Source organism: Westiellopsis prolifica IICB1 (genome assembly GCF_004323185.1).
Classification (GTDB): Bacteria; Cyanobacteriota; Cyanobacteriia; order Cyanobacteriales; family Nostocaceae; genus Pelatocladus; species Pelatocladus prolificus_A.
In genome coordinates, this window is the sequence record NZ_NAPS01000003.1 from 1 (window position 1) to 52,746 (window position 52,746).

Consider the following 52,746-nt stretch of genomic DNA (forward strand, 5'->3'; position numbering starts at 1 on the left):
CTAATACTGCATAAAATAGCCAAGTAGCCCACACCTGTAATTTGATACCATTAATAGAGCCAGTCCACAAATAAGACAGCCCCAATAAACGTTTAGGGACTTCCAAGGAATAAAATCACCAAATACAATAATGATAATCATTCTGAGGGGGTGGAAGGAGAAGCAGCCGTAGGCTGCTTCTCCTTCCACCCCTATTCGTAGTAAATTCAATTTGGATGGAAATTTTTGTGTGGAGAGGAGTGTTGCTCGAATTAACTGATTCAGTCAAAAAAGTATTCAAGCAAACAGCTAGCCAACTCAAAGGAGCAGCACGACGGCGGTTTCAAGCACAAGTTGTGTTGGAGTTCGGTTATGGAGGACAATTACTGGCTCAAAAAGAATTGGGGTGGGATAGAAATACTATTCGTAAAGGAATTAAAGAATTAACTAACAGGATTACTTGTGTAGATAATTATTCGGCAAGAGGACGTTGGAAGGCAGAAGAACATTTACCAAATCTTTTAGAAGATATCAAAAAATTAGTCGATTCTCAAAGTCAAACTGACCCAAGTTTTAAAAGTCAAAGGCTGTATACACGCCTGACTGCAAGTCAAGTAAGAAAGCTATTAATTGAAAAGTTAGGTTACAGTAATGAACAGTTACCGACAGAAGAAACAATTCGCGTCAAATTGAATTATTTAGGTTATCGCCTCAAACGAGTGGCAAAAGTTCTTCCCCAAAAAAAATTCCAGAAACAGATGCAATCTTTGAGCAATTAGCAATAGTTAATCAATCGGCTTTAGATGATAAGAGCGTTTTACGTCTAAGCCTTGATGCAAAAACTCGTGTAAATATAGGCTCATTTGACCGAGGAGGTAAAAACAGAGTTTCAACTGAAACTGAAGACCATGATTATCATCCAAAAACAACCGTAACTCCTTACGGTATATTTCTTCCAGAGTTAGATGAACTATTTTTATACTTTACAGAATCCAAGGTGACGAGTGATTTTATTGTTGATACTTTAGCAGATTTTTGGAAATCAGAAAGCTGGCGATTCCCAGAAATAAAAACTTTGGTTATTAATCAAGATAATGGAGGAGAAAATAATTCTCGGCGAACTCAGTTTCTGAAACGTATAGTTGAGTTTTCTCAGTCATATAAACTAAATATACGTTTAGCTTATTATCCTCCATATCATAGTAAATACAATCCAATTGAACGAACCTGGGCAGTTTTGGAAAACTACTGGAATGGCAGCATTTTAGATGAGATAGAGACAGCTTTAAACTTTGCTCAAAATATGAAGTGGAAAGGTAAACATCCAATTGTGAAGTTGGTAACTCAAACTTATGAAAATGGAATTAAGCTGACTAAAAAAGCTATGTCCAAAATCGAAAAACAAATTAAACGTCTGACCAATTCTACAAATGAAGATTTCCCAAATTTAGGTAAATGGTTTATTGATATCTATTGTGAAGCAACATAGTCTTTAATTTTTTTAACAGCTTTTATAAAGCTATAAATTAAATAAACTCGCAACTACCCCAAGGACAAACGAAAGAGAAAGGGGTGTAAATCCTTCACGAATATTTGAGGGGGAGAAAGTGCTTGCCGTCGGCAAGCACTTTCTCCCCCTCCTAATGATTATCATTATTGATTAAGAACTGTCTCTTGAATTTTTTTGATTAATTTATTATTTGGAAGTCCCTTAACTGAATAAAAAGCTTCTTCGATGAGCCAGCCACAATGCCACTATAAATGTCTGAATTGTAATTTTGACGTGGCATAAGTTGTAGTCCTGGAGATTTACTGTATTTATAAAGTTGTGGCTGAATTGAGGTAGGTAGACATAGCGAGCATCTAATCAAGCCATTTTTGGCGGGTAGCATAGCCAAGGGGTAGCAAACGACGTTGGCGTAGACGCTCCACTTCTGCGGCATCAGCCCAAATAATCCAGTGTCGGGGTGGTTGTTCTTGCTGTCTTGCTTTCACCCAACCACGTTTTACCCAATTGTAAAGCGTAATATTAGGCATCCCAATTGTGCGAGCCAAATCTGGTAGCCACCACTCTGCTTCCTTAAGAACATCTGGGTTGTCAGAACAAGAACGCTTTAGGCACAAGCCCAAGTGTCGTTTTAGCTCCAAGACACCCTGACGATTAAAGGTGTCACGGCATTTTGCTGGATGATAGCCTTCTGAATTAAGACGTTGAGCGATTTCTTCAGAGGTTAATCCTTCAGTTATTAAACTCTTCAGACGTTCGCAAAGCTTGTCATATTGTGACAGTTGAGTAAGCTTGGCAACAGGACGAACGATACTATGTTCTGTGCAAGTACCTCCTACCCATTCGATAATAATTTGAACTTGCTCGCTATCACCAATAACCTCAACAATTACTTTTGCAATCACCTGTCGGATAATTTCTTTGCGTTGAGAATTTGTTGTAGTTGCTGCAACCCATAAAGCCGGAATGTCTTGGGCTAATTGGCAAATCGCTTCACGTTCAGTATTCGAGAGCAAGTGAGGCTGTTGATGGCAGAATCGTTGGTAATCTTCTCGTAATGACTGTTGTACAGCCAATTTTTCTTCCCATTCGGTGGCGAGTTGACGTGCTACAAGTCGGTTTTCAGGTTCAACCAATCGATAGTGCCGTCCAGCTCGCTCGGCTTCAAAAGTGGCTCTTTCCAATCGCTGTTGCCACAGTTGGTCAAGCTCAAGGCGCTCTTGTTCGATATATGTTGCTGCCTCCAAAGATAATTCTAAAGCCGCAGGTGTAAGCGCTAGTAAAACCTGTTGGCTAACAAATTTATCGAGTGCAGCTCCCGCAAGTTGCTGACACCTCTTTTCTCCATAATCCACAGCCTGTTGGCAACATACATAGCGATGATGATGCGCCTGACTGTACTGAACAGCCATGCGACAACCACACCTACCACAAACCAACAAGCCCGACAATATTGAAGGCCCGTGGCGTACTGCACCTAATTCCTCAGCTCTTGCCTGGTTAGACTTCAATCGTGCCAAATTCCACTGATATTGCTCCCAGGAAATATAAGCAGGATAACAATCTGGTAACAACACATGCCAATTATCTGGGGCAATCACAACTCTTCCAGTACTTGGTTGTCCCGCTTGTTGCTTGCGGGGATCTATTTGACGACGACCATATGCATAAGCACCTGCATACAACGGATTTTTGAGTAAGTTTTGCAAAGTCATACGATGAGGACGATGCCATTCCAAATCTCCTTTATTTAGTCCCGTTGGGACTCGAATCCCAATTTTGATATCATTTTTAACTAAGTATCGCAGCACGGCATTTAGAGTACCCAGTTCCTCAAACTTCCGAAATATTAGCCGAATTACCTGCTGAACTTGTTCATCTGGGTCAAATGCGACTTCTCCAGAAGGACGACGGACATAACCAGTAGGTAGTAAAAAATTTAGTTCTCCCCGTTGTGCTTTATTGAGCTTGCCCTGCACCATTCTTTGCTTAATAATGTGCAGTTCTGCTTCACTCATTGTTCCCTTTAAACCAAGAAGTAAGCGGTCATTATAATTGCTAGGGTCGTAGACTCCATCCAAATCCGCAATTAGTGTTCTAAACAAAGCACAGATTTCCAACAGTTGATGCCAATCTTTGGACGAACGTGCTAGTCTTGACATCTCTATACCTAGAATCAGCCCCACATGATTCATTCCTACTTCTGCTACTAATCGTTGGAATCCTTCTCTACCTTGTGCGCTAATTCCAGATTTTCCTAGATCATCATCAATTACTAGCACTCGTTCTTGGCTCCACCCCAAAGCGATTGCGCGATTAACCAAGCCATACTGAAGTTTTGTTGACTCTTGATGATCTAGTACTTGTTGCAATGTTGACTGCCGAACGTAAACTACTGCCAATTTTTCTTGGTGACAGGGAAGAATTTTTTCCGATCGCAATGAGTGTAATTCAAAATTCTGGCTCATTGCTACTCTCCTTTGCTTGAATTGCTATCTTCATCTGCTTTTCCAGCATCCCAGACAGCAGACATAGCAACCGCTTGCGGTTGCGTAGTGGGAGCTTTATCCACACTGAGGATAGTTTCTCGCTTATGGGTGGGGGGGGATAAGTTGGTCTGGCATACAACACCTTGTGAATTTGTTGATACCTGGGATGCTTTCAGTTTTCTGGCTACTTCTACCAGTTTGAGCAACCCTTCAATTCCAATGATAGGATAGCTGGAGTCGTTTGTCTTTATAGATGTATTGTGGCTGGTTAATCTCAATTCTCCATCTTCTTCGGTATAAATCTGCCACGACATAAGGAGGTAATATAGCAGGATCGAGAACAGAAGTAATGTAAGAATAACTAGTTCTACCAACCTTTATTTCAATTAAACGTAAAGTTAAAATTGGTGCGCCACGGCGAACAGTCCCAAGTTGAATCAATCGGTCTTTAACCGAATGGTCATAGCTGAAAATCTTTAAGCATTTAATAGAAGCTTTAGCTTTTAAACGGGTAATAAAATGAACTTCTTGGTTAATAAGTTGTTGTAAAAATTGGAAATGATAAAAACCTCTATCAAGTAAAATCAGAGTTTTAGCTCTTAGTAAATTCAGTAATGACGCTTCAAAGTTCGTCTCCGATGCTGCGGGATTAGTATGAAACCAAACTTCAACGGGTAAACGAGTCACCAAATCAATAACTGTACAAATTTTTCCGGCTAATTGTCCTGTTTTTAAGTCTTCCAGGCTTTTTAACTTCCGAAATAAAGCTTCTAATGTTGACCCATCAGCTATCAAAATTCGGTGAAAATTATGCAATGCAAACTTAACACTATCTGGTAGTGGTCGCCTCAGTCGTTGCTGCCAATTGAGTTGTAACTGAGGTAGTAAATCTTTAAATACACGCTCAAATAACTCAGCAGGGAAAACTAAAAATCTTTCTGATAATGATTGTTGAGCAACTTTTGTGGGATGACACCATAATAAACCTTCTCTTGCTAGCAGGCGATTTAACTCTTGAACGCCAGGAACTTGCCGCCATAATAGTGTTAAAACTGCTGCCACCATTAACGATAAATTCAGAATCCTATCTCGTAATCCTAACTGCTTATAATATTTTTGTTGGTTAATAAAGCTTCTAAATGCGACGCGATCGCTTCATTATCTATCGTGGGAGTATTATGCCGTTGTGCGTGATCAGAATTTTGTTTTGGTCGCTTGGGCATAGTGATAAACCAAACTTTTCATTACCTCGTTTGATAATTGAATTTACCTAACAATGCTGCTCACTTTTTACGTCGTTACAATACTTTTTCATCTTCTATTTCAGCTGTTAAAGACTTAAAGATAATGATAATCAAAAATAGGGGGATGAGGCGAGCATCGCTCGCCTCATCCCCCTTTGCTCCACACGATTATCATTCTTATTAAGAATATTTTGAGTATTTTAACTGATTGACAAAAGGCGCTTTATCCTAACCTATCACCGATGGACCGAATCAGCCGTTCCACCGCTTCGGGTATTGGTGGTTCTAACTTTAACTCCCGTAAACGTTGATACACTGCTGCTTCTAATGAGGAGGCTTGACGGTCGTATGCCAAAACAGACTCGCATAAGTCCTGTAAGCGACAAGAACGGGACTTACTAGAGTATGCAGCCCTGGTTGGCTATCAAGTGATTGGTGTTTGGAAGGAAACAATTTCTGGGACTAAAAATAGCCGTACCGAGCGGTCTGTTGTGATGGCGTTAGCTCAAAGTCATAAAATTGATGATGCTAGTAACCACCTTTGTACTTGAACAATCGCTATATTAAAAATTGAGCTTAAATCCTTTATATACTCCATTTTTAAATATGAGTTTACATAATTGGAGACGCAAGCGTGGTGTTGTACTTAGCCCTAAGGGGTTGGATAGACTTCAAGAGGCAAAGCGTAAGTCGGAAGCAGAGGAAAATTTTGGAAAAAGGTACACCCTCGAAGAAATCAGTGTACGCTCTGGGTTATATACTGGTACAATCTCCAAGGTGCTAAATTGTGAAGGAGGGGTTGACAAAAGAACAATTGAGGAGCTATTCAAAGCTTTTCATTTAAAACTAGGAAAAAGTGACTATTTAAGCTCTAATACGCGTATAGATTTTGGGGAAGCTATCTCTGCTCCGGTTTTTTATGGGCGCACAGAAGAACTTGCTACGTTAGAGCAATGGATTGTTGATGAGCGCTGCCAATTGGTGGCACTGTTGGGAATGGGAGGCATTGGTAAAACATCTTTGTCTGTAAAGCTTGCTCAACAGATTCAGGAGAACTTTGAGTACGTTATCTGGCGATCGCTACGAGAAGCTCCATCACCTCAAATTATCCTGGCTAATCTACTCCAATTTCTGTCCGACGAGCAGATTTCAGAAGCTGACTTACCAAAGACAGTAGGCGAAAGAGTATTGGAACTGATTGACTATTTGCGCTCATCACGCTGTCTTGTGATACTCGATAATGTGGAATCGATTCTACGCAATAGTAGTAGCTCTGGACAATATCGAGAGGGATATGAGGGGTATGGTGAGTTCCTCAAACGAGTGGGAGAGGCAAATCACATTAGCTGTTTAGTGTTCACTAGCCGGGAAAAACTTAAAGAAGTAGCCTTATTAGAAGGCGAAGCACTACCCGTACGCTCACTACGACTGGGTGGTCTTAAAGCGGTACACGGGCAAGAAATCTTTAAGCTCAAGGACATATCTGGAACAGAGGACGAATGGACAGCAATAACTAAGCGTTATGGAGGCAATCCATTAGCCTTAAGGATAGTTGCTACAACCATTCAAGACGTGTTTGATAATAAAGTATCTGAGTTTTTGAAACAAGATAAGGTTGTTTTAGGCGATATTAGGGATATTCTAGCTCAGCAGTTTGAGCGCTTGTCAGATTTAGAAAAGAGCATAATGTACTGGTTGGTGATTAATCGTGAGCCGATTGGAATCGCAGAATTGTTTGAAGATTTTGTCCCGCCAATACTACAAGCAAAATTAGTGGAGGCTGTGGAATCTCTGTTGCGGCGATCGCTGATTGAAAAAACTGTATCACTGTTCACACTACAACCTGTATTAATGGAGTATGTGACTGAGCAACTAGTGGCTCAGGTTTGTTCAGAGATTGTTCTAAAGAAAATTGTACTTCTCCGGTGCCATGCTCTAATGAAGGCGACTGCTCCCGACTACATCATCGACGCTCAAGTTCGCCTGCTCCTCCAGCCAGTTATAGATGGGTTGCTTAATCACTTTGGGAATACTAAAGGCATTGAAAATCAACTTACTCAAATTTTAGTTACACTACGAGAAACATCGCCCTTAGAACCCAGTTATACGGCTGGAAATATTTTTAATCTGCTTTGTCATCTGAGAACCGATCTAAGTGGCTATGATTTTTCTGATCTAACTGTTTGGCAAGCAGACCTAAAGAAGGTGAATTTGCACAATGCGAATTTCCAAAATGCTAATCTAGCTAAATCTGTTTTTGCTGAAACTCTCAGTTGCTGTTTTTCAGTAGCCTTTAGTCTCAATGGAAAAGTTTTCGCTACAGGTGGTAACTACGGTGAGATTCATTTGTACCAAGTTATAAATGGGAGGCAAATTCTCACTTTGAAGGGTCACACTGCTTGGATCTGGTCAATCACCTTCAGTCCTGATGGTAATGTTGTTGCTAGTGGTAGTGATGACCAAACAGTAAAGCTATGGAATACTAGCACTGGTGAATGCCTCAAAACGTTGCAGGGTCATAGTAGCACGATCCGATCAGTTGCCTTCAGTTTTGATGGTAAGATGCTGGCAAGTGGCAGTGAGGATCAAACGGTGAAGTTATGGGATGTGGACACAGGTCACTGCCTCAACACTCTAAAGGAAAATGGTAGCAGGATATTTTCAGTTGCCTTTAGCCCAAATAGCGACACACTGGCTAGTGGCAGTGACGACCAAATGGTAAGATTATGGGATATCAGCACTGGTCAATGCATTAAAATCTTGCAGGGGTACACAGGTTGGGTGTGGTCGGTTATCTTCAGCCCGGACGGTCAGATGTTAGCGAGCGGTTCTCATGACAAAACGGTGAGGCTGTGGGATGTCAGCACAGGTCAATGCATTAAAATCTTGCAGGGTCATACTAACTGGGTAAACTCAGTCAGCTTCAGTCCTGATGGTAAAATGCTGGCGAGTGGCAGTGAAGACCAAACGGTGAAACTGTGGGATGTCAGCACAGGTCAATGTCTCAAAACTTTAAAGGGAGATTGGAATAGGGTGTGGTCAGTCGCCTTTAGTCCTCAAGGTAATATGCTTGCTAGTGTAAATGATAACCAGACGCTATATCTCTGGAATACCAGTAATGGTCTTTGCTTCAAGACTTTGCAGGGTTATAGCAATAGGGTGTGGTCAGTTGCCTTTATTCCTCAAGGTACCATACTTGCTAGTGGCAGTGAAGACCAAATGGTGAAACTGTGGGATGTCAGCACAGGTCAATGTCTCAAAATTTTGCAGGGGCATGGTAATCGGGTTACATCAGTCACCTTCAGCCCAGATGGTCAAATGCTTGCTAGTGGTAGTGAGGATCATACAATAAGACTGTGGGATATTACTACTGGTAGATGTCTCAAAACTTTGCAGGAGCATGGTAATAGGGTCTCATCAGTTACCTTCAGCCCAGATGGTCAGATAGTTGCTAGTAGCAGTGAGGACCAAACGATCAAGTTGTGGGATGTCAGTACTGGTCGTTGCCTTCAGACTTTGCAGGGGCATACGGGTCGGGTATGGTCAGTCGCCTTCAGTCCGAACGGTCGTACACTGGCTAGTGGTTGTCATGACCAAACAGTGAAACTCTGGGATATCAGCACAGGTCAATGCCTTCAGACCATGCACGGTCATACTGGTTGGGTATGGTCTTTATGTTTCAGTATGGATGGTCGCACCCTTGCTAGTGGCAGTAGTGACCAAACGATCAAGTTGTGGGATGTTAACACAGGTGAGCATCTTGGAACTTTACAGGGTCATACCAATTCTGTACACTCAACCGCCTTCAGTATAGATGGTCGCACCCTTGCTAGTGGCAGCAGTGACCAAACAATCAAGTTGTGGGATGTTAACACAAGCAGCAGCGTAAGAACCTTGTCAGGACATTCCAAGCTCATCTGGTCGGTAGCCTTTAGTCCCAACGGTCAAACCCTGGCCAGTTGCAGTGAAGATGAAACGATTAAGCTTTGGGATGTTTCAATCGGTGAGTGCCTGAAAACTTTGAGAAACTCTAAACCTTACGAGGGTATGAATATTACTGGGGTGACTGGTTTAACTGAGACTCAAAAAATTACTCTGAAAGATTTAGGGGCAGTTGAGTATGGGAGCATGGGGAAGATATAGCGGTGCGATGTAGAAGTTGAGTGTCAGAGGACTAAATAAATCCTCATAAAGTGAGTGGGGAGACGACTCTCCCGGTGAAGTCTGTCTCACCGTCCCCACGTAAAAGAGTCTCAGACTCCGGTCACGTTGGCAGTAAGTAATGAACCCACATTCCGCACTTCAGAATGTAATATATAATGCTTCAACAAATCTTACAAAAAACCGTTAATGGTATTAAGTATTAACACTGCTATTTTTTAGGCTTTTGGCGATCGCTATTTAACTACCATTAGCCCAAACTTCATAAGACAAGCATATTACAAAATGAAGTGCGGAATGTGGGTTACAGACATGCAGAAACCTGAATTTTTTGGCTATCGGCAAGCTCGAAGGCAGCGTGAATGGCTTGCAAAGCAGTAATACCCTGTTCTCTAGCCACTACACAGCTGATTTTGATTTCTGATGTGGCGATCAAAAGAATGTTGATTTGGTGCTGAGCTAGCGCTTCAAACATTCGTGCCGCAACACTTGGTTGTTTAATCATGCCTGTACCGACAATACTGATTTTGGCGATCGCATTGTCAAGGACGGCTTCACTCCAACCGAATTCTGCCGCTGCTTCTTGCAAGATTTTCTGGGCAATTTCCGCATCGATTTGCGCTACGGTGAACGTAATATCTCGTTTGGGAATGTTATCAATCCAGTGGTAACGCTGAGACTGAATGATCGTGTCAACACTGATACTGCGTTGCGCCAATAGTTCAAACAGCTTAGCTGCTATTCCTAGACGATCTGGTACTTGGCGAATGATGAGACGTGCTTGGTTCATATCCAAAGCAACACCCCGAACAGGGAGACTAAAGGAAGCTGAGGAAGTTCCTGAAGCGAAGGTGTACTTATATGTGTGTTTAGAAGCTGGGAAATTGTTTACTTCAAAGGCTTTACAGAGAGCTGCAACCGCACGCTCGCAATCTGCTGCATCAATCACGCAACTAATTTTCACTTCACTGGTGGAAATCATCTGAATATCAATGCCAATCTCTGCCAGTGTGGCGAACATCTTGGCAGCGATACCAGGACGCCCAATCATTCCCGCACCAACGATGCTGACTTTAGCAATATCTTGCTCTACCACGACCTCAGCTTCTGTTGGTTTGGAGTTAGATTTGCGGCGGAATGCAGTGGCAATCCCCTCTGCCTCTGTTTCTACCCGTTCTAAAAACGGTGTTTTCACAGTAAAAGCAATATCGCTTGTATTTCCTTCTAAAAGCGACTGGGTAATCAAATCAACATCTACATTTCTGTAAGCAATTTTACTAAACAGTTGTGCAACTATACCTGGTTTATCAGGTATATATCGCAACATCATTTTAACGAAATTGGTATCGTATTCTACACAATCTACCGTTCGAGAAATCTCCAAATTATTGAGTGGTCGTGGTTCTGGCTTTGGTGAAATTATCCAAGTACCTGGTTCATCTGTCATACTTGATCGTACAACCAAAGGCACTCCATAGTTACGAGCAATTTCCACTGCGCGGGGATGCATTACTTTTGCCCCCAAGCTGGCAAATTCCAACATTTCATCGCAGGTAATTTGATCCATTAACTGGGCTTCTGGTATCAAACGAGGATCTGTAGTTAAAATTCCTGGTACATCAGTATAAATTTCACAAAAACTTGCTTTTAATGCTGCTGCCAAAGCAACTGCTGAAGTGTCGGAACCACCACGTCCTAGTGTAGTGATTTCCAATTCATTTATACTGGTAATTCCTTGAAAGCCTGCCACTACAACTACTTTACCTTCCTTGAGATGCCGTTCAATGCACTCTGTTTGGATATGCAGAATCCGAGCACGGGTGTGTTTTGGTTCTGTAATAATTCTTGCTTGCGCCCCCGTCAAAGAAATTGCTGGCTGTCCCAATTCCTGCAATGCCATTGAGAGTAGTGCAATGGAGACTTGTTCCCCCATAGAGAGAAGCATATCCCATTCCCGGCGGCTAGGATTTTTGGAAATTTTGTTGGCTAATTCGGCTAGTTGATCAGTGGTTTTACCCATCGCGGAAACTACCACTACTAGGGAGTGACCCGCTTTAACAGTTTTGCAGACTCTAGCTGCAACGGAGAGGATGCGTTCAACTGAACCAACAGAAGTACCACCGTATTTCTGAACTATTAGGGCCATAACTGGTGTTTAGACTAAATAGACAAAGAAAAGGTATTTGTAAGTCACACAAATCACTTGACAATAGAAGAGGGAGTGGGCTCTGTTTTTCTTCCACATCCCCTTTTTGCCTCTACATTTCCTTGACAGATATCTCCAATGGGAAGAAGCTTAATCAAAAGATTGTGCGGTATCAAGCAACAGCCTCGTGAGATACTTCGTAAGCAGTTGATTGCTTGAAGTTTGTTCTTATTGTCCTATTTGCTTCTGTAGTGACTTGAAGCAGTAACTCCTGTGCCAAAGCTATTGCCTGTTGTCGAATTTCAGGCACAGCCGTTATTTCCCAAAGCTCGCCTTTACGTGTTGAACCTAATGTATATAAGAGTTCTGAGGGCATACCAGTCGCGTCCAATAGCGCACCATTAGGGGCACACGCTAAACCTATTTGCAAGGGGTCAGAGCAAATAAGACCCTGAGAAAACAGGTTGTTTATCAAGGGATGTTTCAACTTCTCATAATTGGATGCTGGACCAGTACAGTTCACAACACGGCTTGCCCGCAAAACGATATCTTCTGTTGTATGCCGCTTGCGAATAGTTACATCAACTCCACAACTATCCTCGCGGTAGCCTAGAATGTGACCGGCATATACGACTAGTTGACCTGAAGAAAGTAGCTTGTTAACTATCTGTGCAATCTCCGGCGCAATTCGATGACGGTGGATATCCCAGTAGGGACGAACGTGACGTAAAAACCGCTGCTGTTCTTTTACAGAAAGAGTCTGCCAGAGGTTCTGAGTTATCGGACGTAGCGAGTTAATGACAGTCCGCCAGTCTTGACCAGAAGCGGTAGCAAACTGCACCTGTTGACGGACAAGGTGGATCAACGCTCGAATTGTTTTGGGAGCTGCTTCAACGGAAATAAAGGGAGGAATAGGAGGAGTTATTTTGTGGGGAAGAGGCAATAACCCATGTCGCGATACTGCATAAATCTTGCCTCTATGACCTTGCACAAATAAAGTGAGAATCAAATCTACCATAGTTAACCCTGTTCCAATTAACAAAACTGGGTCATCAGGGTCAAGACCTGTCAAAGCTTCAGCAGAATAGGCATTGCCTTTGTAGCGGCTGCTTTTGTAGAAAGAGCGTTCTTGTACCCACGGGTCGGCTGGAGGAAAATTGCCCACAGCCAAAACTATTCTGTCTGCTCGTATAACCCGACCGCTACTTAGGTACACAGTTGCATCGCGATCCCTCGGCTTAATGTCAAGTGCTTCGTCAGTTATCCGTTCTAGATACACGTAGTTGGAGGCATTGATTTCTGATTCATCCAAGATAGCCTGAATGTAATCACCGTAAATCTTGCGTGGAACAAAAGTGTTTACCGTCACAACAGAGGCTACAAAATTGTCAATCGTGTAGTTTTGTTTTTGAATCCAATGTAGGAAGTGATTGGGGTGATCGGGAAAAGCGCTGATTTGACCGGCAAGAGCATTTAGTAGATGATAGGGAGAATAGGTATCGTAAGCGACTCCTCGTCCTAACAGTGAATTGCGTTCAATCAATTTGATATTAAGAGGATAAGTTGCTGTCTGTAGTAGATGAGTGGCAACCATAGAACCACTGAAGCCACCACCGATAATAGCGATGGTAGTAGAAGAATTGTCTTTATGCATAAAACCCTACTTTATTTCATGTTATGGTTGAACAAAGTACAAAACTGAAAGTTATTTGAACTAAGTTACTTGATGGTGAAACGAATAAGAATAGATAAAACTCGTTTTATCTGAGGTTTTGATCATTTACACAAATTAGTTTACAAACTCCATAACTTGTCTTAATGGCTAAATCCCAAACTAATTTTGCCTGTGAAAACTCGCGTGGCTTGTCCTGTCATGTAAACACGTTGATCTGTGGCTGACCACTCAACTTGCAAACAGCCACCAAGAAGTTCTACAGTTGCAGTGTAATTGCACCTTCCTGTCAACACACCAGCCACTAATGACGCACAAGCACCAGTACCACAGGCTAAGGTGTTACCTGCACCCCTTTCCCACACCCGCATCTTAACGTAGTCAGGACGCACCACCTGGATAAATTCGGTATTTGTCCGTTGTGGGAAAGCTGGATGATATTCAAAGTGTGGACCTATTGTTTCTAGAGGAATTGTTGCTACATCTTCTACAAAAGTAATACAGTGGGGATTACCCATGCTCACACAGGTGACATTCCAGGTTTTCCCTGCAACTTCTAGCGGCTGATTAATGACTTTTTCCTCATCTGGGCAAAGCGTTGTGGAAATTTCGCTAGCCAGTAACCTAGGTACACCCATATCCACTTTGACTTGATCATTTGGCATAAGTTGGGGTGTAATGATACCAGCCAGGGTTTGAATGTGATATTGAACGCTTTTTCTGGAATTACCCTCTAAGTCAGCCAAAAAAGCGGCTAAACAGCGTATACCATTGCCACACATTTCCGGTTCTGAACCATCAGAGTTGAAAATCCGCATGGTGTAGTCAGTACCGTTTTCTCCAGGTAAGGCAAAAATAACACCATCTGCACCGACACCAAAGTGGCGCTCGCACAAATATACCACTTGTTCTGAAGTCAGTACGGGTTGTGATGAGGAGCGATTGTCAATCAAGAGGAAGTCATTACCTAAACCATGATACTTAGTAAATTCGATTTCCATTTCCCAAATTCATGAAGTTTACTTGTGTTTTCTCTTAATGTGATATCTTGATAGGAAAAGTGATCTGGCAAAATTTACAATATCTGTGTCTTGTCTGTGAAACAACAGCAGACTATGGAAATATGCAAATATCTGTAGGAAAACCTGAACACTGAAGGTGATCATCCTACACTTTAAACTTCTCGATAATTCGCTGCATTGCCTCTTCCACATTCTCTCGGCTATTAAATGCTGAAATGCGGAAGTAGCCCTCCCCTGCTGCACCGAAGCCAGAACCAGGTGTACCTACTATATTGCAGATATGCAGCAAATAATTGAAGAAATCCCAACTTGACAAACCATTAGGTGTTTTTACCCAGATGTAAGGCGCATTCACACCACCATAAACCAATAACCCGGCGGCTGTCAGCTTCTCACGAATAATCTTAGCGTTTTCCAGATAAAAACTAATGAGTGCTTTGATTTGTGCCTGTCCTTCCTCAGAGTAGACTGCTTCGGCTCCGTGTTGTATAATGTAGGACACACCATTAAACTTGGTGGATTGGCGACGACTCCATAGCTTCCACAGTTCGACATCAGAACTATCTGCGGCTTTTGCCTTGAGTGTTTTCGGCACAACTGTGAATGCACAGCGGGTACCAATAAAGCCTGCATTTTTGGAAAAGGAGCGGAATTCGATCGCACACTCTCTTGCTCCTTCTATCTCATAAATGGAGTGGGGAATTGACGGATCGGTGATAAAGGCTTCATAAGCTGCATCGAAAAAAATAATGGAGCCATTTGCAAGAGCGTAGTTCACCCATGCTTTCAGGTGATCTTTGGTGGCGACAGCGCCAGTGGGGTTATTGGGAAAGCAGAGGTAAATTAAATCAACCTTCCGAGAGGGAATCGTTGCGGTAAAATTGTTTTGCGCTGTAATCGGTAGATATACTAAACCCTCATATTCACCTTTATCCTTGACAGATCCGGTATGTCCTGACATGACGTTGGTATCCACATAGACAGGATAGACAGGGTCTGTGACAGCAATAATGTTGTCATTGCCAAAAATATCAAGGATATTACCTGTGTCACACTTTGAGCCGTCGGAAATGAAGATTTCGGATGCATCAACTTCGCATCCCCGTGCCTGGAAATCGTGAACTGCAATTTTCTCCCTCAACCAGGCGTAGCCCTGCTCTGGTCCGTAGCCTTTGAAGGTGGCGTAATCACCCATGTCTTCCACTGCTTTAATCATCGCCGTGCGGCAAGCTTCTGGTAGTGGCTCTGTAACATCGCCAATCCCCAGCCGGATAATCTTAGCATTAGAATTAGCTTCCATAAAAGCACTGACCCGCCGCGCAATTTCAGGAAACAGGTAACCTGCTTTCAGCTTAAGGTAGTTATCATTAACAGTTGCCATAATAGATTGTTACAAGCGTTATAAATGAACAGCTTACTGCTGATTCATAGGTGCGATATATTCGTTGCTCTCACCGATGCTACCCAACTCCAAAAATCTAAAATCTCAAATGGGTATTTGCTGAGTTTCTTAGAGTATTTTTTCTAATCCATATACCAATGACTTTAGCTGTAACACTTTGCGAATTGCCAGTAACACTCCAGGCATATAGCAAGAGCGATCACTTGTGTCGTAACGAAGGGTATAGATTTGACCGGGCGCGCCAAAAATTACTTTCTGATGGGCAATCAGCCCTGGTAATCGGACGCTATGAATACGAATGCCTTTGTCTAGTAAACTACCCCTGGCTCCCAGTAACTTCTCCGTCTCCTCAACAGGTTGTTTATTAAACTCTTTACAGATTGTTGCCAGCATCTGAGCAGTGTGAATTGCCGTGCCACTAGGAGCATCTGCTTTTTGGTTGTGATGCAGTTCAATGATTTCAACGTGGTCAAAATAGTGAGATGCTGCCATTGTAGCTTGTTGCAGCAGAACTATACCAATCGAGAAGTTAGGGATAATCAGACACCCTACACTAGCTTTATCGGCAAAATCTGCCAAATCTTGAATTTGTTCTGGACTTAACCCTGTGGTGCCAACAACAGGATGGATACCGTATGCGATCGCGCTGCGAATACTATCATATGCTGAACTGGGATGGGTAAAATCTACCATTACCCCTGGCTGTATTTTCTGAGTTATAAAGGTTAGCGTCGGTTCCAATTGATTAGTAATTGGAATTCCTAGGGGCTTACCCAAACCCGCTAGCTCCCCAGCATCTTTACCTTGATATTCTAGACTCGTGTCAATTGCACCCATTAAAGTCATATCCGGCGCTTGTGCTACAGCCTTCACGATCTCACGACCCATTTTGCCAGCAGCACCATTGATAATAACTGGAATCTTGAATTGATCAATCATTTTTATCACTAAAAGTTTGTGAACTTTATCACCTAGTTAAAGTACAAGGGATTTTGAGGTGAACGTTGACTATTGATATTTGACCGATGCTCTGGAATGTATTTTCAAACTCTCAAATGTCATTCTGAGGTAAAGAAGTGGAGCGAAGAATCTTGGTTTCTTGGCATAATTGGGAGATACTTCGCTTCACTTCGCTTTGCTCCGTTCAGCATGGCACTTTTTATACTTTTTAAAACTTATCCTTCATTATTTACTTCGTGTTATTAGCCAACTTTTTAGACTGAATCTAAACGTAGTTATATCGTGTTTACAGGGTGACAATTTAGTGCAAAGTTTACTTTTGTTACTCTCATATTTCCTCCATTTACAAACGGATTACAGTTTATGAATCTTTCTATCAGTTAGGGAAGTTGTAAATTTGTCAAAATCTGAATCAAATAATGTTTTCAGGTATTTTGTTTTTCCAGTCTGATAGAAGAGGGTGAAACCAAGTTCCTTCAGAATCGCCTCTAACTTTTGACTCACTTCTACGGAGTCTTCGTCATGTAGCGGTAGACGAGTTAAATCAACCTTCCAATTTAGAAGTTTGAGTGCTATCTTGACTGGGATAGGATTTGTAGTTGCAAACAACGCTTTAAACAACGGAAAGAGTTGTAGATGAATATCGCTTGCCACTTGAATTTGACCTGCACTAAAGGCTTGGATCATCTGCTGTAGTTGGTTTCCTACCAGATGAGAAGCCACACTCACCACACCCTTTGCCCCAATTGCTAATAAGGGTAAGGTTAAAGAATCATCACCAGAGTATATGTGGAATTCTTTTGGCGTTAGGCAGCGAGTTTGGCTTGCCTGATCTAAATTTCCACTAGCTTCTTTTATCCCGATAATGTTGCTAATCTCAGCTAAGCGGGCAACTGTTTCTGGTTGAAGATTTTGACCAGTACGACCGGGAACATTGTATAGTAATAACGGTAAATCGAGACAGGCTTGCGCTATTACCTGAAAGTGTTTGTAAAGCCCTGCTTGCGGCGGTTTATTGTAATAGGGAACAACTTGTAAAGAACCGTGAACTCCTATTTGAAAGGCTTTCTGAGTCATAGAGATTGCTTCCTTAGTAGAATTGGAACCACATCCTGCTATGACTTTGGCTTTACCTGCCACTGCCTGTAACACTACAGCAAGCAACTGGTATTTCTCCTCCCAAGTCAGAGTAGGCGATTCTCCTGTTGTGCCACAAACCACCAATGTATCTGTACCGTTGTTAACTAGATGTGCTGCCAATTCTGCTGCTACATCATAGTTGATACTGCCGTCTTCTTTAAACGGCGTAATCATAGCGGTTAGAACTCTTCCAAAATCTACCATTTTCTCCACCCCTAATTATTCTGGTTTTTGTGTTTTGCTATTTTTTACTGCAATAGCCTACCTACAAAAGCTGTTTAGGGGTGTTAACGCTAAAAGTTGCTGGTTGGGAGAAACATTTGCGTTTCTGTTGACTGTTTGAGGTAAATACTGACTACAAGAACGTTGAATCCTGAGACTATCAATCAATATCATAAGCTAACTCTAAAAGCTGTTATTGTTCAAGTTACAGGCATGATTGTTCTTCCAATTCTCTGTAACTAGTTGCAGAGATTCAAGAAAACTTAAAAGCAATGGATCTTTACCATATTTATTAGCTGCTTGATACATCAAGTCTCTCAGCAGATTGTATGCAATTAACATTCCATAAAGTTCTTGTTCAACTAGCTGGGATTTTTTGCTCCGGAAAATAGTTGGCATTTGTCCCCTCAATGTTGCACATTGATGAGTCTTGATTTCATCTGTACAGGATTTTTCAGTTCGTAAATTTGTTATTGGTTATCGATTTCATTCACGGGTATTGGTCTTAGAACCGTTGCAATGTCCAAAGTTTGTGTAAGGCTTGGGCAGTCATTCGTTTTATTGTGACCATTCTGTCGGCTCCCTGTCCCAACGGTACCGACGCAGTTCCGCCTTGAGTTCCGCAGGCAGCCTTGTGCCGTCGCTGACGGCGATGTTAGCACGTACATGTTCAAGACGGCGCATACCTGGGATAACCGTGCTTACAGTTGGGTTATCCAGAATGAAGCGCAGTGCAAGCTCCGGCAGGCTCCAGCCTTGTGGCACAATCTTCTTCAATTCTTCAGCGCGAGCAACACTTTCCTTCAGGTTTTCCGGTACGAAGTACGAATTGCGCCAATCTCCTTCTGGCCATTTAGTGTCCTTAGTTAAAGTGCCAGTAAGTGTCCCTTCGTCAAACGGCACGCGCGCGATTACACCGATATCCATTTCTTGGCATACCCGGAACAACTCGTCCTCTGGTGCTTGATCAAAAATATTATAGATGACCTGTATTACATCGATCAAGCCAGTACGGAGCGCTTCGATCACGTTCCACGGCTCCCAGCGGTTGATGCTGATGCCAAGTGATTTGATCAGCCTTTGCGATTTCAGCTCATTGATCGCTTTTTGCCAAGATGAATCATGAGTCCAAGCATCTTCCCAAACGTGGAAGTGCATCAGATCGATAGAGGATATACCCAGGTTGTGTAGGCTCTTTTCCGTATACTCGCGAATATGATCGTTTGGAAATACGTCTTCTAGCCGTGATTCCCGTGTTGATGGCCATTTCCGATCCTTTGGTGGAATTTTTGTGCCAATGTAAAGCTTCTTGTCAGAATTGCGGCGAATCAGCTCGCTGAGCAGCTTTTCACTGTGGCCTCGACCATAAATCCAGGCTGTATCGAAGAAGTTGCAGCCGAGGTTAACTGCCTCCTGCAAACTCTCTATGCCAGATGTGTCGTTCGATCCGGTCCAACCACCTTCACCACCGCCGATGCCCCACATACCATAACCAATCTCACTGACTTTCCAGCCTAATCTACCCATTCTCCTATACAGCATTTTTACCCCCCAAATGATTTTGATTGATAAATTAAATGAAACAGTTAAGCACAAATATATGGAAGATGACACGAAGCGGGAACGCGGCAAAGATCCTTGAAAACTCAAACACAGTTATCGTGGTAAGTACTAACGCAACTTGCTAGTTAGTGTCTCTAAATGGTATCAAATGGATAGAAAATATCCTACGATATCTAGTTTTAGGCACAAAACTTTAAGATTTTGTACTTAAAAATAGGTGCTTTTTTATAACTAGCAACTTGGGTTACTAAGATACCAGTAATCATGTCAAGGATTTCCACAAGTCTTATTTAAGTAACCTGGTTAATGACCGAATACCACTTCATGTCGCCTACCATTTACAATTTTCTTCTTGATTCAATCATGATTTTAGCAAGTTTGGTGTGATGATACTTTGCATAAGTGTCAAAAATACCTGCCTCAACTGAGTTCCAATGGTTCCCCCATTGGTGCAGCAAAGCCTGAGTTCTGGCACAAGAAAAGTAGAGTGTGTTGTCGGTGAATAGACTAGTTAATTTAGCACTACATTCTGGATCCTCTTCGGTTGCTTCCGGCAACAAAGTTAGTAACAGCATGAGGTCTTTATCTACCGATTCTTGAGCACACATCTTACGTAGAGATGCCCAAAACTCACTATAGGAAACTTTTCGCAGCTTAAATTCTGATTGACAGAAGCTCTCTAGGAGATCGTCGAAGAGAATTCCTTGTGGGTGGAATACATGAAAGCAGCCATGGCTCACCTCACAATTGTTGACCAAAGCGACGATAAAGCGACTAACATAATCGACTGGTGTATAATCTAGCCGAATTGGACTGGGAAAGCGTAGACCAAGCTTGAGACAGCCTCGGATCAAAGTATCAGATAGTGCTTTAAAGTTGGGAATTCCAGTGCGCGAACTTGGCATCACCTCTCCTAGTCTATAGATAGTAAGGGGTACTCCACGTTTGTACACTTGCCAGACTATCTTTTCCGCCACCCACTTAGACTGGTTGTAGCCACCGTCTGGAATAGCTGTATCAAAAGGTTCTGTTTCCTCCTTTATCTTATCAAATGCAGATTTGTTAATTGGGAACACACTCAAGGTGGAGATGTAATGAACCTGTTTGCTCTTACCAGTGATAGCCAGCTTCAAAATCTCCACTGTACCAATTACATTGGTATTACGATGATGATAGTAATCATGCAAGAAGTTTACCATAGCACCATTGTGTATTATCGTGTCGATAGTATTGGCAAGTTGATCAAATTGCCCTGGTATCAGATCGAGCTCTGGCTTACTCAGATCACCAATAACTGGAATGATGCGCGGCGCAAAACCATCTTGCCACAGATTGTAGTGCCTCAGGTTGTCACACAGGTGCTCGTAGGCAATTGCCTTGTCGCCATCCCGCACTAAACAGAAAACTTTTACGTCACTCGTAATCAACAAGTCGTAAAGCAACTGTGCACCGATAAAACCCGTACCGCCTGTGAGAAACACGTTTTTTGGAGGATGCTGTTTGTTTGGCGAGGTCGCAATGCACAAAGAATTTAGTATCGTTTCGGAATTGCATACCACCTCGGCAGCTAAGGTCGTAGCCTCCTGATTAACCCCAAGTTGGCTGGACTTACCATTGCTACCAAAGAGCAGCACTGCTTGATCACGTATGGTTGGATGTATGAACACGTCCTGCACTGATAGCTTGACACCAAGCTGTTTTTCCATAGCTAAACTAAGATTTAACGCTAGTAGGGAGTCACCACCACAGGTGAAGAAATCGTCATTAATACCAACGAAGTCAAGTTTGAGTACCTGCAACCAAACTGAACGAATCATATACTCTTGAGGTGAAACGATTTCATCCTGGAGCGATGTGCGGTTGCTACCTATCTTGCTTACCATGTTGGCTAACGCCTTGCGATCAATCTTACCGTTGTGGTTAAGTGGCATTGCTTGTAGTAAAAAGAATTTCTTTGGCACTGAGTACTTTGGCAATAGTTGCTCAACGTGCCGACGTAAGGTGGCTGTATCTAGGTTGCCCTCCGTTACCACGAAAGCCACCAGCATCTTGTGTTCAGTGTCACCATACACTACAACTTTACTCTCGCGCACTTGTGGGTGATTACCTAGTACGGACTCGATTTCGGTCAATTCGATACGGATACCACCAATCTTTACTTGGAAATCTTTGCGACCAACAAACTGAAGCATACCATCGGAGCGGTAGTAACCAAGGTCACCAGTACGATACAGTTTTTCTCCTGGAATTTCTTGAAAATGGTTGCTAACAAATGCTGCTGCAGTCTTCTCTGAGTCCTTTAGATAGCCTACCCCGAGGCAGTCACCACCAATGTAGATCTCACCAACAGCTCCTGGTGGTGTCAGGTTCATGTTCTCATCTAAAACTGCCACATAGGTATTGTCAATTGCTCGCCCAATTGGAATCGACTGGCTGTCAGCCTTAGTGACCTCGTGGAAGATCATGCCAATTGAGGCTTCAGTTGGTCCGAAGGTATTGGTAATGCCAATATGCGGTAGTATTTCCTTGAATCTCTGCACTGCTTTCGGGCTAATCTCCTCACCACCTATCAAGAGCTGCCGCAGTGATCGCAACTTCTGTGCTAAAGCAGGCTCGCCTCTTAGTAAATTAACCATGGCGTTGAAAATCGATGGCACGAAATCCGTCATAGTAATTTTATTGGCAGCAATAATCTCGATGGTCTGGGATAGGTCCAAGAGTTGCCTAGGAGGTGGAATAACTACTTGACTACCGTTGGTCAGTGGCCAAAGCATTTGCCAAATCGAGGAATCGAACACATGCTTACTGTTTTGTAGTACTACGTCGCGACCATTACTTTGATAACGACGGCTCATATACATAAAGCGATTGAGTAAGCCAAGATGAATATTTAAGGTACATTTCGGTATTCCAGTAGAGCCGGAAGTGAAAAAGCCATAGATCAAATCCTCCATGCCGATTTGCACACCGTGGTTATTGTCGTTGCGCTCAGGTAAGTCGGCTTGTGCAACAGCAAAAGTCGGCACGTTCAGCTGGTCAAACACTGGATCTGACTCCGAGTGAATCACCAATTTAGGGCCTATCCTGTCAATCAACAGGCAAATACGTTCCGCAGACCAACTCAGATCTATTGGTATAAAAACAGCCCCAAGTTTCATTAGTGCGATAACCACTATTGGCAATTCGAGACAGTTATTCATTACGAATGGGATCAAATCACCCTTGCTGATACCTGCTTCCCGTAATTGAATGGCTAACTCGTTTGCCTTACCGTTTAGTGAACGATAGCTCAGTGTTGTATTCTCGAAGGTAACTCCAATTCGATTCGGTGTAGCTGCTGCTTGATCCTCAAACAGTTGCAGAATGGTGCGATCTTTTGGATAGGCTAGACTACGACCGTTCCAGTCGACTAGGAGGCGACGCCGTGCCTCTGGTGCGACAATATTGATTTCACCAACGGCATTAGAAGAGGATGCCGCCAGGTTAGCAAACATCTGAGCCACGCAACCCACCAGATGCTCCATTGCTTCCTTAGCAAAAACTTCAGTATGGAAGTACAGTTTCAGAGTGACTTGGGAATTGGTCACAACAAAGCGGAACAGTATCTGTGGGATATTGCTGTTAGCCGATTCAATGACATCCGTTGTCACAAACTCAAACCCAGCATCTGTTGCTCCCGATTCGTTCTTAGTTTCAGGTATCCTAGTAGTATCTATGGTCAAGACCGAGCGTGCTTGACCAAGCACAGCAGCGAAATCTTGCTCTTTCGCAAAATAGAGTTTCACCGACCGGGTATCAGTTGCCTTATCGGTTCCTGTCGTAGCAAGTCTCAAATGTATTTCCGCACGTTCAGCATAGCGGGATAAAACGCAAGTGGTGACAGCCAAGCAAATCGCCTCACCATCGCTATCCTCACTTACTCCAAAAACTTCTGCAAATGCACTAAGATCTTCACAAACAACAGCTTGCACACTACACCAGTTACAGGTATTTACCTGAAAAGTTGAATAATCGGAAGTGGTGACAATTCCAGGAGCAAAACTTGTCAATCTCATAATTAACTCCGAGTCTAGATCAATATTTCCAGTTATTCCAGACAGAATAATTAATCTTTAATTCGCGGCAATATTCTGCGAATCACCATTTTTCTTTCCATACCCTCAATACCACATCTTTAATACTTCAAAAGCTCACACACTTTCTCTCTGGGCTTATCTTAGTACCATTCGTTTTTGTAGGCAAAAATTACGTTTCTTTCAAAAGGAATAGTCTTTTTTTCTTATCCCGAACTCAGTTTAATCTGAGTTTGAGTAAGTTTTACAACAAAATAGATAGCGGTGCTGAGGCATGTTCATGAACAATCAACCATACACCGTTGCGCCGTTCCCAAACATCAGTCTGGCGACAATTTAATTTAATTGGTTGACCGTTTTTGAGTTGAGCATCCATACGAAAAGTAAAGGTTGTCCAAGCAAAGTTACCTTTGCGAACGGCTTTCAGATCGTCATTAGCTGAGAGATGAAAATTTGTCACTTTGTCCAAGATGTACTTTTGAGCATCATCTGCATACTCTTTCCATCCTATGTTTTTAAGAGGTGTTAAGTCATAGAAAATAAGTTCAGCATTCTGCGCATAAAATTTTGCTGTTGCATCAGCGTCAAGAGTATTCCACGCGACAAAGCTTTCGTCAATCAACCGCTTAAACTCAATATCATCAGGCGATCGCTTCTCTGCATTACTAACTTGAGCAGGCTGTGCAATAGCATTCTGGGTATGAATTAAACTGAATGGTGTTATCAGTATTATCAAAGATATTATTGCGATCGCGAATGTCAACTTGAATGTTCTAACGAGGTACATTGTGCTTTCTCCTTGGGAGTAAAAAAATTTCTGCGATCTGTTAAACTTGGTTAAGGTTGAGTATATTTACAAAGAAAGGCAAAGAGCAGAAAGCTGGAAGTATTAATAAAAACTTTAGTTGTGGGTATAAAGCCTACTAAAAAGATTTGTGTCGAGATTGCTTGCAACGAGGCACAAGGCGTCCTTGCTTCAATCGCACTGCGCGTGGGTTCCCTTCTGCCTTCTGCCTTCTGAATAGAGCATCGCCAGTTTTTTCAACAAAATTAACCTTGCAAAGCAACTAGCCTTTGGCTAAACTCATGGATTGAATCAGAATTTCAGCAACTTCTGGACGGGAAAATTCTGGAGGCGGAGTCAAACCATTCCTGAGCATCTCGCGTACCTTGGTGCCTGATAGGTGTATTCGTTCTTCAGGAGTGCTGGGGCTGGTTTTGGCAGTGGCCATTGATTGGGTGCGAGTGCAGTAGAAAGCGTGTTCAAACTTCAAGGGAGTAATTCTCAACTCTTCGGATGTAAATTCATCAAAAATATACTGTGCATCGTAGGTGCCATAGTATGAGCCTACCCCTGCATGATCTCGTCCAACAATAAAGTGGGTGCAGCCGTAATTCTGACGAGCTATAGCATGCATGATAGCTTCCCGTGGACCTGCGTAACGCATTGCTGCCGGAAAAACACCCAGAAGTACGCGGTGTTGGGGATAATACTTTTTAATCAGAACTTCGTAGCACTGCATACGTACGCTTGCCGGAATGTCATCAGACTTTGTCATGCCTACTAGTGGGTTAATGAACAAACCATCAACTAATTCCAAAGCGGTTTTAGTAATGTATTCGTGGGCACGATGAATAGGGTTACGAGTCTGAAAAGCCGCAATGGTATTCCAATGGCGCTTTTGAAACTCAGAGCGGCTAGCCTTTGGAGTCAAACGGTAATCCAGGAAGTCATTTTGGGGAATGGGGTTGATGAGTTTAATTGAACCACCCAAGTAAACTTCCCCTTCCGCGCGTAGAGCTTTGACTCCAGGATGTGCATCTTCAGTAGTAAGGTAAACTTTCTGTGCCTCGAAATCTTGGTCAGGTTTAAACTTGCTAGTAATGAGCATCACTGCCAGAATGTCACCATTGGGGTGAGCCAAGGCAATTTCAGAATCTAGCTTGTAGTCGTCAGAAACAAACTCAGGAATTTGTAGGGTAACAGGAACGCTCCAGGCAAGACCACTGCTTAACCGCATATCCTTGACGATGGTGTAATAGTCCTGTTCTCCGACAAAGCCATCGAGGGGGCTATAGACTCCTGTGGCAATACACTCAAGGTCTGCAAGATTGCGCTTGGAAAGAATCAGACGGGGCAGAGCATGAGCATTTTCCAGGGTGATATCACCCTCTTTACTATGCAAGTAACAGTCAACAAGCTTGCCTCCGTGGGGCTGAATCAAGGTTTTGTTTATCATCTCTTCTCATAACATAGGTTAAAAGTAAGGGTGATGTCGTACATCTGTTGGTATCTTTGCAAGCGTGAATATTTGCAATTTTGTCTTTTTGAAAGTGAGAAAAGACAACCCTATCTTCTGTTTAAGATGCTCACGATAGTGACGACTTTACGATCATAAAACCGTTCCGTTTTTGCTACCGCAGACAACTTTCCTCGGATAACCAGATATTACCTATTGACTAATAACCCTTCTGAACAAATACCTAATTCCTCCAGTTTTCTCAGGATTTTTGCCACACTCTCTGATAGGGTTTCCCTATCAGTTCTACATTCAACATCAGGGTTAAGCGGTGGTTCATAAGGATCGTCAATTCCAGTAAAACCCTTAATTTCTCCAGAACGAGCCCGCTTGTAAAGTCCTTTCACATCTCGTGCTTCACAGACTGCTAGAGGAGCATTGACATAAACCTCAACAAAATTCCCAATTCTTTGTTGTATCTCTTCACGAATTTCACGGTATGGTGAGATGGCTGACACCAAAACAATTACTCCATTTCTAGTTAGTAGATGGGACACAAAACCAATACGGCGGATGTTCTCATCTCGATCTAACTTGCTAAAGCCCAAGTCTTTGGTTAGATTTTGACGCACCACATCTCCATCTAAAATTTCTAACTTATGTCCTTGAGATAGCAGAATCTCAGCAACTGCTCGACTGATAGTGGTTTTACCTGCACCACTCAAGCCAGTAAACCATAATGTCACACCTTGCTGATTCATTATCTTCTCCAAGTTAAAAAACTGAAATTGAACTTACTGAACCAAACTTTATTCAAGGAGTTGAATAAAGATGATTGCTGATATCACTTAATGCAGCTTTTCATGAATTTGTAGTGTATTGGTTTGTAGTTGCGCTTTAATATTCTTCAAATGGGCATTCCTGAAATTTTAGGTCAATTTATCCGAGCCCGCAGTCAGAGTCAGGAATGCCTTCATTTATGTAGCACTTGTACAAACAATGGTCAGGTAACTGGCGTAGATTATAAGCTCTCAGAGATCCTCTTACCCGGAGCATAAATCTTCTAAACCAAGATGCCAGTTTTTGCAACACAATCAAAAGAGCTATTCATAGTTTACAAAGTAAAGGAGCTAAGCTCTTCGTAAATCTGAATAGCTCGCTTCATCATTTCTGCACGTTCTGGACGAATTTCTACTTTTGTTTCAGTAGGTGGTGGTGGTAAGATTGTATTGCTACTCTCGAGAGTTTTGTGCCATTTTACCTGACTATGAGCTTCATAAGATTGCCACGCCATTATTTTACCATCTTCCCAACTTAGCATTTGAGGCAGAAACTCAATCCCAATCTTTTCACAGTAGTGTCGCAGTATTGTTTCTGGATGACGTCGAAAATGAGTGCCTTCAACGACAATAGGTTGTTGTCCTAGATTCTCAGTTACTATTTTCCATATCTGATACAGCGCGTCAAAGCCAAATTGTTCCTCTGGAAAATCAGGCTCTACCTTTTCTAATGAAGCTAAGACTTCCATAGGGTGGCGAATGATGAAAGTATTAGTGACATTTTCCAGGAAGTCTTGGTTGATGTAAGGTAATGCCTGAAAAGCAATTTCCTTGCAGAAAACTAAGGGTGCGGAATTCGAGTTGATTTTTTGGATAGCTTGATTGCCATCATAATCAAGTAGTTCTTCGCGATCTCCATAGTGAGAGGTTCTTCGCCATCTACTAAAGAAATAGCAATCAGTGAAAGGTTCATGTATCATTACTGTGTCAGGACGTTGTGAAAAAGTCTTTTCAAAAGCTGTTGATACACATCTTGGGGCACCCCAAAGAAGAATATATTTGGAATCATGAGTAAATAAGTTTTGAGACATTATTGCTCCTTGTCAAGGTTATTTGATTTGTAGATCCTGATATTGAATTACATCTGTTTAATTTCTCTCAATTGAGAATCTCTGCTCCTACTCGCTGAATAGGTGGAAACTCGTAAGTACCATCCAGTAGCTCAGATTTTGGATAAAAAGCACGTAGAACTAGGTAAAACTCTCCAAAAGGTACTGGAAGCCAATTAGATTCTTTGTTTTTTAGTTGCTCGTGTTGCAAGTAGACCTCAAGTGAGCCATCTTCTCCATACTTCAGACCTTTGGTTCGATCGCCAATTGCGTAGCGGCGAATTGGATTTTCTACTAGAAATCCATCTTGATCGTATACTGTGAGCGACCAGAACCCTTTCACAGGCGGAACTTTTTCCAACTTCAGCAGATAGCAACGCGAGCCATTTAGTGTTTCACCTTGTTCATCTGTACGTACCATCGGATATATAGCTTCTTCAGGAACGGTTACGAACGGAAAAGCCTTAAAAATAGCAGAGCGTAGTAAATAGTCAGTGCCGAAGCGACCTGTTTGCAAATTGTAAGACCATCCATTATTAGTAATACCAAGGTTCTTTTCCTTAGCCGCTACAATTTGCTTACCAACAGAAATTGCCTGAGCCAGACCCATTTTCGTAGCAAAAGTAAGACTTTCATAATCGAACCCCACTTCTGCATTCAGACCAATCTGCGCGAATTGATCGATCAATGCCTTCTCTTGGGGAAGAATAGGAATGTTCTGCATAACAATACCCAGAGCTTCGTAGAATCTCAACTGTGGTGGTACACTACTGTTAGTCGGAACTTTTTTACCTCTGTAGTGTGTCACTCGCTTCAAACGATCTGGTTCTGCTTTGCCATATTCGCTTAATGGCGTCAAAGTATATTGTTGCTGTAGAGTTCTGGCGTTGGTCAAATCTTCCTCGCCTTTGACTAAAGTGCGAACCATCACCCATACGACATTGGAAGTGGCTCTAACCTGCTCCATTCCATTAGGTAGTTCGCCCTCCCAATTTGGAGCTACAAGTGCATAAACTCCTGCTCCACTTCCACGGGTACGAGTACCGATGTTATCAATCACCTCGGTTCTAATGTCTGCAATCTGAAAAAAGAAGTAGCGATCGCCATGATCTGGAAACTCAAGCACCATTGGTTCCTCAGTCAGGTCTAGCCATGCACTCGAGTAGAGTGTATCAACATTGATCGACGCAATATCACGCTGGGTAGGATCTCCGAGTTTGGTGGCAAAACCCCACTGATTCAGTGGTGCATACTCCTCAAAGGGCTTTTCTACACTTGTCGCTCTCTGAATTAATTTCTCCGTTTCTACGAGCGCGTATCCCCAAATATAAGCTTGAATACCCAGGATAAAGGCTTGATTCTCGCTCGCCAAATAGGTCTCAATAAACGCTTCATCAAGTTGAATGGATTTCATAGTCTGTTCTTCTGATTTTGAGATGTAAGGTAATACAGTTAACTTATCTCCAGAACTGCTCGATATCGGACTTGATTCGAGCGCACTCGTTCAATTGCTTCATTAACTTCCTCAACAGGGAATACTTCGATCTTCGGATGTATCTGAAAGCGGGCGGCAACTAAAAGCATATCTGTTATCATGCTTCGCCCTCCAATGGGAGATCCCATGACACGAAGACGCCTATCCACCAACGCGAAGAGAGGTAACTCAATAAGTGGATTAACTCCCTTTGGTAAACCGACAAACACCAGCGTACCATCAGCTTCTAAATGATCGAGGTAAGCTCCCCAGCTCAAATTTTCTGGAACTGTGCTCAGAATAATATCCAGTTTTCTTTCAGGTTTTGGAGGATCTTCTCTTTGGGCAACGATGATTGTATGGTCAGCACCTAAATAATGAGCGAATTCAGCTTTGTTTTCTGAGGTGGTGAACACTGTAACTTTGTTGCCTAAACGCTTAGCAAACTGCACTGCTATGTGACCCAATCCACCAACACCAATAATACCGATTTCTTGACCAGAACCCATACCAGCAGAGCGTAATCCTGCGTAAACAGTGATTCCACCGCACAACAATGGACCTGCCATGCAAGATTCAAGTTCTTGTGGGATGGGGAAAGCAAAGCGTGAGTCAGTGAGAAGATAATCAGCAAAGCCACCAGGGCACGCCAAAACTGTAGCCTGTATCTGAGAACAAAGATTCTCATTGCTTCGCAGACAGTGGGAACATTGTAAGCAAGCAGAATGTTGCCAACCTACGCCTACGCGCTCACCTATCTGAAGATGTTGGACATGAGAACCAACAGCTTCGACAGTACCGATCACCTCGTGTCCGGGGACAAGGGGATAGTTGGAGACTCCCCAATTATTATCAATTAGGCTTACATCAGAGCGACAAACGCCACAGTATTGAACTTTGATCAAGCACTCGTACTCTTTTGGGTCGTGGAGTTCAAACTCATAAGGCTCTAATAAACTTCCTGGTTGTTTCGCAGCGTAGGCTTTAACATACATAATGAGGTTTCTTGATTTTCATTCCAATTTTATTTAGTAGGAGGAGATGGGAGAAAACCAGTCTTCTGGAAGTAGGAGAAGTATTTGTTGAGTAGCTTTTCATCTATAGGCGGACAAGCAATTGAAGTTGTGGCTAATTCCTCGAGAGTATGATGATAATCGTAATGCAACGAGTGCTCGTAGAAGTCATCTTCTGAACTCAGATCTGGTAAGAATTGATGCAAAGCATTTTCCAAAGTATCTTCATCTTCAGATTTGAGTTCCGTCAACCATTTTTCATAGGATATCTGCTCAAGAGGGTAACCTAAAGAACGAATAGCGTTAAACAGTTTATCCGATGGTAGGTAAGTGGGATTAATAACATGAAACAATTTCCCAAGAGACTTCTTCTGTCTTGATAAATGTACAATTGCCTGACTTACATAATTTACAGGTGTTAAGTTAAATGCTATTTGAAGAGATGGAGCTTTTTTTAATTGAATACAGCCCTTCAATAAGTTAAGAAAGAAATCATCAGGTTTATCCATCACTCCGGTACTACTAGATCCAATGACCGTTCCTAGTCGATAAATACAAGCAGGTAAACCTCGATTTTTGGCAATTTTTACTAACTGCTCTGCCACCCATTTACTTTGGGCATAACCATTTTCCAAATTTTCTTCAAATTCTGGAGTTTCTATTTCTAATACCTGTTTGATTTGAGAATAATTTCTAGAAAAAACAGATAGAGTAGAAATAAAATGAACTGGTTTAATTTTTGTAAAACTAGCTAAACGAAGAATTTCCTGAGTTCCTAAAACATTAGCAGCCTTTAGAGTGGAGTAAGGATATACAAAATTTACCCATGCTCCGTTGTGATATATAACATCAATGTGCTTTGCTAATTCTTCAAATTTTTGCTTTGTTAGACCAAATAAAGGTTTAGCTAGATCGCCAAGTACAGGAATGATACGGAAGCTATAATCCGTGTTCCAAAGAAAAGATGACTTTAGGTATTTTTCAATCCGCTGTTTCCCATAATCATTATGAGGACAGCGAACGAGACAATAGATATCTGAGTTGGTTTTTTGCAGAAGTTCAGCAAGCAAATAAGAACCAATAAAACCTGTTGCTCCAGTCAAAAATATAGATTTTGGTTCTATGATTTCTTTATTAAGAGAACCTTGAAACTGAATTGTTGAATCTAAAACAGCTTCGGCTTTTAAATCTACAGCCTTGTCAAAACAATACTCATCTTTGCTTTCTGCTTGTTGAGCACGAGCAACCACTTGGGCAATTTGAGCTATAGTGGGGTTTTCAATAAGATTAGGCACAGTTAATTCTACAGACAGTTTGTTACTTATTCGATTAATTAACTTAATCGCAAGCAGTGAATGACCCCCTAACTCAAAGAAGTTGTCATGAATACCGACTTGCTCTAATTCAAAAACTTCTGACCAAATTGCTGCTATCACACTTTCTGTGGTAGAGAGACGTTGATCTGGGAGGATTGAAGCAGACAAAAGAGTAGAGACAGTTTCATGTTCAGATTTGACTTGAACGGGAGTAGGAAGTTTTTTACGATCTACTTTCCCACTTTGTGTTAACGGGAAGCTTTCCATTAACACGAAGCTAGAAGGAATCATGTAGTCTGGCAACTTCTGACTTAAGTAGCTTCGTAGTTGTTGAGTTATTGTATGTTGCAAAGAGGGGGTTAAGATTGAGTAGGGTACGACGTAAGCTACAAGATAATTACTGCCACTTTGGTCTTTTCTAGCAAGAACTACTGCCTCTCTCACGTCAGGGTAGGTAGTCAATGCTACCTCAATTTCTCCCAATTCAATGCGAAATCCTCGAATTTTAACCTGATGGTCAATGCGACCAACAAATTCCAAATTGCCGTCAGTTCGATAACGAACCAAATCTCCAGTTTTATAGAGGCGTGCTCCTGGTTCAGAACTAAAGGGATTGGGAATGAACTTTTGTTCAGTTATGTCTGAACGATTTAGATAACCACGGGCAAGACATACACCGCCGATATGTAGTTCTCCAACAACGCCAATAGGAACAAGTTGTTGATAGGAATCCAGAACATAGGTTGTCACATTAGTAATAGCTCGTCCAATTGGCACTTCTGGCAGTTGGGTGAATTTATCTGTTTGGCTGTTATCACAAATCCATGCTTTAGGAGGTAATTTGTAGGTTGTTGTTGTAATAGTTGCTTCAGTTGGTCCATAGGTGTGGAACAAGAGAGGAAAATCACCTATATATTTTTGCCATTTTGCAATCAGTTGTGGGTTTGCTTTCTCCCCGCCAATAATGACTGTATGTATGCAGTCTGGGAAGGCTAATTTAGGGTTTGCTGCCAATTCAGTAACTAGGAGATGCCAGTATGCGGTTGGTATATTCAATATAGTTATGGAATAATCCTGACATTTTTGCATAAATGTGGGTATTGAAGCTAACATTTCGTTGCTTTTCAACACTACAGTGCCTCCAGAAGTTAGACAGGGGTAAATCTCTTCTCCTGCTGCATCAAAGCTAATAGAGGCAAATTGTAGAGCACGAGTGTTTTGATTGAACCCATACTGCACGATCGCATCTAATGTGAAATTGACTAGAGACCGATGTTCAATCATGACTCCTTTAGGATTTCCTGTAGAGCCTGAGGTGTAGATAACATAGGCTAAGTTATTATTTCCCGTATTACTTACAGGATTATTGTTACTAAACTCAGATATAGCTATCGAATCAGCATCCAAACATACTACGCGTATTTTATTGCTTGGTAATTTCTGAAGTAATTTATTTTGGGTTAACAATACTGGTATCTGCGAGTCTTCCAGCACATAAGCCAACCGCTCTTGTGGATACGCTGGATCTAATGGTAAGTAGGCTCCACCAGCCTTAAGAATACCTAGTAACCCTACTATCATCTCTAGAGAGCGTTCTACACATATCCCCACCAGCATCTCTGATTTCACACCCAGTGCTTGTAAGTAATGCGCTAATTGATTTGCTCGGCTGTTTAATTCCCGATATGTCAACTGCTCATTCTCAAACACCACTGCTGTTGCATTGGGTGTTTGCTTTACTTGCTCTTCAAATAATTGGTGAATACATTTGTTTGGTAGATAGTCTGATTTGTTAGCATTCCACTTTACTAATAGTTGGTACTGCTCAGTTTTTGTCAACAAAGATAATTTAGAAATTTGTTGCTGCCGATTAGCAATAATATCCGACAGTAAAGTTTGAAATTGTTCTGCCATCCTGGCTATCGTTTTAGCTTCGAACAAATCAGTACTGTACTTCCAACAAAGCTGAATCTGTTGATCGACTTCTATCATTGTCAGATAGAGATCGAATGCTCCTCCCTGCTGTTCTCCAAGTAAATACGGCTTCATTCGAAGCTCTTCTCTTCTGATTACAAGTGAATCGTTTGGCTGGTACCAACTTTGCTCTTCAGCACTAAAAGCAACTTTTAAAAAGGAGGATCCGTTATACTCTTGTTGAGTTCTTATCCACTCACTAACTAGAGAAAAGGGGTAATCCCTATACCTTTCAGCCTCTTCCAATACATGATGAACTTGAGCAAGAACTTCTTTGAAAGTTATGTTTCCTGTTAGATTTACACGACAGATAACCGGATTAGCCATCATGCCGACAACTCCTTCAAACTTTTCGATCTCAGGCCAACTGCTTGTTAATGGCACTCCGATCAGTATTTCCTCTTGACCTGACAAGCGTAGTATTAACGTGCAGAAGGTAGCAAGCACAATAGTGAAAGTATTTGTTTCTTCTGCTTTTGCAAGTTTTTTAAGTTGAGAGATTAGAGAAGTATTTAGATTGTCAAGATGTACATCTCCACGAAAACTTGACAACGGAGAGTGTGGTCGATCAGTGGGCAGATTTATGGGTGTCAAAGGAGCAGCTAATTGTTTCTTCCAGTATGCCTCGAGTTGTTCACCTCGAGAGCTGGCTAACATTTTAGACTGCCAAAATACATAATCAATGTACTGCAGATTCTGATTATTCACGGTAAGTCCTCAACCAATGAAACTACGTTACTTTTTCCACAGATTTATTATCAATAGCTTAAAGCTAATGACAAGAGTGAACGAAAAAACTAGGGCTTGAGCAATAGCTTTGCCAAAAAAAGAGGTAGTCTAACTTTTGCCGAAACATCCCAAGACAAGCCTGTGCTTAATTATTAGGTAAAACCTAGAATCCTCACTCAGACGTACAGGACAGTTAAAATTACTTCCACAAAAACCATACAGGATTTTATTGACTCAGTTTTTTATCATCAGGCAAAAAGAAGCCTGTATTATCTGGGTTTTTTCTATATCAAACTTGGGAACTTGGCGAAGGTATTGACTTAGAAAGTTATTAGTTTTCATTCTCACTATCATCCTCTAGAGCTTTTAGAATTTAGTATTCCTACTTCAACAGCGTACAGTCGCTGAAGTTCGCTTAGTAATATGTTAATGGAGCGCATTTCACCCGCGATCTCGTGCATGGTTAGCAGTTGGATATAGTCCTGTACCGATCTTTTGAATAGATATATCCGTAGTACTGGACCATTTTTTAGATCGAAGGGCTGCCTTACCTGTCTCAATATCTGTTCTTTAAGCTCTTTCTCACTCCAAGTTGAAGTATCTGTTACCTCAAGCTTAACTTTGTGGTGTGGATGAATTACTTGAATGGGTCGATTATCGCGGTTAGTGTAAGTTGTCCGAAGAATGGCGTGGCGATCGACGATCTTCTGCCAAGTCTGCTGCCATACTTCTACATCTAAGGCTGAGGTAATTTGTACTGTAGAGTAGATGTTGTAAGCCACGCTTTCCGGTGCCATCTGATAGATGAGCCACAAATCTCTTTGATTGTAAGAAAGGGGATAAAAAGCTAGAAAATCTTCTTTGCATCCACCTATTTTTTCTCCGGCTCGTAATACTTCAGTACCATTGTATTGTGTCTCCATAAACTTACTCTCTAGCTAATATCAGTAGGTCGAAAACTTTTGTAAGTTGAGGAAATAATTAGGATTCCAGCCGATGTTTTTGGGCTGATGATTGCGAACGCTTGTACTGCACTCTTAACCCATCGACAACGCCTGTTCCTTGAAAAATAAATTTCGAGACGATTCCAGCAGATTGTGTTCCAAAAATCAAATGAATGCTTGGTAAGGGTTGTGGAAAACTTTTCGAACTGCTGAATGTGATTTATGTTTTCAATTTGCACAAAGTTTCTAAACAGCAATGAACTCAGCAATTATGCTACAGAATTGTGCGTTAAGATAGGCACAAAGTTTCGCTACCAAGAATCTACGTTAAGGTTTCAGTGATGAAAGCTTTTTTCAGCTTAATCAGGACTTACGCAACTGGCACAGGCGATCGCTAATTTATAGTACCTTTGTATTATATAAGTGACGCAACTGGCACAGGGTGATCGCTAGTGTACATCAGTATTAATTAAATCTGATTCCGAAAGCTTTGTCTTGGCAATATAAGTCGGTGTATTGGAAGCAAAGAATGAAATATTCATGAGAAAATAAGTAGAAGTTGTATGAGATAAATGTTGCTTACGGTAATGAGATTTACTAAGCTTAATTACTGCCAATACTTATTAAGTAGTCAAATTAATTATACGATGACCAATTTGGCAGAGCATTTAAAGAGTATTAGCCATGATGCAATTAACTACTATTTGAAGAGAGAAAAGTTAACACCTCGGTTACTCTGGGATAATGTGAAATAGGTAGTAGAAACTGATCTCAATGGTTACATCATCTTTGATGATAGCGTTTGAGACAAAAGGTATTCTGAAGAAATAGAAATAGTCAGGAGACAGTATAGTGGTAATGAGCATGGTGTAGTCAAAGGAATTGGTGTAGTCAGCTGTGTATATGTAAATCCTAAACTGCAAAAATTTTGGGTAGGAGGTTGTACAAAAGGTGTGTAAAATTCGTTGGAAAATCGAGGAGTTTCACAGAGAAATTAAACAATTAACTGGCATTGAATCTTGTCAATGCCGTAAAGCTAGGCTCCAAAGAAATCATATTGCTTGTGCAATGTTAGTTTGGGTTAGGTTAAAGAATTTAGCTTATACCACTGGTCAAACTATTTATCAAATCAAGCATAACTTGCTTTCTAATTATTTAATTCAGCAACTAAAACGTCCAAGTATTCTTATGTGCTTGGTTTGATTTGAATTGTCGCGGGGTAAGGCGCAGTCGTGCCCACTATTTGTACCAGTTGCGTAAGTCCTGTTAATAATGGATATTTTCAACTTACCTTACATAAATATCTAACAATATATAAAATTTAAACAAGCTTAGATCGGGGAGTTAATCAGGAAGTTAAGGAATTGTAAGTTGCAAAGTCATACTAATCCGCGTTCTAAAACGTAATTCTCAAATGTGGAAAATTCGTAAGTGAACGTAATCTTTCTGGCATATCCATTAATTCTCTAAGCCCTTGGCACAGGGTATCAATAACGTCATGCATCGAATCAAACACTCTGTTGTAGAAATGCTTTTCGCGTACCTCCTCCCAGATATGCTCGACTGGATTTAGCTCTGCACTACGAGGCGGCTGGGGAATTAACCGAATATTCTCGGGAATAATTAAATCACTCGATGTATGATATGAAGCTTGGTCTACCTGTATGATGACAAAATACGCCGCAAAAACTTGTGCCACATGCTCTAGAAATAAACTCATCATATCCGTGTTCGCACAAGGTAAAACTAATGCTGCCATCTCTCCCAACGATGGTGCAACTGCCACATAAGCATAAGTATATTCTCTTACTATCTGTTGACCAACACAAGGACGTATTCCTTTAGGACTCCAAGCTCGCATTACTTGACCAATACGCCCAAATCTTCCTTGATCGGCTGCCAACAGGAGTACGGGACGATTATCGTCTGATTCTCGGCTGGAGATGGCTTGTTCGACCAGTGAGCCAAAGTTTTTTTAAAAGCTTCTTGTTGTTGTTGGTCGCCTTTGGGATGATAAGGACGAGGTGTTAATTTACGCCAACCATGACGCTCTAATAATCGATAGATGGTACTGGAATCAACCTCAGTACCCACCAGTTGTTCAAATGCCCTCAGGATCTGAGTAATCGTTGTGATACTGCCTGTCTGTGCGGCATCGCCAAATTGTTCTAAAAATGCGGCTTCCTCTTCTAGACTCAGGTAGCTGTTGTGCCTACCTCCTTTTCCTGAAGTCTCAATTGCTGCTACTCCCATACGGTTATAGTCACAAATCACCTGGTGTACTGTTCTGACTGTTGTACCCGTATGTAGAGCGATCGCACTCGCTGATCTAGGTTCCACTAAAGCATTGTAGACAATCAGCCATTTCTGTTGTCTGCGAGGATTGTCGCTTGTCCCTATTTTTTGTTTGATTTCTTCTAACGCTAGATGCGCCTTTACTCTACTTACTCTCACCATAACTATGTATTTATTTCAACTCCCACCTATTTCATCTATTTTACGCTTTTGAACGCGGATTAGTATCAGTAGATCACTGTGACGTTTAACGGGATGTGGAAAAGGGAGACTATTGCATAAAGATAAACGTAAAATTGTATACTGCGCTTTGTTTGGCAAGTTAAATCTCCGAGAGCGAAAAATTTCGGGGGAGATGGGGTAAATAATGCTGTAAGTAGTTAGGACTTACGCATTGACAAAGTTGCCAAGAAGTGCGTTAAGCGAAGACAATCAAATTTTTAGGCGATCGCTAACTAACAGGAGGATTAAAAGACGGATAATACCTATGTTGTGATGATGATATAGGGTTAGGGCTATCAGAGAGACGACTAAGCCTGTCCCCTGCCAAATGTGACCTGGACACTTACACTTTATTCTTATTGGCAGGGTGGAATTTAAAGCATTACATTCAATACATTGGGGGATTGAATGTTACCACAGAAGAATCAAGCAAGTATGTGGTATTGAACGTTTTATGGTCAGAACAACTGAAGCTATCCATACTCACTTTTTTACTCACTTTTTTAGCGCTATTCGTGCCTTTACTAAATTAGAGTTAATGCGAGCAGAAGAGTTAATTGAAAACTGGTATGAACTCCAAAAAAAATTATCTCTTCAGGTCGCTCGTGACTTCATACTAGAGCATCTGCAACAGCAAGTGATTTTGGTTTAGAACTCATCCCTATTTCCCACCCCACCGAATGTGTTTCTTGAAAGAGTTCTAGCTGAGGAACTTTTCGTTCGCTCCAAATCAGCTTCATTAAGGGGAGCAGGACCTAACGCTACTTTGCCCCAGCGCATCACACTTGCAGAGGCAGTACTGGCTGGACCGAAGCCGTAAATGAGAACCAAATCATTTTCGCGAATCTTACCTAAGTGTGCAGCATGGTACAGATTAACTACAGTCAGTGCTGGTCCTATGTTTGCATAGAGAGGGGAAACATTGATCGTGCGCTCTGGGCTAATGCCCAGTACACGTGTACAGAAGCTTGCAAACCAAGCGGTGGGTGTATTGAAAATGAAAAAGTCGATTTGATCGAAGGTTACATTGGCTTTCTCGACAGCGCCCTCGCAACACGTACGAAGAAGTCCTGTAGCCGTTTCGCCGATTACCTTGTTCGTGTCCTTTGCCACCTGCATACGGATTTGCGGATTGCCCTGCTTATCCAGAGTAAGTTTAAAAAAGAATTGGTCACACAACACGCTGGTATTAACAGCCTTTGTGCCAAGGATACCCTGATTTGGCTCGACTGAACTAACTACGAAAGCTCCAGCACCGTCACTAAAAAACCAAGAGAGAGTATCGTCCTCATCGAAAAAACGAGAGTATGTACATGAGATTACTACCAGCACATTGCGGTAAGCTCCTGCTTGTACCAAGGCACAGGCAGTTTGAAGTGCAACTGGAGTACTACCACACGTTGCATCTAAATTCCATGCACCACTTTGTATCTGCAGTTGACGAGCAAGGAAGGTGGCATTGCCAAGCCCGATGTGTTCAGGTAAGAACGAGGCAACGATCAGGAGATCGACATCGTTGCGGGAAAGCTTTGCCGCGTCGAGAGCATCCTTTGCTGCCCGATACTCCAGCGTCAGCGAAGACTCGCTCGGACCAAGGAAGCGCCGCTCAACGGTACCACGAAATGGGTCTCTGAGATATGGCATCATTGCCAATTCAAACTCATTTCTGGGAGTAGATTCAGCAGACGAAAACAGTCTTGCCAAACCTTTTTGTTCGGCCTGAGCAATCAACTCGGGGTATTTTTCTCTGTAGTAATCGTTTGTACGAATTATGCTTGGAAAACTTACGGCAAGGGAGCGAATACCTACCGGACAATGCACCATAACAAATCTCCTTTGCATTTCACAGCTTTTGCGAAGTTAGATTCTCTATACGACTCCCAATTGGCGCAGGTCGAGTCGGGTCGATTACGACGTCAACAACGAACGGACCACTTGCTGCCATCGCTTTCTCTAGTGCCGCTTGGACATCAAACTCCCTTTCGACGCGGATGCCATCAGATCCCATCCCCTGTGCAATCTTGACGAAATCTGTCTGCGAAATCTTCGCATTCACTCCCTTAAATCCCAGCAACCTCATCCCCTGGTCACACATGTTGTAACGTGAGTCGTTGAGTACAATCCAGACAGCAGGAATTTGGTGTTGCACGGCTGTGCTGATCTCGCTATTCATAAGCATGGCACCATCCCCGACAATGGCAACAGCTTTGCCATTGCGCGCCAGTGCGGCACCCACGACGCCCGTGACAGCATGACCCATTGCTCCAAACCCGGTACTGACTCGGTAACGCCCTGGTTTGTTAAATCGTAGAAGGTAATTTCCCCAAGCAAACGAGTTACCTGCCTCGGTCATCACCACAGCATCGCTTCCCTCGACGATTATCCGTTGAATCGCATTCATGAGTACCTCGGGTCGCACCAGACCACCCACGCTTGGATTGATTACATCGCGCTCAGGTCTCGGCAGCGACACAATTGTTGATCGACTAGATCCCTCTGGAAAGTACTTCAGCAGCGCCTTTACGAATACCCCCACATTAGATTGGATGGCTAACGTGTCGATAGATGGATACGCTGTTCCTGGCACCTCTGGGTCGATATCAACATGTACAAAGCCTCGTTCTGGAATCATCACGGGATTCCAGAACGAGGTGAATTCACCTAGGCGTGTTCCCAGTACCAACGTGTGCCAAGGACGCTGCTCCTGCATATATTTCAGAACCGACGCATGTCCAGCAAAGCCTGTGACGCCTATAAATTGAGGATGATCCTCTGGAAAGATACCTTTGCCGCGCGGCGAACACATCACTGCTGCTCCTGTTCTTTCGGCTAGCTGGCGGATTTCTTTTGCAACGCCCCGCGCACCGAAGCCCACCCAGATGGCAAATGAACCAGAGGACAACAGTCTTGCACATTCCGAAATTGTTTCCTCACTTACGGTTGCAAGAATTTGAGGGAGAGTCACTCGTGGTAACGATGTTTTGAGTAAACTAGTCTGGATGGCTGCGGGAATACTCAGATGAGCTACGAAACTTCCTGGCCTTGCTAGACCGACAGCGAGTCTTTTGGTGATCTGTGGGAGTTCATCACTGCATTCGAGGGTAGTCGCATAATCGAACAGTGTTCCCGAGGTAAAAACACCAGCGTTCGGCATTGTATACGTACTGGTTTCCTGAAAAGCCCAACGTCCACGTTGTGGTGCCGAGGTGGAAGGCGACAGAAAAATTACCTTAGCGCCCTCCCAACGTGCAGCGAACAGTCCAGTCAGTGCATTAGTGATGCCCGGGCCCATTGTGGTAAACACTACAACCGGGCGACCACTAGCAAAGTACGACTCGACAGCTGCAAACGCAGCTCCTGCCTCGTGGCGAAAGTGAAACACCTGGATCGAGCTATGTTGCAGTTCTGCCCACAGCGATGCGATCGCGCCTCCCGATACACCAAATGCATATTCCACTCCCATATTTTCCAGCATCTTAACCACTACCTTGGCTACCGAGAGAGGAGCAAATTGCTTCTTGTTGAAAACAGGTATGATGTCCTGCACGGTGTTTTGCTGAACATTTGGGAGAGGCGATTGAAGCAAGGATGACAGGGATGATAGAGAAATGGAAGATTTAGAGGATTGCTCGAGTGAATCTAAATGTTCAGCAGTATTTGCGTTTGTATTCTTAGATTTAGTGTTCATAGCAAACGTGAATAAATAAACTTTTGGAGAATCGGGATGTTCTCTCTCAATGTCTTTTCAATGTATGTTGCTTTTTCTTGCCTGAATAATATTTCTGCTGCTCTTGGTTGTCCAAAAGTCTTTCCCCTTGGCGTTCCATGCTAAACTGCTATGCAGCTAAATTGAATAAACAGCATTACCTTTGTTTTTAATATTGCGCTCCCATTTAATAATGGGATCTCCTTCGTTGAGCAATTTATTTAACTACTCTTCTAGCTGTGATATTGACTGAAATTTCTTCAAGAGTTCCAGCAGGTCTAATGCATATATTCTACCTAATATTGACGAACAGAAATTCCAATCGAGATATGTTTTTAAACTACTTTACATACATATTCAACAACAGATAAAACTTTAGACAAGCTTAGATCGGGAAGTTGATCGAGAAGTTAAGGAAAAGGTAAACTTAGAGGGTGTTTGAAAAGTTTTTAGGAGTAAAAAACTATGCTAATCGCCTCACCATAATACGGATCTAGAACTAGCCCTTTCAAGGTGTGTTATTTTGCAGCTTTTTCTGGTTTAGAATCTTAAAAGTTGAGACATGGGGCTTGCTCTTGAGGTAAGTTCGTTTTGGTCGAGCTTTCTTCGGATCTCGGGGATGACGGCGAAAAGTTCTCAGTTTAACAAGGCCTGCCAGATGTTTGAGAGTTTGTGATAATTCTGTGAAGGTCATGTTCTGAAAAACACACCACTCATCAGGGGAAATCGCAATCATCATCCCTCTGTAAGTACCCTTGATTTCATCGGCTAAATAGTAGCTAGAAACTTCGGCTTCTATCTTCTCGCTTCCATAAACACTTCTAAGAGCTGCCTGAACGGTAGACAGCACGTTATAGGCGACTAAAGCGATACAGAAGGTAAACAAAGCCGCTTTTGGATAACCTAGTGTATTAATCTCGCACTTCTAGATTTTCTGTCAGAACTTGGAATAAGGTTTCGAGTTTCCAACGTTTGCGGTACATTTGGGCTATCAAAATTGCATTTGCTACCTCAAACGGCAGATTTGTCAGAATAAAAATTTCTCTGTCCCCTTCACGATTAGGCTGCTTCAAGCAGACCTTAATTCGTCGTGCCTTTAACAGTTGACCATCATCGGCGCTCAAGATGATGTTTTGCTCAAATACAGTACCACTATCGCTTTGACCTACTAATCGGAAATCATCGGTTGCTTGCCAGGGAAGACTTTGATGTTGCCGGATAATAAAGTAGCCTTGGCCTGCGGCAACACCAAATAAGAACTTGAGTGTACAAAAATTCCGGTCTGCGATCCAAACATCATCTTCTTCAGCCGTTAATAGTACCTCATCAAACAAAGAACGCTCTTGAGCATGACCGTCTTCACAAGGAAATACATCTATTGCCAGCATTAAACTTGGGTCAAGTACAACCAAAGATTGTCCTGGTAAAGGGGCGCTACTAATTTCACGTAATGCTTTTAAGCGATGTTCGGTTGCTGCGATCGCATTCCCATCAATAATTTTTACTCGATAACCTGGTAGCAAATCAGGTATTGTAGCATTGAGGTGGCGAATCGTCGCTTCCATTTGACCTGCAACCTCTCTAACTAGCTCCCCACTGGTAGTCGGTTCGATGCCATTGATTTTGTTATAGACCGAGGTAACTGAAACACCTATTTTTTCTACTGATGCTTGGTGTGCTGCGTGTACTGATGGATGGACTCCGCAGACGACAAGGCTCATCAAATTAACTACCGTGGAGAATAATAGCTCACGAGTGTATTGGGTTTTGGCACTACGTTCAAATAGTTCATCAAGAATTTGGGCAGATAATGCTTTCTCTAATAGCCCACGAACCATCACCGATACTGGACTCTCTTTTACAAATCGCTCAAACACCTGCCCTAACAACATTGTTTTCTCCACTCAACAAATTTGCACCTCTTTTTACCAAACTACAAATTAGTCCATCACACAACACCTTGAAAGGGCTAGTCCTATAGCATTGATAATTTGCGTCCTTTGAGAAGGAAAAAAATAAACTTTAAATAAAGCTGAAACTATTGTCTGGCAAGGAGTTGAGAAGTTAGCCTAATTCCTTAGCGTACAATTTTCCCGTTTTGGAACAGTCCTGCCTTTATTATCCATTCACAGCTTATACTGAGAGAGCTTTTTTACATCCTGTCTGACTTTTCAAACATCCTCTTATTGCAAGTTAAATGTCCAACAGTTTAGCAGCGAGCATGGCTTTTGCAAAAACACCCATGATATCCGATGCCACCGATGCTAATTTAAGGGATACTTTACATTTTATCTGGAAAGATGTATGATGCATACATGTAATTAAATTAAAAACTTCAAACCCATGTTAATCTATGAACGACGAGCGTACATTGAATCTCTTGGGTGCTCTTGCTTTAGGGCTGGTAGATATCTTGAACACAGCCGTTGAAGCACATGCCGGGCACGGTGGGGGAACTCCTGCTGCCTTAGTAACTCTGGGTGCAGAACCAGGAATTTCCATTAATACCTTGCGACAAATTCTCAACCTGTCTCATCCAGGAACCGTGCGATTGATTGATCGACTAGAAGCAGACGGTCTTGTTGAACGTGGATCGGGAAGCGATGGTAGAACCCTAGCTTTGTTTCTTACTGAAGCTGGCTATGAACGCCGGAAAGTCATCTTGGCTGAACGACTACACCAACTGCATCTTGTTTATGACTGTCTAACCCTTACAGAACGAAAACAACTCACAAAGCTGCTAGAGAAGATGCTCACCACTCTAACGACATATGAACAGCGTGCTTATGCTATTTGTCGGCTTTGTGAGCGAGAGATATGTCCCGATAATTGTTGCCCTGTGGAACAACGGTATCGTCAACTAGTAAATGAATGAGAAGCACATTGATTGTCCTCAGCAATAGACCTATCCGAAAATTCAATTCGCGGGAAGATAGATTTATCCTTGATTGAAGACATATAAGCAACCTTTAAAATGCTTATACAGCTTGGTTTATAAATTTATGAACAAGTCTAATGCATTCTGAACACAGTTCAAGATTACTTATCAAGTAAGCTAATCGTCATTCATTTTTCCAAAATGATTAGCTTGTAGTAAGGGCTTTAGCCCTGGCTTTATGCAACTTAAATGCTCATTAGCTTATCATAAGGTGTCAAATAATGAATCTTCAGTTGATCGGAAATTGTTTCTTTTTAATTGGATCGGTTATGTTTACGTTCGATACTGGCGTTGAGGTAATGGAGGATCTCTCGCTGCGATCGCTACAGCACTTGCTAACCGGTTTGTTGTTTACCATTGGTACATTGTTCTTTCTGACTCCAGACAAGAACTCAAAAACGGGAAGTAGCTGAACGTTTGAACCAAAGACCTTGCTATTGTTTCATTTCACTGTTTAGGCAAGAACTCAGATATTTTGCAATTGTAATTGAGATTAGCAGCTTTTGTGCAAAAATTTTACCCTGCCATTTTTTGGAGTATTATGTCATGACCTCAAGCTCGATTTCAACTATTCGAACAGAAGTCAAAGAATTTTTAAACCTTGCCGTTCCTCTAGCCAGTGCCCAAGCCGCCCAATCCGTTGTCGGGTTTGTAGATACTGTAATGATGGGGCATTTAGGACGGGAAACTTTAGCAGCGGGCGGATTGGCATCTATCACATTTCTAACCCTGATACATACTGCAAGTGGCATTGTGATGGGAGTCAGCCCCCTCGTCGCAAAGGCTTACGGAGCAGGTAACAAACTGCAGATTAAGAGGGTAGTACGTCAGGGATTGTGGCTATCACTAGTGTTAGCAGTTCCTATGATGCTGCTCATTGGATATCTGGATAGGCTCATGCTTCAGCTTGGACAAGCTCCTGCGCTCATTAGATTGGCAGATACTTATTTGGATATTATGCTTTGGGCAATGTTTCCAGTCTTAGGCTTTGCTGTACTCAGGGGGTTTGTATCTGGTGTGTCGCAAGCCCGTCCGATTATGGCGATCATGATTGGGGGAACCCTCTTCAATATAGCAGGGAATTACATCTTGGGTTTTGGTAAGCTGGGATTTCCCAAACTGGGACTGACAGGTTTGGCTTTAGCGAGCATCCTCACCTTCTGGGGCATGTTCCTGGCATTAGTTCTCTATATTCTTATTCATCATCAATTGAAACTTTATCGCATCTTTCAAGGATTAGATTGGCTTAAACCGCACATTATTCGAGAGTTACTGTGGATTGGTGGGCCAGTCGGAATTTCTACTGCCCTAGAGTTTGGGCAGGTGAATGTGGTGACTTACATGATGGGCACATTGGGAACTGATGTGCTAGCAGCCCACCAAATCGTTTTACAAACAGCGATCATTACCTACATGCTGCCTTTGGGAATGTCCTATGCTGTAACAGTTCGAGTGGGACAGTGGCTCGGGCAGCAAAGCCTGAAAGATTTACAACAAGCAGGATACATTAGTATGATTTTCGGAGGTGGGGTTATGATACTAACGGCGATTACACTAACTACCTTTTCCCGGCAAGTGATTGGGCTGTATTTAGATATTAATGACCTGGCGAATACTAGCGTTGTGGTGATTGCCATTCCCATGCTCACAGTTATGGCAGTACAACAAATCTTGGATGGAGTACAACGAACCGCCTATGGAGCGCTACAAGGATTGCAGGATACTCGTGTGCCGATGCTGCTAGGCTTCTTGGCATTTTGGGGATGTGGTTTGACTAGTAGCTATATATTGGGATTCCCCCTTGGTTTAGGTGGCGTAGGTTTGTGGATTGGGCAGGGGATCGGTGTAGCAACTGCGGCAGGATTTTTTGTCTGGCGGTTTCGCAAATTCATCTCAAGTAAGAAGCTATGTTATGGCAATTCTCTAAATGTTGAGTAACTGAAAGATTAAGAGTTGAAGTAACGCTGTTATTGCGAGTTAAATGTGGAATAGCTTATGTATAAGCATTTAAAATCACTCAGCATATTGTGGTTCTACATCATTGGCTCTGCACTCTTAGGAGCTTGCCGTCAAGCCAACGAGAGTGCCAGTGCAAGTCAAACTGAGACAGTTGCGGTTAAGCTTGCAACAGTTGAAAGCCGCACGATACGTGACAGTTCTGAGTTTGTCGCCAATCTGGAGTCGCGCAAGTCCGTCGTTCTGCAACCACGAGTGCAGGGGCAAATCTCCCGCATCTTTGTCCGAGCTGGAGATACTGTCAAGACGGGGACTCCCATCATGCAAATTGACAAAAAAGAGCAGCTTGCCTTGGTGCAGAGTCGGATTTATGAGGTAGATTCTGCCCGCGCCAACGCCCAACGAGTCCGCGCTCTTCAGCAACAGGCAAAGGCAAAAGTGTTGCAATCAAAAGCCAGTCTCAAGAACGCCTCAGCCAACCTCAAAACATTGGAAGCAGATCGCAACAAAGCCCTCGCCGATCTGAAGTTCAACCAAGATCAGTATAAGCGTTATCAGCAAATCCACGCCTCAGGAGCCATCAGCCGCCAGGCGCTTAACCAATTTGGCAATAGTTTGGATGCAGCAAAAGCAGCGCTTTTAGCGGTAGAGGCGCGGATTCAAGCCCAGCATGCTGAAATCGAGTCGCAGAGATCTAACATTGCTGCCCAGCAAGCTGAAGTGGAGGCACAGCAAGCAGAGATTCTTCAGGCACAGCGACAGATTCGACAGGTACAAGCAAACACTCAGGAACAGCAAGCCCGATTGCAGTACCATACCATCACTGCGCCGTTTTCGAGTACAGTTGGCAACATCCCGATCAAACAGGGGGATTTTGTCAGCACAGAAACCAAGTTGGCGACGCTGACGCAAAATGATGCCTTAGAAGTTAATATTTCCATTCCGATCAAGCGGGCACGAGATATCCGCATTGGTACGACCATTGAATTGATCAATGCTCAAGGCCAAAATGTTGGCACCAGTCGAGTCTTTTTCATTTCTCCTAACGTTGCAAACAACACACAATCAATTTTGGTTAAAGCACGCTTAGACAACTCCAATCGAAGATTACGGGCGGATGAGTTTGTCAAAGCCAAGATCATCTGGAAACAACGACCGGGTTTGATGATTCCAACAAATGCCATTTCTCGAATTGCTGGGCAGAATTTTGTCTTTGTTGCCGAGCGAAGCCAGACAGGATTGGTTGCCCGACAGCGACCTGTGCAACTGGGAAATATTGAAGGAAACAACTATCAGGTGTTGGAAGGACTAAAGCCAGGTGAACGAATTGCCGTAACAGGATTGCTGCAATTATCCAATGGTGCGGCAATTGTTCCTGAATCGTGAGTTTCAGGACAACCCAGATGAAGCAATTCGCCCTGTTCACCTCCAGCCATTCCCACGAGGACGTATGTTTTCTAAGATATTCATTAAACGCCCCGTTCTCTCCATTGTTGCCGCTATAGTCATTTTGCTAGTGGGACTTATTAGCATCCCAACTCTGCCCATCGAGCAATATCCGAGCATCAGTCCACCTCAAGTGGTTGTGAGAGCGAACTATACCGGAGCCAGCGCTCAAGTGGTGGAGGAAACCGTCACTAGTGTGCTGGAGAGGCAAATTAATGGGATTCCCGGGATGCGATACATGACCTCCACCAGCAGTAATGATGGGAGTAGCGTCATTACTGTTACGTTCCAGCAGGGATATAACCAGGATATTGCAGCCGTGGACGTGCAAAACCGCATTGCTCTGGCGGAGCCGCAACTGCCAGAAGTCGTGCGGCAAACCGGAGTGAGTGTCACGAAGCAAATCAGTGCGATCGCCGCGAGTTTCGGACTCTATAGCGATCGCTATGACAACCTATTCTTGAGCAACTACTCTGATTTGCACATCTTAGATCCAATCAGACGGATTCCTGGTGTGGGAGCAATTTTGCCCTATGGAGAGCGTCGCTACGCCATGCGGATCTGGCTTGATCCCAAACAACTCGCCAGCCGTAAACTTGCAGCGGAAGATGTGGTTGAAGCTCTTCAAGAGCAGAACTTTCAGGTTGGAATTGGACGCATTGGCAAACCACCGGCTGTTGATGGACAGCAATATCAAATTGATCTGCAAGCCGTAGGCAGACTGCGGGAGGTACCGGAATTTGAGAACTTGATTCTCAAGACAGAGACGGATGGCACGATTGTCCGATTAAAGGATGTGGGACGTGTTGAGCTAGGCGCTGAAAGCTACCTCTCATTTGCGCGGTGGAACGGTATGGAATCGATTGCATATGATGTGCTCCAGCTTCCTGGCAGCAATACGCTGGAAATTGCCAGAGCCGTGAGAGATGAGATCACACGGCTGACAAAGGATTTACCACCGGATGTGAAATGCGAAATTGCCTACGACCCCAGCTTGTTCGTCATTGAGTCCCGCAATGAAGTGATCAAGACATTAATTGAGTCAGTTCTGTTGGTTGTCCTGATCGTTTTCATTTTCCTGCAAGATTGGCGGACGGCACTGATTCCAATCATTACCATTCCGATTACGTTTGTTGGCACGTTTGCATTTGTCAAAGCGTTTAATTTTTCGCTCAATAGTCTGACCCTGTTTGGTTTAATCCTGGCAACTGGTCTGGTAGTGGATGATGCGATTGTAGTGGTTGAAGATATTGCCCGCCACATCAAAGACGAGCAACTACCACCCGCACAAGCGGCGATCGCATCCATGCGCGAACTGACTGGAGCAGTGATCGCGTCCTCGCTGGTGTTGATTGCAGTGTTCGTTCCAGTGGCGTTCTTCCCTGGTGTGACTGGACAACTATACAAACAGTTCGCGCTCACGATTGCCTTTGCCACGATCATCTCTACCTTTCTCGGGCTGACTCTCACGCCTGCGCTCTCTGCTATGCTCCTGCGCCAAAGACAGGAACTAACAGGTTGGGTAGGGCAGGTGTTTGAGCGGATTAATCAATGCCTGGATTGGATGCAGCGTGGTTATGGGCGATTGCTGAACCTGGTTACCCGTTTCAAAATGGTTGTGGTTGGATTGTTCATCGTTTCACTTGGCGTAACAGGCTGGCTATACCAGTCAGTTCCGACGGCGTTTATTCCTGATGAAGACCAAGGCTACATTATCTCGATTATCCAAGCACCAGAGGGGCGATCGCAGGACTCAATGGAAGGAATCATTGATCGCATTGATCAGGAAATGCTAAAGATTCCTGAAGTCACGTTGGCTTATTCTTTAGGAGGCGCTGGGTTTTCTGGCAACATCGCCAACAGTGGGATCTCTTATATCGTGTTTAAGCCCTGGGGTGAACGTACAAAGCCTGAACAGGCTGCTCAAACTCTGCTCACTCGCACCCAAGAATCCTTGTCCAAAATCACAGAAGTCAGCGTATTCTCGCTGAATCCACCTGCAATCCCAGGCTTAGGGACTGTCGGCGGCTTTGTGTTTCAACTCCAAGATCGGGGAAACAATGACCTCAGCACCTTGTTGCAAGTGAAAGATGAGCTGGTGAAGCGTGCCAGTCAAACGCCAGAATTGCGGGATGTGTTCAGTACCTTTACAGCGAATGCGCCGCAGATGACCATTGAGGTTGATCGCGATCGCGCCAAAGCTCTCCAAGTTGACGTAGATGACATTCTCAGCACGCTCCAGATTTTCATTGGTTCGCGCTATGTCAATGACTTTAATGCCTTCGGTCGCACCTATCGTGTTTATGTTCAGGCAGACAAGCAGTTCCGCTCAAACCCCAAAGACATTGAAGAACTTTACGTCCGCTCTGCCCAAGGAGAAATGGTTCCCATCGGGAATTTGGTCAAAATTACCTCCACCACTGGACCACAAACAATTAATCACTACAACCTATTCCGCTCTATTGAAATCAACGGCATGGCGGCATCGGGATATAGCTCCGGACAGGCGATTGGGGCAATGGAACGCTTAGCAGCAGAAATTCTACCCAGAACAATGGGATTTGAGTGGTCGGGGATTTCTCTAGAAGAGATTTCCTCTGGTGGGCAGGCTCCCCTGATCTTTGGCTTGGGTTTGGTCTTTGTCTTTCTGGTACTGGCGGCTCAGTATAATAACTTTGTCGATCCGTTCATTATCATCCTATCCGTGCCGTTAGCCATCTTGGGTGCATTGCTGGCACAGTCCCTGCGTGGTCTTGTCAACGATATATACTGCCAGGTCGGATTGGTGATGCTCATTGGTTTGGCCAGTAAAAACGCCATTTTGATTGTGGAATTTGCCAATCAATTGCGTTCTGAAGGATTGCCGATTACCAAGGCGGCAATTGAAGCCTCAGAAGCTCGGTTTCGCCCTATTCTCATGACTGCTCTGTCTACTATGTTAGGGGGTTTTCCCATGATGCTAGCAACCGGAGCCGGTTCTATCAGTCGTCAGTCTCTTGGTACTGCCGTTTTTGGTGGTATGTTAGTGGCGACGTTTTTAAGCTTATTTGTTGTGCCTGTTCTCTACATCGTCATCACTAAGATTCGCGTTTATCCCTCTTCTGATACTAATCCGCGTTCAAAAGCGTAAAATAGATAAAATAGGTGGGAGTTGAAATAAATACATAGTTATGGTCAGAGTCAGTAAAGTAGAGGCGCATCTAGCGTTAGAAGAAATCAAACAAAAAATAGCTACAAGCGACAATCCTCGCAGACAACAGAAATGGCTGATTGTCTACAATGCTTTAGTGGAGCCTAGATCAGCGGTAGCTCTCGTTCTACATACGGGTACAACAGTCAGAACAGTACACTCTTGTATTTGTGACTATAACCGTATGGGAGTAGCAGCAATTGAGACTTCAGGAAAAGGAGGTAGGCACAACAGCTACCTGAATCTAGAAGAGGAAGCCGCATTTTTAGAACAATTTGGCGATGCCGCACAAACAGGGAGTATCACAACGATTACCCAGATTCATCAAGCATTTGAACAATTGGTGGGGACGCATAAAACCACACAAAAGAGCAAACCTTCTCACTCACGTTCGGGATCCGCAGCGACTATTCTCAGTATTGTTGCGAAAACCCGAACGTGAGTGAGAACCCACCGCGAAAAGTTGATTCGCAAAGCCGAGGAACCACGCATGTTTGCTCGTTTTGTGCAGATTTTTTCCACGGGTCAAGAGGTTGATACCAGTACCATCTATCGATTATTAGAGCGTCATGGTTGGCGTAAATTAACACCTCGTCCTTATCCATCCCAAAGGCGACCAACAACAACAAGAAGCTTTTAAAAAAACTTTGGCTCACTGGTCGAACAAGCCATCTCCAACCGAGAATCAGACGATAATCGTCCCGTACTCTTGTTGGCAGCCGATCAAGGAAGATTTGGGCGTATTGGTCAAGTAATGCGAGCTTGGAGTCCTGGCAACTTCGTATAATAAAATCGTATTGCTCCCGGGTTAAGTCCAGTTTGAACTTCTCGATTTTCATTGGTAAAGACGGTTTTGAACTGGCAAACTAAACTTAAAAGTTGTTGCTTCTATAGATTGGTCTCAAATGTCACGAAATTAGAAAAACTTTATACTGAAGAACTCCAATGATGACTTCTCTTACCCCTACTCCCTAAAACCGGGGTTTTTCACCACAATTCCAGGAGAGCTGATGTTGCTGAAAATGTAATGATTTAGGCAGCCACAAAGATACTGCTGTCGTTCAAATCGTGCAGCAGATGAAGTTCTGTTTGCCATTATGAATTTTGCCGATGCGTGACAAAAAAGTAATGAGAAGTTGGTTTTTCCTAACTCTGACCCTATGAGGCGAAAACCTTATCCAACTGATCTAACGGATCAAGAGTGGGAGCAGCTTCAACCCCTAATTCCATCCGCTAAAACAGGAGGACGCCCTCGGACGGTAGATATGCGTGAGATTGTCAACGCTATCCTTTATATCCAGCACAGTGGTTGTTCTTGGAGGATGCTTCCTCATGACTTTCCTCCATGGCCTACAGTTTATAATTACTTTCAAACTTGGCGTCGCTTGGGAGTATGGAAAAAGATGAATCAAGTCCTGCGATCGCGACTGCCAGGTAAGACAGAACAGGAAGAAAATCCACCTGCTGATACTTTAGACAGCTCTTAGGTCGGGTAAGAGAGGATACATCACTGTACCTCCCTCCCCTAAGAACCCAGGGCTGTTTCATTCTAAAAAGGAAAATAGTAATAGGATATTATGGGCACAATGTCGTATTGCTCTGGTTAGGGAATCAAAACCATTGTGACGAAACAAGTTAATTACAAAACTGCGAAGAATGGAGAAATTTGCAGATGCATAACCATCAACCATTTGTGCCTTGTCTTCATCAAACACAACATCTTTGACCCAATGTCATCGATTTTCTACACCCCAATGACCACGAATGCCTTGGGCAAAATCTGAAGCTTCAAGGGTCATTGAACTTATGTAATATACGGTTTCCTCATAAGGCTT

At 42.9% G+C, this 52,746-nt stretch carries 34 protein-coding genes and 4 pseudogenes; 11 read left to right on the forward strand and 27 right to left on the reverse strand.

The window, feature by feature from the left end; all coding sequences use genetic code 11:
* The first annotated feature begins 215 nt into the window (after nt 1–215).
* Nucleotides 216–1,468, forward strand: a pseudogene (locus B4U84_RS25695) (ISAzo13 family transposase).
* Nucleotides 1,469–1,842: 374 nt separating this feature from the next.
* On the opposite strand, the gene B4U84_RS25700 reads toward B4U84_RS25695, so the two are convergent.
* The 4 genes and pseudogenes from B4U84_RS25700 to B4U84_RS31975 all read right to left on the reverse strand — a co-directional run bounded on the left by B4U84_RS25700 (nt 1,843) and on the right by B4U84_RS31975 (nt 5,574).
* Nucleotides 1,843–3,954 carry a recombinase family protein gene (locus B4U84_RS25700; protein ID WP_131121064.1) on the reverse strand — a complete coding sequence of 704 codons (2,112 nt, stop codon included), beginning with the start codon at nt 3,952–3,954 and terminating at the stop codon, nt 1,843–1,845.
* A gap of 2 nt (nt 3,955–3,956) precedes the next feature.
* Nucleotides 3,957–4,181: a hypothetical protein gene (locus tag B4U84_RS25705; protein WP_131121065.1), complete on the reverse strand. Its 225-nt coding sequence runs from the start codon at nt 4,179–4,181 to the stop codon at nt 3,957–3,959.
* 10 nt (nt 4,182–4,191) lie between these two features.
* A pseudogene (locus tag B4U84_RS25710) lies at nt 4,192–5,198 on the reverse strand (IS4 family transposase); the annotation flags it as partial.
* Nucleotides 5,199–5,442: 244 nt separating this feature from the next.
* Complete coding sequence (locus B4U84_RS31975; protein WP_278248357.1) at nt 5,443–5,574, reverse strand: hypothetical protein; 132 nt, start codon at nt 5,572–5,574, stop codon at nt 5,443–5,445.
* A gap of 251 nt (nt 5,575–5,825) precedes the next feature.
* Between B4U84_RS31975 and B4U84_RS25720 the strand changes: the two genes are divergently transcribed.
* On the forward strand, nt 5,826–9,362 hold the full coding sequence (locus B4U84_RS25720) for a WD40 domain-containing protein (RefSeq protein ID WP_131121067.1): 3,537 nt from the start codon (nt 5,826–5,828) through the stop codon (nt 9,360–9,362).
* Between the two features lie 322 nt (nt 9,363–9,684).
* On the opposite strand, the gene B4U84_RS25725 is transcribed toward B4U84_RS25720, so the two are convergent.
* From B4U84_RS25725 to B4U84_RS25805, 17 genes are all read right to left on the reverse strand, one after another.
* Nucleotides 9,685–11,526, reverse strand: coding sequence for an aspartate kinase (locus B4U84_RS25725; protein ID WP_131121068.1), 1,842 nt, complete (start codon nt 11,524–11,526; stop codon nt 9,685–9,687).
* Between the two features lie 172 nt (nt 11,527–11,698).
* Nucleotides 11,699–13,180, reverse strand: a complete 1,482-nt coding sequence (locus tag B4U84_RS25730) for an FAD/NAD(P)-binding protein (RefSeq protein ID WP_131121069.1) — start codon at nt 13,178–13,180, stop codon at nt 11,699–11,701.
* A gap of 161 nt (nt 13,181–13,341) precedes the next feature.
* A complete protein-coding gene (gene dapF, locus B4U84_RS25735) occupies nt 13,342–14,199 on the reverse strand; it encodes a diaminopimelate epimerase (RefSeq protein WP_131121070.1) in 858 nt (285 codons plus the stop codon).
* A 166-nt stretch (nt 14,200–14,365) separates the two neighbouring features.
* Nucleotides 14,366–15,601: an LL-diaminopimelate aminotransferase gene (locus tag B4U84_RS25740; RefSeq protein ID WP_131121071.1), complete on the reverse strand. Its 1,236-nt coding sequence runs from the start codon at nt 15,599–15,601 to the stop codon at nt 14,366–14,368.
* Nucleotides 15,602–15,730: 129 nt separating this feature from the next.
* Entirely contained in the window at nt 15,731–16,561 is an 831-nt protein-coding gene (gene dapB / locus B4U84_RS25745) for a 4-hydroxy-tetrahydrodipicolinate reductase (RefSeq protein WP_131121072.1), read from the reverse strand.
* A gap of 375 nt (nt 16,562–16,936) precedes the next feature.
* Nucleotides 16,937–17,926, reverse strand: coding sequence for a 4-hydroxy-tetrahydrodipicolinate synthase (gene dapA / locus B4U84_RS25750; RefSeq protein WP_131121073.1), 990 nt, complete (start codon nt 17,924–17,926; stop codon nt 16,937–16,939).
* A gap of 201 nt (nt 17,927–18,127) precedes the next feature.
* Entirely contained in the window at nt 18,128–18,343 is a 216-nt protein-coding gene (locus tag B4U84_RS25755) for a hypothetical protein (RefSeq protein WP_131121074.1), read from the reverse strand.
* A gap of 159 nt (nt 18,344–18,502) precedes the next feature.
* The gene (locus B4U84_RS25760) at nt 18,503–19,471 is read right to left on the reverse strand and encodes an aldo/keto reductase (RefSeq protein WP_207391008.1); all 969 of its coding nucleotides are present in this window, start codon (nt 19,469–19,471) and stop codon (nt 18,503–18,505) included.
* A 374-nt stretch (nt 19,472–19,845) separates the two neighbouring features.
* The gene (locus tag B4U84_RS25765; RefSeq protein WP_131121075.1) at nt 19,846–23,562 is read right to left on the reverse strand and encodes a non-ribosomal peptide synthetase family protein; all 3,717 of its coding nucleotides are present in this window, start codon (nt 23,560–23,562) and stop codon (nt 19,846–19,848) included.
* 262 nt (nt 23,563–23,824) lie between these two features.
* Nucleotides 23,825–24,367 (reverse strand): YybH family protein, encoded by a 543-nt coding sequence (locus B4U84_RS25770; RefSeq protein WP_131121076.1) that lies wholly within the window; start codon nt 24,365–24,367, stop codon nt 23,825–23,827.
* A gap of 280 nt (nt 24,368–24,647) precedes the next feature.
* Nucleotides 24,648–25,820: a sulfate adenylyltransferase gene (gene sat, locus B4U84_RS25775; protein ID WP_131121077.1), complete on the reverse strand. Its 1,173-nt coding sequence runs from the start codon at nt 25,818–25,820 to the stop codon at nt 24,648–24,650.
* A gap of 209 nt (nt 25,821–26,029) precedes the next feature.
* Nucleotides 26,030–26,581 carry an adenylyl-sulfate kinase gene (gene cysC, locus B4U84_RS25780; RefSeq protein WP_131121078.1) on the reverse strand — a complete coding sequence of 184 codons (552 nt, stop codon included), beginning with the start codon at nt 26,579–26,581 and terminating at the stop codon, nt 26,030–26,032.
* Between the two features lie 353 nt (nt 26,582–26,934).
* A complete protein-coding gene (locus tag B4U84_RS25785; protein WP_131121079.1) occupies nt 26,935–27,690 on the reverse strand; it encodes a sulfotransferase-like domain-containing protein in 756 nt (251 codons plus the stop codon).
* Between the two features lie 67 nt (nt 27,691–27,757).
* Nucleotides 27,758–29,122, reverse strand: coding sequence for a DUF1254 domain-containing protein (locus B4U84_RS25790; RefSeq protein ID WP_131121080.1), 1,365 nt, complete (start codon nt 29,120–29,122; stop codon nt 27,758–27,760).
* A gap of 38 nt (nt 29,123–29,160) precedes the next feature.
* The gene (locus B4U84_RS25795; protein ID WP_131121081.1) at nt 29,161–30,177 is read right to left on the reverse strand and encodes an NAD(P)-dependent alcohol dehydrogenase; all 1,017 of its coding nucleotides are present in this window, start codon (nt 30,175–30,177) and stop codon (nt 29,161–29,163) included.
* A 29-nt stretch (nt 30,178–30,206) separates the two neighbouring features.
* The gene (locus B4U84_RS25800) at nt 30,207–34,193 is read right to left on the reverse strand and encodes a non-ribosomal peptide synthetase family protein (RefSeq protein ID WP_131121082.1); all 3,987 of its coding nucleotides are present in this window, start codon (nt 34,191–34,193) and stop codon (nt 30,207–30,209) included.
* A gap of 371 nt (nt 34,194–34,564) precedes the next feature.
* Entirely contained in the window at nt 34,565–35,137 is a 573-nt protein-coding gene (locus B4U84_RS25805; RefSeq protein WP_131121083.1) for a condensation domain-containing protein, read from the reverse strand.
* 608 nt (nt 35,138–35,745) lie between these two features.
* Between B4U84_RS25805 and B4U84_RS25810 the strand changes: the two are divergent.
* Nucleotides 35,746–36,361: pseudogene (locus B4U84_RS25810) on the forward strand (hypothetical protein).
* Nucleotides 36,362–36,554: 193 nt separating this feature from the next.
* Here B4U84_RS25810 and B4U84_RS25815 read toward each other — a convergent pair.
* Together B4U84_RS25815 and B4U84_RS25820 are read right to left on the reverse strand one after the other, a co-directional pair.
* Nucleotides 36,555–37,019: a transposase gene (locus tag B4U84_RS25815; RefSeq protein ID WP_131120179.1), complete on the reverse strand. Its 465-nt coding sequence runs from the start codon at nt 37,017–37,019 to the stop codon at nt 36,555–36,557.
* A complete protein-coding gene (locus B4U84_RS25820) occupies nt 37,019–37,615 on the reverse strand; it encodes a helix-turn-helix domain-containing protein (RefSeq protein WP_131121085.1) in 597 nt (198 codons plus the stop codon). Before B4U84_RS25820 ends, B4U84_RS25815 begins: the two co-directional genes overlap by 1 nt.
* Nucleotides 37,616–38,033: 418 nt before the next feature.
* Between B4U84_RS25820 and B4U84_RS25825 the strand changes: the two are divergent.
* A pseudogene (locus B4U84_RS25825) lies at nt 38,034–38,327 on the forward strand (transposase); the annotation flags it as partial.
* On the opposite strand, the gene B4U84_RS25830 reads toward B4U84_RS25825, so the two are convergent.
* The 4 genes from B4U84_RS25830 to B4U84_RS25845 form a co-directional block, all read right to left on the reverse strand.
* Nucleotides 38,324–39,499 carry a 3-oxoacyl-ACP synthase III family protein gene (locus B4U84_RS25830; RefSeq protein ID WP_131121086.1) on the reverse strand — a complete coding sequence of 392 codons (1,176 nt, stop codon included), beginning with the start codon at nt 39,497–39,499 and terminating at the stop codon, nt 38,324–38,326. The pseudogene B4U84_RS25825 and the gene B4U84_RS25830 overlap by 4 nt on opposite strands.
* Before the next feature lie 19 nt (nt 39,500–39,518).
* On the reverse strand, nt 39,519–41,363 hold the full coding sequence (locus B4U84_RS25835; RefSeq protein ID WP_131121087.1) for a ScyA-related TPP-binding enzyme: 1,845 nt from the start codon (nt 41,361–41,363) through the stop codon (nt 39,519–39,521).
* A 526-nt stretch (nt 41,364–41,889) separates the two neighbouring features.
* A complete protein-coding gene (locus tag B4U84_RS31285; RefSeq protein ID WP_207390960.1) occupies nt 41,890–42,267 on the reverse strand; it encodes a hypothetical protein in 378 nt (125 codons plus the stop codon).
* 25 nt (nt 42,268–42,292) lie between these two features.
* On the reverse strand, nt 42,293–43,273 hold the full coding sequence (locus tag B4U84_RS25845) for a transposase (RefSeq protein WP_207390961.1): 981 nt from the start codon (nt 43,271–43,273) through the stop codon (nt 42,293–42,295).
* 461 nt (nt 43,274–43,734) lie between these two features.
* Between B4U84_RS25845 and B4U84_RS25850 the strand changes: the two genes are divergently transcribed.
* The 7 genes from B4U84_RS25850 (at nt 43,735) to B4U84_RS25880 (ending at nt 52,398) form a co-directional block, all read left to right on the forward strand.
* A complete protein-coding gene (locus B4U84_RS25850; RefSeq protein WP_131121088.1) occupies nt 43,735–44,256 on the forward strand; it encodes a MarR family winged helix-turn-helix transcriptional regulator in 522 nt (173 codons plus the stop codon).
* A gap of 609 nt (nt 44,257–44,865) precedes the next feature.
* Complete coding sequence (locus B4U84_RS25855) at nt 44,866–46,257, forward strand: MATE family efflux transporter (RefSeq protein ID WP_131121089.1); 1,392 nt, start codon at nt 44,866–44,868, stop codon at nt 46,255–46,257.
* A 57-nt stretch (nt 46,258–46,314) separates the two neighbouring features.
* Complete coding sequence (locus B4U84_RS25860) at nt 46,315–47,661, forward strand: efflux RND transporter periplasmic adaptor subunit (RefSeq protein WP_131121090.1); 1,347 nt, start codon at nt 46,315–46,317, stop codon at nt 47,659–47,661.
* Nucleotides 47,662–47,725: 64 nt separating this feature from the next.
* A complete protein-coding gene (locus B4U84_RS25865) occupies nt 47,726–50,851 on the forward strand; it encodes an efflux RND transporter permease subunit (RefSeq protein WP_131121304.1) in 3,126 nt (1,041 codons plus the stop codon).
* Between the two features lie 40 nt (nt 50,852–50,891).
* Nucleotides 50,892–51,353: a COG3415 family protein gene (locus B4U84_RS25870; protein WP_131121091.1), complete on the forward strand. Its 462-nt coding sequence runs from the start codon at nt 50,892–50,894 to the stop codon at nt 51,351–51,353.
* Nucleotides 51,354–51,551 (forward strand): winged helix-turn-helix domain-containing protein, encoded by a 198-nt coding sequence (locus B4U84_RS31290; protein ID WP_207391010.1) that lies wholly within the window; start codon nt 51,354–51,356, stop codon nt 51,549–51,551.
* Nucleotides 51,552–52,071: 520 nt separating this feature from the next.
* Nucleotides 52,072–52,398, forward strand: a complete 327-nt coding sequence (locus tag B4U84_RS25880; RefSeq protein WP_131121092.1) for an IS5 family transposase — start codon at nt 52,072–52,074, stop codon at nt 52,396–52,398.
* The last annotated feature ends 348 nt before the right edge of the window (nt 52,399–52,746 follow it).

Bases quoted from the DNA above. Each gene is read 5' to 3' on its own strand.
- B4U84_RS25700 (WP_131121064.1), bottom strand. From the start codon at position 3,954: ATGAGCCAGAATTTTGAATTACACTCATTGCGATCGGAAAAAATTCTT.
- B4U84_RS25720 (WP_131121067.1), top strand. From the start codon at position 5,826: ATGAGTTTACATAATTGGAGACGCAAGCGTGGTGTTGTACTTAGCCCT.
- B4U84_RS25725 (WP_131121068.1), bottom strand. From the start codon at position 11,526: ATGGCCCTAATAGTTCAGAAATACGGTGGTACTTCTGTTGGTTCAGTT.
- B4U84_RS25730 (WP_131121069.1), bottom strand. From the start codon at position 13,180: ATGCATAAAGACAATTCTTCTACTACCATCGCTATTATCGGTGGTGGC.
- dapF (WP_131121070.1), bottom strand. From the start codon at position 14,199: ATGGAAATCGAATTTACTAAGTATCATGGTTTAGGTAATGACTTCCTC.
- B4U84_RS25740 (WP_131121071.1), bottom strand. From the start codon at position 15,601: ATGGCAACTGTTAATGATAACTACCTTAAGCTGAAAGCAGGTTACCTG.
- dapB (WP_131121072.1), bottom strand. From the start codon at position 16,561: ATGATTGATCAATTCAAGATTCCAGTTATTATCAATGGTGCTGCTGGC.
- dapA (WP_131121073.1), bottom strand. From the start codon at position 17,926: ATGGTAGATTTTGGAAGAGTTCTAACCGCTATGATTACGCCGTTTAAA.
- B4U84_RS25755 (WP_131121074.1), bottom strand. From the start codon at position 18,343: ATGCCAACTATTTTCCGGAGCAAAAAATCCCAGCTAGTTGAACAAGAA.
- B4U84_RS25760 (WP_207391008.1), bottom strand. From the start codon at position 19,471: ATGGGTAGATTAGGCTGGAAAGTCAGTGAGATTGGTTATGGTATGTGG.
- B4U84_RS25765 (WP_131121075.1), bottom strand. From the start codon at position 23,562: ATGAGATTGACAAGTTTTGCTCCTGGAATTGTCACCACTTCCGATTAT.
- B4U84_RS25770 (WP_131121076.1), bottom strand. From the start codon at position 24,367: ATGTACCTCGTTAGAACATTCAAGTTGACATTCGCGATCGCAATAATA.
- sat (WP_131121077.1), bottom strand. From the start codon at position 25,820: ATGATAAACAAAACCTTGATTCAGCCCCACGGAGGCAAGCTTGTTGAC.
- cysC (WP_131121078.1), bottom strand. From the start codon at position 26,581: ATGAATCAGCAAGGTGTGACATTATGGTTTACTGGCTTGAGTGGTGCA.
- B4U84_RS25785 (WP_131121079.1), bottom strand. From the start codon at position 27,690: ATGTCTCAAAACTTATTTACTCATGATTCCAAATATATTCTTCTTTGG.
- B4U84_RS25790 (WP_131121080.1), bottom strand. From the start codon at position 29,122: ATGAAATCCATTCAACTTGATGAAGCGTTTATTGAGACCTATTTGGCG.
- B4U84_RS25795 (WP_131121081.1), bottom strand. From the start codon at position 30,177: ATGTATGTTAAAGCCTACGCTGCGAAACAACCAGGAAGTTTATTAGAG.
- B4U84_RS25805 (WP_131121083.1), bottom strand. From the start codon at position 35,137: ATGGAGACACAATACAATGGTACTGAAGTATTACGAGCCGGAGAAAAA.
- B4U84_RS25815 (WP_131120179.1), bottom strand. From the start codon at position 37,019: ATGCGAGCTTGGAGTCCTAAAGGAATACGTCCTTGTGTTGGTCAACAG.
- B4U84_RS25820 (WP_131121085.1), bottom strand. From the start codon at position 37,615: ATGGTGAGAGTAAGTAGAGTAAAGGCGCATCTAGCGTTAGAAGAAATC.
- B4U84_RS25830 (WP_131121086.1), bottom strand. From the start codon at position 39,499: ATGGTGCATTGTCCGGTAGGTATTCGCTCCCTTGCCGTAAGTTTTCCA.
- B4U84_RS25835 (WP_131121087.1), bottom strand. From the start codon at position 41,363: ATGAACACTAAATCTAAGAATACAAACGCAAATACTGCTGAACATTTA.
- B4U84_RS25845 (WP_207390961.1), bottom strand. From the start codon at position 43,273: ATGTTGTTAGGGCAGGTGTTTGAGCGATTTGTAAAAGAGAGTCCAGTA.
- B4U84_RS25850 (WP_131121088.1), top strand. From the start codon at position 43,735: ATGAACGACGAGCGTACATTGAATCTCTTGGGTGCTCTTGCTTTAGGG.
- B4U84_RS25855 (WP_131121089.1), top strand. From the start codon at position 44,866: ATGACCTCAAGCTCGATTTCAACTATTCGAACAGAAGTCAAAGAATTT.
- B4U84_RS25860 (WP_131121090.1), top strand. From the start codon at position 46,315: ATGTATAAGCATTTAAAATCACTCAGCATATTGTGGTTCTACATCATT.
- B4U84_RS25865 (WP_131121304.1), top strand. From the start codon at position 47,726: ATGTTTTCTAAGATATTCATTAAACGCCCCGTTCTCTCCATTGTTGCC.
- B4U84_RS25870 (WP_131121091.1), top strand. From the start codon at position 50,892: ATGGTCAGAGTCAGTAAAGTAGAGGCGCATCTAGCGTTAGAAGAAATC.
- B4U84_RS25880 (WP_131121092.1), top strand. From the start codon at position 52,072: ATGAGGCGAAAACCTTATCCAACTGATCTAACGGATCAAGAGTGGGAG.